General features: G+C 73.0%; 55 protein-coding genes (1 of these 55 only partly in view). 35 read left to right on the top strand and 20 right to left on the bottom strand.

Going from position 1 to position 56262, the window contains the following annotated elements:
* Positions 1-1009: the 5' portion of an FAD-binding oxidoreductase gene (locus tag AB0H83_RS39055; RefSeq protein WP_360104409.1), read on the bottom strand. 434 nt of this gene lie to the left of the window's left edge; the window shows 1009 of its 1443 coding nt (coding positions 1-1009); its start codon is at positions 1007-1009; the stop codon falls past the left edge of the window.
* A 295-nt stretch (positions 1010-1304) separates the two neighbouring features.
* Here AB0H83_RS39055 and AB0H83_RS39050 point away from each other — a divergent pair, with 295 nt between their 5' ends.
* From AB0H83_RS39050 to AB0H83_RS39020, 7 genes are all read left to right on the top strand, one after another.
* On the top strand, positions 1305-1943 hold the full coding sequence (locus AB0H83_RS39050) for a TetR/AcrR family transcriptional regulator (RefSeq protein ID WP_360104406.1): 639 nt from the start codon (positions 1305-1307) through the stop codon (positions 1941-1943).
* A gap of 76 nt (positions 1944-2019) precedes the next feature.
* Entirely contained in the window at positions 2020-2985 is a 966-nt protein-coding gene (locus AB0H83_RS39045) for a hypothetical protein (RefSeq protein ID WP_360104403.1), read from the top strand.
* Positions 2982-3734, top strand: a complete 753-nt coding sequence (locus AB0H83_RS39040; protein ID WP_360104400.1) for a nitroreductase family protein — start codon at positions 2982-2984, stop codon at positions 3732-3734. The genes AB0H83_RS39045 and AB0H83_RS39040 overlap by 4 nt, the downstream gene beginning before the upstream one ends.
* On the top strand, positions 3731-4438 hold the full coding sequence (locus tag AB0H83_RS39035; protein WP_360104397.1) for a nitroreductase family protein: 708 nt from the start codon (positions 3731-3733) through the stop codon (positions 4436-4438). Before AB0H83_RS39040 ends, AB0H83_RS39035 begins: the two co-directional genes overlap by 4 nt.
* Positions 4435-5388 (top strand): zinc-binding dehydrogenase, encoded by a 954-nt coding sequence (locus AB0H83_RS39030; RefSeq protein WP_360104394.1) that lies wholly within the window; start codon positions 4435-4437, stop codon positions 5386-5388. The genes AB0H83_RS39035 and AB0H83_RS39030 overlap by 4 nt, the downstream gene beginning before the upstream one ends.
* 5 nt (positions 5389-5393) lie before the next feature.
* Positions 5394-6107 carry an enoyl-CoA hydratase/isomerase family protein gene (locus tag AB0H83_RS39025; protein WP_360104391.1) on the top strand — a complete coding sequence of 238 codons (714 nt, stop codon included), beginning with the start codon at positions 5394-5396 and terminating at the stop codon, positions 6105-6107.
* Between the two features lie 2 nt (positions 6108-6109).
* Positions 6110-6595: a MaoC family dehydratase gene (locus AB0H83_RS39020; RefSeq protein ID WP_360104388.1), complete on the top strand. Its 486-nt coding sequence runs from the start codon at positions 6110-6112 to the stop codon at positions 6593-6595.
* 427 nt (positions 6596-7022) lie between these two features.
* On the opposite strand, the gene AB0H83_RS39015 is transcribed toward AB0H83_RS39020, so the two are convergent.
* From AB0H83_RS39015 to AB0H83_RS39005, 3 genes are read right to left on the bottom strand one after another with little or no spacing between them, the layout of a single operon-like run.
* On the bottom strand, positions 7023-7535 hold the full coding sequence (locus tag AB0H83_RS39015) for a flavin reductase family protein (protein WP_360104385.1): 513 nt from the start codon (positions 7533-7535) through the stop codon (positions 7023-7025).
* Positions 7532-8353, bottom strand: coding sequence for a VOC family protein (locus tag AB0H83_RS39010; RefSeq protein WP_360104382.1), 822 nt, complete (start codon positions 8351-8353; stop codon positions 7532-7534). The genes AB0H83_RS39015 and AB0H83_RS39010 overlap by 4 nt, the downstream gene beginning before the upstream one ends.
* Entirely contained in the window at positions 8350-9072 is a 723-nt protein-coding gene (locus tag AB0H83_RS39005) for an enoyl-CoA hydratase/isomerase family protein (protein WP_360104379.1), read from the bottom strand. Before AB0H83_RS39005 ends, AB0H83_RS39010 begins: the two co-directional genes overlap by 4 nt.
* Before the next feature lie 198 nt (positions 9073-9270).
* On the opposite strand from AB0H83_RS39005, the gene AB0H83_RS39000 reads away from it, so the two are divergent.
* From AB0H83_RS39000 to AB0H83_RS38950, 11 genes are all read left to right on the top strand, one after another.
* Positions 9271-10791: an ABC transporter substrate-binding protein gene (locus AB0H83_RS39000; protein WP_360104376.1), complete on the top strand. Its 1521-nt coding sequence runs from the start codon at positions 9271-9273 to the stop codon at positions 10789-10791.
* A 3-nt stretch (positions 10792-10794) separates the two neighbouring features.
* Entirely contained in the window at positions 10795-11700 is a 906-nt protein-coding gene (locus AB0H83_RS38995; protein ID WP_360104373.1) for an ABC transporter ATP-binding protein, read from the top strand.
* Positions 11682-12731 carry an ABC transporter permease gene (locus tag AB0H83_RS38990; protein WP_360104370.1) on the top strand — a complete coding sequence of 350 codons (1050 nt, stop codon included), beginning with the start codon at positions 11682-11684 and terminating at the stop codon, positions 12729-12731. The genes AB0H83_RS38995 and AB0H83_RS38990 overlap by 19 nt, the downstream gene beginning before the upstream one ends.
* 4 nt (positions 12732-12735) lie before the next feature.
* The gene (locus AB0H83_RS38985; RefSeq protein ID WP_360104367.1) at positions 12736-13623 is read left to right on the top strand and encodes an ABC transporter permease; all 888 of its coding nucleotides are present in this window, start codon (positions 12736-12738) and stop codon (positions 13621-13623) included.
* Positions 13620-14435 carry an ABC transporter ATP-binding protein gene (locus tag AB0H83_RS38980; RefSeq protein WP_360104364.1) on the top strand — a complete coding sequence of 272 codons (816 nt, stop codon included), beginning with the start codon at positions 13620-13622 and terminating at the stop codon, positions 14433-14435. Before AB0H83_RS38985 ends, AB0H83_RS38980 begins: the two co-directional genes overlap by 4 nt.
* Positions 14436-14452: 17 nt before the next feature.
* Positions 14453-15856, top strand: coding sequence for a zinc ribbon domain-containing protein (locus AB0H83_RS38975; protein WP_360104361.1), 1404 nt, complete (start codon positions 14453-14455; stop codon positions 15854-15856).
* Complete coding sequence (locus tag AB0H83_RS38970; protein ID WP_360104358.1) at positions 15856-17040, top strand: acetyl-CoA acetyltransferase; 1185 nt, start codon at positions 15856-15858, stop codon at positions 17038-17040. The genes AB0H83_RS38975 and AB0H83_RS38970 overlap by 1 nt, the downstream gene beginning before the upstream one ends.
* A gap of 80 nt (positions 17041-17120) precedes the next feature.
* Positions 17121-18026 carry an SDR family NAD(P)-dependent oxidoreductase gene (locus AB0H83_RS38965; RefSeq protein WP_360104355.1) on the top strand — a complete coding sequence of 302 codons (906 nt, stop codon included), beginning with the start codon at positions 17121-17123 and terminating at the stop codon, positions 18024-18026.
* 7 nt (positions 18027-18033) lie between these two features.
* Entirely contained in the window at positions 18034-18528 is a 495-nt protein-coding gene (locus AB0H83_RS38960) for a VOC family protein (RefSeq protein WP_360104352.1), read from the top strand.
* Positions 18528-20039 carry an AMP-binding protein gene (locus tag AB0H83_RS38955; RefSeq protein WP_360104349.1) on the top strand — a complete coding sequence of 504 codons (1512 nt, stop codon included), beginning with the start codon at positions 18528-18530 and terminating at the stop codon, positions 20037-20039. Before AB0H83_RS38960 ends, AB0H83_RS38955 begins: the two co-directional genes overlap by 1 nt.
* 82 nt (positions 20040-20121) lie before the next feature.
* Positions 20122-21657, top strand: coding sequence for an AMP-binding protein (locus tag AB0H83_RS38950; RefSeq protein ID WP_360104346.1), 1536 nt, complete (start codon positions 20122-20124; stop codon positions 21655-21657).
* Here the strand turns inward: AB0H83_RS38950 and AB0H83_RS38945 are convergent.
* Positions 21645-22622, bottom strand: a complete 978-nt coding sequence (locus tag AB0H83_RS38945) for an MBL fold metallo-hydrolase (protein WP_360104343.1) — start codon at positions 22620-22622, stop codon at positions 21645-21647. The genes AB0H83_RS38950 and AB0H83_RS38945 overlap by 13 nt on opposite strands.
* Positions 22623-22702: 80 nt before the next feature.
* Between AB0H83_RS38945 and AB0H83_RS38940 the strand changes: the two genes are divergently transcribed.
* The 12 genes from AB0H83_RS38940 to AB0H83_RS38885 all read left to right on the top strand — a co-directional run bounded on the left by AB0H83_RS38940 (position 22703) and on the right by AB0H83_RS38885 (position 34758).
* On the top strand, positions 22703-24235 hold the full coding sequence (locus AB0H83_RS38940) for an AMP-binding protein (RefSeq protein ID WP_360104340.1): 1533 nt from the start codon (positions 22703-22705) through the stop codon (positions 24233-24235).
* On the top strand, positions 24222-25388 hold the full coding sequence (locus tag AB0H83_RS38935; protein ID WP_360104337.1) for an acyl-CoA dehydrogenase family protein: 1167 nt from the start codon (positions 24222-24224) through the stop codon (positions 25386-25388). The genes AB0H83_RS38940 and AB0H83_RS38935 overlap by 14 nt, the downstream gene beginning before the upstream one ends.
* A 13-nt stretch (positions 25389-25401) precedes the next feature.
* A complete protein-coding gene (locus tag AB0H83_RS38930; RefSeq protein WP_360104334.1) occupies positions 25402-26358 on the top strand; it encodes an acyl-CoA dehydrogenase family protein in 957 nt (318 codons plus the stop codon).
* A 101-nt stretch (positions 26359-26459) separates the two neighbouring features.
* Positions 26460-27560 carry an LLM class flavin-dependent oxidoreductase gene (locus AB0H83_RS38925; RefSeq protein ID WP_360104331.1) on the top strand — a complete coding sequence of 367 codons (1101 nt, stop codon included), beginning with the start codon at positions 26460-26462 and terminating at the stop codon, positions 27558-27560.
* Entirely contained in the window at positions 27557-28549 is a 993-nt protein-coding gene (locus AB0H83_RS38920) for an LLM class flavin-dependent oxidoreductase (protein ID WP_360104328.1), read from the top strand. Before AB0H83_RS38925 ends, AB0H83_RS38920 begins: the two co-directional genes overlap by 4 nt.
* Positions 28546-30078: a class I adenylate-forming enzyme family protein gene (locus AB0H83_RS38915; RefSeq protein ID WP_360104326.1), complete on the top strand. Its 1533-nt coding sequence runs from the start codon at positions 28546-28548 to the stop codon at positions 30076-30078. The genes AB0H83_RS38920 and AB0H83_RS38915 overlap by 4 nt, the downstream gene beginning before the upstream one ends.
* Positions 30075-31064, top strand: coding sequence for an LLM class flavin-dependent oxidoreductase (locus tag AB0H83_RS38910; protein ID WP_360104323.1), 990 nt, complete (start codon positions 30075-30077; stop codon positions 31062-31064). Before AB0H83_RS38915 ends, AB0H83_RS38910 begins: the two co-directional genes overlap by 4 nt.
* Before the next feature lie 10 nt (positions 31065-31074).
* Positions 31075-32052: an enoyl-CoA hydratase/isomerase family protein gene (locus AB0H83_RS38905; RefSeq protein WP_360104320.1), complete on the top strand. Its 978-nt coding sequence runs from the start codon at positions 31075-31077 to the stop codon at positions 32050-32052.
* A complete protein-coding gene (locus AB0H83_RS38900; RefSeq protein WP_360104318.1) occupies positions 32049-33032 on the top strand; it encodes an LLM class flavin-dependent oxidoreductase in 984 nt (327 codons plus the stop codon). Before AB0H83_RS38905 ends, AB0H83_RS38900 begins: the two co-directional genes overlap by 4 nt.
* The gene (locus tag AB0H83_RS38895; protein WP_360104315.1) at positions 33029-33355 is read left to right on the top strand and encodes a VOC family protein; all 327 of its coding nucleotides are present in this window, start codon (positions 33029-33031) and stop codon (positions 33353-33355) included. The genes AB0H83_RS38900 and AB0H83_RS38895 overlap by 4 nt, the downstream gene beginning before the upstream one ends.
* Positions 33352-34005 (top strand): NADPH-dependent F420 reductase, encoded by a 654-nt coding sequence (gene npdG, locus AB0H83_RS38890; RefSeq protein WP_360104312.1) that lies wholly within the window; start codon positions 33352-33354, stop codon positions 34003-34005. The genes AB0H83_RS38895 and npdG overlap by 4 nt, the downstream gene beginning before the upstream one ends.
* A gap of 21 nt (positions 34006-34026) precedes the next feature.
* The gene (locus AB0H83_RS38885) at positions 34027-34758 is read left to right on the top strand and encodes an SDR family NAD(P)-dependent oxidoreductase (RefSeq protein ID WP_360104309.1); all 732 of its coding nucleotides are present in this window, start codon (positions 34027-34029) and stop codon (positions 34756-34758) included.
* Between the two features lie 87 nt (positions 34759-34845).
* Here the strand turns inward: AB0H83_RS38885 and AB0H83_RS38880 are convergent, their stop codons facing one another.
* The 8 genes from AB0H83_RS38880 to AB0H83_RS38845 all read right to left on the bottom strand — a co-directional run bounded on the left by AB0H83_RS38880 (position 34846) and on the right by AB0H83_RS38845 (position 42536).
* The gene (locus AB0H83_RS38880) at positions 34846-35403 is read right to left on the bottom strand and encodes a hypothetical protein (RefSeq protein WP_360104306.1); all 558 of its coding nucleotides are present in this window, start codon (positions 35401-35403) and stop codon (positions 34846-34848) included.
* Between the two features lie 236 nt (positions 35404-35639).
* Positions 35640-36113 (bottom strand): response regulator, encoded by a 474-nt coding sequence (locus AB0H83_RS38875; protein ID WP_360104303.1) that lies wholly within the window; start codon positions 36111-36113, stop codon positions 35640-35642.
* Between the two features lie 191 nt (positions 36114-36304).
* On the bottom strand, positions 36305-36742 hold the full coding sequence (locus AB0H83_RS38870) for an SRPBCC domain-containing protein (RefSeq protein WP_360104300.1): 438 nt from the start codon (positions 36740-36742) through the stop codon (positions 36305-36307).
* Between the two features lie 2 nt (positions 36743-36744).
* Positions 36745-37104 carry a helix-turn-helix domain-containing protein gene (locus AB0H83_RS38865; RefSeq protein WP_360104298.1) on the bottom strand — a complete coding sequence of 120 codons (360 nt, stop codon included), beginning with the start codon at positions 37102-37104 and terminating at the stop codon, positions 36745-36747.
* Positions 37101-37562: an SRPBCC family protein gene (locus AB0H83_RS38860; RefSeq protein ID WP_360104295.1), complete on the bottom strand. Its 462-nt coding sequence runs from the start codon at positions 37560-37562 to the stop codon at positions 37101-37103. Before AB0H83_RS38860 ends, AB0H83_RS38865 begins: the two co-directional genes overlap by 4 nt.
* 78 nt (positions 37563-37640) lie before the next feature.
* The gene (locus AB0H83_RS38855) at positions 37641-38300 is read right to left on the bottom strand and encodes a hypothetical protein (RefSeq protein WP_360104292.1); all 660 of its coding nucleotides are present in this window, start codon (positions 38298-38300) and stop codon (positions 37641-37643) included.
* 22 nt (positions 38301-38322) lie between these two features.
* Positions 38323-40698, bottom strand: a complete 2376-nt coding sequence (locus AB0H83_RS38850) for an FHA domain-containing protein (RefSeq protein WP_360104289.1) — start codon at positions 40696-40698, stop codon at positions 38323-38325.
* Entirely contained in the window at positions 40695-42536 is a 1842-nt protein-coding gene (locus tag AB0H83_RS38845; RefSeq protein WP_360104286.1) for a protein kinase, read from the bottom strand. Before AB0H83_RS38845 ends, AB0H83_RS38850 begins: the two co-directional genes overlap by 4 nt.
* Positions 42537-42654: 118 nt before the next feature.
* Between AB0H83_RS38845 and AB0H83_RS38840 the strand changes: the two genes are divergently transcribed.
* Complete coding sequence (locus AB0H83_RS38840) at positions 42655-45639, top strand: BTAD domain-containing putative transcriptional regulator (RefSeq protein WP_360104284.1); 2985 nt, start codon at positions 42655-42657, stop codon at positions 45637-45639.
* 199 nt (positions 45640-45838) lie between these two features.
* Here AB0H83_RS38840 and AB0H83_RS38835 read toward each other — a convergent pair whose 3' ends face one another.
* The 4 genes from AB0H83_RS38835 to AB0H83_RS38820 all read right to left on the bottom strand — a co-directional run bounded on the left by AB0H83_RS38835 (position 45839) and on the right by AB0H83_RS38820 (position 50336).
* Complete coding sequence (locus tag AB0H83_RS38835; RefSeq protein ID WP_360104281.1) at positions 45839-48319, bottom strand: FtsX-like permease family protein; 2481 nt, start codon at positions 48317-48319, stop codon at positions 45839-45841.
* Positions 48316-49041, bottom strand: coding sequence for an ABC transporter ATP-binding protein (locus AB0H83_RS38830; RefSeq protein ID WP_360104278.1), 726 nt, complete (start codon positions 49039-49041; stop codon positions 48316-48318). The genes AB0H83_RS38835 and AB0H83_RS38830 overlap by 4 nt, the downstream gene beginning before the upstream one ends.
* Complete coding sequence (locus tag AB0H83_RS38825; protein WP_360104275.1) at positions 49038-49619, bottom strand: PadR family transcriptional regulator; 582 nt, start codon at positions 49617-49619, stop codon at positions 49038-49040. Before AB0H83_RS38825 ends, AB0H83_RS38830 begins: the two co-directional genes overlap by 4 nt.
* An 81-nt stretch (positions 49620-49700) precedes the next feature.
* Positions 49701-50336, bottom strand: coding sequence for a peptidoglycan recognition family protein (locus AB0H83_RS38820; RefSeq protein ID WP_360104272.1), 636 nt, complete (start codon positions 50334-50336; stop codon positions 49701-49703).
* Positions 50337-50560: 224 nt separating this feature from the next.
* Here AB0H83_RS38820 and AB0H83_RS38815 point away from each other — a divergent pair, with 224 nt between their 5' ends.
* Positions 50561-51289, top strand: coding sequence for a lysozyme (locus tag AB0H83_RS38815; RefSeq protein WP_360104269.1), 729 nt, complete (start codon positions 50561-50563; stop codon positions 51287-51289).
* 63 nt (positions 51290-51352) lie between these two features.
* On the opposite strand, the gene AB0H83_RS38810 is transcribed toward AB0H83_RS38815, so the two are convergent.
* The gene (locus AB0H83_RS38810) at positions 51353-53110 is read right to left on the bottom strand and encodes a molybdopterin-dependent oxidoreductase (RefSeq protein WP_360104266.1); all 1758 of its coding nucleotides are present in this window, start codon (positions 53108-53110) and stop codon (positions 51353-51355) included.
* A gap of 32 nt (positions 53111-53142) precedes the next feature.
* Entirely contained in the window at positions 53143-53445 is a 303-nt protein-coding gene (locus AB0H83_RS38805) for a hypothetical protein (RefSeq protein ID WP_360104263.1), read from the bottom strand.
* Between the two features lie 167 nt (positions 53446-53612).
* Between AB0H83_RS38805 and AB0H83_RS38800 the strand changes: the two genes are divergently transcribed.
* On the top strand, positions 53613-54017 hold the full coding sequence (locus AB0H83_RS38800) for a ChaB family protein (protein WP_360104260.1): 405 nt from the start codon (positions 53613-53615) through the stop codon (positions 54015-54017).
* Positions 54018-54039: 22 nt separating this feature from the next.
* Here AB0H83_RS38800 and AB0H83_RS38795 read toward each other — a convergent pair whose 3' ends face one another.
* The gene (locus tag AB0H83_RS38795) at positions 54040-54885 is read right to left on the bottom strand and encodes a hypothetical protein (RefSeq protein WP_360104257.1); all 846 of its coding nucleotides are present in this window, start codon (positions 54883-54885) and stop codon (positions 54040-54042) included.
* Between the two features lie 46 nt (positions 54886-54931).
* Between AB0H83_RS38795 and AB0H83_RS38790 the strand changes: the two genes are divergently transcribed.
* Both AB0H83_RS38790 and AB0H83_RS38785 read left to right on the top strand, forming a co-directional pair.
* Positions 54932-55954 carry a helix-turn-helix domain-containing protein gene (locus tag AB0H83_RS38790; RefSeq protein WP_360104254.1) on the top strand — a complete coding sequence of 341 codons (1023 nt, stop codon included), beginning with the start codon at positions 54932-54934 and terminating at the stop codon, positions 55952-55954.
* A gap of 79 nt (positions 55955-56033) precedes the next feature.
* A partial coding sequence (locus tag AB0H83_RS38785; protein ID WP_360104252.1) for a TCP-1/cpn60 chaperonin family protein occupies positions 56034-56262 on the top strand: 229 nt, incomplete at its 3' end.

The raw sequence follows: 56262 nt of genomic DNA, 5'->3' as shown, positions 1-56262 counted from the left end.
ACTTCCAGTAGCTGCGCAGCTGCCCCTTCGGGAACATCCAGTCCAGGAGCCGCTGCACGTCCCGGAACGGCCGCGGCCCGCTCAGATCTGCGAGCGGGGTACCGAACCGGCCGACCGGTCCGAGGATCGTCGTGGCGTCCTCGGGCGGACCCGCGTACACGGCGGCGGTGATGAACACGTCGCGGTTCTGCACCTCCTGCGGCAGCAGCGGCGTGGCGGGCATCGACCAGAACATGGCGCGGCTGGTGACCTCGTCCGGCAGGCCGGCCGTCCAGTCCCGCCAGGCCGGCAGGATCTCCTCCGCGTCGGCCGCGGCGTACATCGCGGCCCCGTACATGACGACGGGTCCGACCGGGTGGGCGTGGAACTCGAAGGCGGTGACGACGCCGAAGTTGCCACCGCCGCCGCGCAGCGCCCAGAAGAGCTCCTCGTGCTCGGTCTCGCTGGCGCGCAGGAGCGCCCCGTCGGCCGTGACGATCTCGACGGCGGCCAGGTTGTCGCAGGTGAGGCCGTACTTGCGGTGCAGCCACCCGAGCCCGCCGCCGAGCGTCAGGCCGGCGACGCCGGTGGTGGACACGACGCCGCCCGGCACGGCCAGGCCGAACATCTGCGTCTCCCGGTCGACGTCGCCCCAGGTCGCGCCGGCCTGGACGCGGACGAGCCGCTCGGCGGGGTTCACCCACACGCCCCGCATCGCCGAGAGGTCGATCATCATGGCCTCGTCGCAGGCGCAGTGGCCCGCGATGCCGTGGCCGCCGCCGCGCACGGCGACCAGCAGATCGCGCTCACGGGCGAGCCCCACCGCGTCGATCACGTCCGCCGCTCCGGAGCACCGGGCGATGAGTCCGGGGTGCCGGTCGAACATGCCGTTGTGCACGGCACGGCTCTCGTCGTAGCCGGGGTCGTCCGGTGTGATGAGCGGGCCCTGGAAGGCCGTCCGGAGTTCGTCGATCCGCTCGTCGGCGACCGCCGTCCGGCCGCCGTCGCGGGTGCGGAGCGTCATCGTCATCGCCTGGTCCTCCAGCCGGTCGGGTCCCGAATCCCTGCGTCTATCACCGGTGATCCGGGCCTTAAACACCCTGAGCCGGGGGTCTGGGGGCGGATCGGGCCTGCTCCCCGGACGAACAGCGCCGTATTGATGTAATCTGCCATCGCTGTGTCGATCCGAGCGTTCGCCCTGTCGGCCGCAACCGCCCACGCGGTTCGGGGCCATACCGTCGCGAGCGAGATTCCGAGGATTTCCGCAGCGAACCTTCCGACCGGACGGTAGGCTTTGCTCCGCAGTGATCATCAGGAGGCCGTAGATGGCTCGTGCGACGTCCGCCCGGCCGGAGTCGACCCGACGCCGGCAGCGGTGGCCCGACGGGTATGACCCGGAGAACACCCGCAAGTCGCTCATCGCGAGCGCGCTGGAGCTGTTCGAGCGCCGCGGCTTCGACCGCACGTCGGTGCAGGAGATCGCGGACCAGGCGCAGCTGACGAAAGGTGCGTTTTACCACCATTTCGAGAGCAAGGACGACCTGCTGCGGCACATCCAGGAGGAGTACCTGGAGGCCCAGCTCGCCGCGATCCAGCAGATCGAGGCCGGCAGCGACGACCCGAAGGTACGGGTGCAGGAGCTGATCCGGTTCAGCCTGACCAGCGTGGCCGAGTACCGGGCACACGTGACGATCTTCTACCAGGAGCGGCGGCTGCTGACCGGGGACCTGTTCGCCGAGGTGACCCGCAAGCGGGACCTGGTCGAGGCGGCCTTCGCCGGCATGGTGCAGGACGGCGTCACCCGGGGCGCGTTCCGCCCCGACGTCGACGCCCGGATCGCCACGTTCGGCCTGATCGGCATGTGCGCGTGGGCGTACCAGTGGCTCAACCTGAGCGGCCCGCTGAGCGTGGACGAGGTGGCGCGCCAGTTCAGTGCCATGGTCCTGGAGGGCTTGTACGCCTGACGGCCTGGGGCGGAGCCCTTGAGTGCGCCGCACTCCGTGTGATAGATACCTTCCAGTCGGAATGATTGGGGTGTCCATGACGCGAGCGGTCCGGGCAGGCATGGACTTCATCACGGCGCTGGACCGGGGCAGCCTCGGCGGGCTCGCCCGGCTGTGCGCACCCGGCGCGACCTGGTGGGTCGACACCGGACCTGACCGGCGCGGCGGCGACCCCGCCCTGTCGCCCGGCGGCAGCGGACGGTTCCCGCTGCACGGGTCGATGCCGATGGACGACAAGCTCGCCCTGATGCGGTCGCTGGGGCCGCAGGCGTTCCCGACCGGCTGCCGGCAGATCCCGCGCCGGGTGATCGCCGGGGCCGACATGTGCGTCATCGAGGTCGAGGGCTTCGGTGTGCACGCCTCGGGCCTGCAGTACGCCAACCGGTACGCGTTCGTGTTCGACGTCGACGCCGCCGGGGCGATCGTGTCGGTGCGCGAGTACCTCGACACCATCCACGCCCAGCACGTCATCGGCGGCGCCGACCCGGTGCCCCGCACCACTCTGGACCGCGTGCCCGGACCCGGCGGGCAGCAGCCGCAGAGCCGGGCTGAGTCGCTGGCGCTCGCGTTGTGGCCGGCCCTGGAGACCGGCGACATCGCCGCGTTCGCCGCGCTGTTCGGCGCCGGCGCCACCTGGTGGACGGACTCCGGCCGGGACCGGGAGCGCGGGCGGCTGCACCGTACCGGCGACATCAACGCCAACGGCCCCTTCCACGGCACCATCGCCATCGCCGACAAGCTCGCCGCGATGCGGGCCAGGATCGCCTCCGGTGCCTACGCCTCCGCCGCCGTCGCCGTCACCGCGCACCGGTGGGTCGTCGACGACACCCTCGTGGCCATCGAGGCGAGCGGCGACGCGACCCTGGGCGGCGGGCTGCGGTACCAGAACCGGTACCTGTGGGTCGTGGACACCGCCCCGGACGGCATCGCGCAGGTCCGCGAGTACTGCGACACCCTGCACATCGCCGACCTCATGGGCTACGACGCGGAGGTTGCGGGATGACCGGGCTGCCGTTCACGGACCTCAACCACGTCCTCACCACCACCAGGTCGGTGCGGCTGCGGCTGGACTACGACCGCCCGGTGCCGCTCGAGGTGATCGGCGAGTGCCTCCAGCTGGCGTTGCAGGCCCCGACCGGCGGCGCCGCCGAGGACTGGCGGTGGGTCGTGGTCGGCGACCCGGAGCGCAAGGCCGAGCTGGCCCGCCTGTACCTGGACGCCTACCTCGAACACGTGCACAAGCCGCTGCACAGCGCCGAGGGCGCCGAGAGCCGGACCGTGCGGGGCCGCCTCGGCGGGGTCGACGAGCACGGCGAGGTCAGCGCCCGGACCAAGCGGATCCTCGGCGGCGCCGAACACCTCGCGCACCACCTCGGCCGGGCGCCGTTCCTGGTCATCCCGTGCGCCACCCGGCCCAACCCGGCCAAGGGCGGCCCCGGCACCCACTCGGCCGTCTACGGGTCGCTGTATCCGGCCATCTGGCAGTTCAACCTCGCGCTGCGCGCCCGCGGGCTCGGCACCGTCATCACCACCCTGCACCTGCACCACGCCGCCGCCGCGGCCGCGCTGCTCGGCATCCCCGAGGACGCCCTGCAGATCACCATGCTCCCGATCGCCTACACCCAGGGCACCGACTTCAAGGTCGCCGCCCGCAAACCCGTCAGCAGTGTCGCCTACCTCGACCGCTGGGGCGACCCGCTGCCCTACGCGGACAAACCGGTCGACCGCCTGACGGGAGAGGACACCCTATGACCGTGCCAGCCGTGATCACCGACATCGACGAGGTATTGACCACCACCCGTGCGGTGCGCCGCCGCATGGACTTCACCCGGCCCGTCGAGCGCGCCGTCGTCGAGCACTGCCTGCGCCTGGCCCAGCAGGCCCCGATGGGCTCCAACCTCGAGGACTGGCGCGTCGTCGCGGTCGACGACCCCGCGCTGAAACGCCGCATCGGGGCGCTGTACACCGAGGTCTGGCACCAGACCGTGGAAGGACCACTGGCCGGCGGCGAGGCGGCGACGACCACCCGGCTGTCGCCGTCGGTGCGGCCCGACCCGGCGTCGCAGGCCCGGCAGACGCGGGTCCTGACCGCGGTCAAGTACCTCGTCGACCACCTCGAGGAGGTGCCGGTCCTGGTCGTGCTGTGCAGCACCAAACCGGTCCCGCAGCGTCCGGTCGGCGGCACCGCGTCGGGCTACTACGGCTCGATCTTCCCGTTCGCCTGGTCGTTCCAGCTGGCGCTGCGCTCCCGCGGGCTGGGCTCGGTGATGGCGACCGCGCTGGCGCACAAGGCGAAGCAGGTGCAGGAGGTGCTCGGCCTGCCCGAGGACTGGCGGCCGATCACGCTGCTGCCCGTCGCCTACACCAAGGGCCTCGACTTCCGGCCCGCCGCCCGCGCCGACCTCGCCGACGTGACGTTCTGGAACGGCCCCACCGAGCGGGCCGGGTCCGGGTGAGGGCCGCGTTCGTCACCGAGCCGTCCGCGGCCGACCCGGTCGCCGCCATCCGGGTCGGGGAGCTCGAACCGCCCGCGGCACCCGACGGCTGGATCCGCGTCGACGTGCGCGCCGGTGCGCTCAACATGCACGACCTGTGGACGCTGCGTGGCGTCACCCGGCGCCCGCACACCGGCCCGCACGTGCTCGGCAGCGATGCCGCCGGGGTGGCCGGCGGCCGGGACGTCGTCGTCTACCCGGTGCTGGCCGCGGCAGGAACGGGGGCCGTCGCGCACGCGACCCTGCTGCCCGACGCCGGTCACGGCGTGCTCGCCGAGCACATCGCCGTCCCGGCCGGGCACGTCGTGGCCCGCCCGGCGCACCTGGACTGGGCGGAGGCGGCGAGCCTGCCGACGGCGTGGCTGACCGCGTACCGGATGCTGTTCACCAAGGCGGCTCTCGCTCCCGGGCAGGTGGTGCTGGTGCAGGGCGCCGGCGGGGGAGTGGCGACCGCCGCGGTCAGCCTCGCCGCCGCGGCGGGCGCCACCGTCGTCGTCACCTCCCGGTCGCCGCGGAAGCGGCAACAGGCCCTCGCACTCGGCGCCGCCGCCGCCTTCGACACCGGCGCGCGCCTGCCGGAGCCCGCCGATGTCGTCATCGAGACCGTCGGCACCGCCACGTTCGAGCACTCGACCCGCTCCACCCGCGCCGGCGGGACGATCGTGGTCTGCGGCGGCACCAGCGGCTTCACCGCGAGCCTCGACCTGACCCGGCTGTTCGCCCGGGAGATCACCGTCCACGGCTCGACGATGGGGACCCTGGAGGAGTTCCGGGCGATGCTCGACTTCGTCGCCGAGCACCGGCTCCGGCCGGCCGTGGACAGCACCGTCGATCTGGCCGAGGTGTCCACCCAGGCCGAGCGGATGCTGTCCGGCACCGCCTTCGGCAAACTCTGCGTGCGTGTCGCATGACGCCGGTGACGCTGACTCGGCGAGGGCCGGCGCTGTGGGCGCGGATCGACCGGCCCGGCGCCGGCAACGCCTGCAGCTCCGCGGTGATGGCCGGCCTTGAGGAGTGGCTTGCCGCGGCCGCGGAGCCCGGCGTCCGCGTCCTCGTGCTCACCGGCACCGGCCGCAGCTTCTGCGCGGGCGCCGACCTCACCGAGGCCAGGGCGCTCCTCGGTGACCTGCACGCGCTCCTGGCATGGCTGGACCGGGGCCGGCGGCTGGTCCGTGCGGTCATGGCGGCAGGTGTACCGACCATCGCCGCCGTCAACGGTGCGGCCTTCGGCGGCGGCCTCGAACTCCTGCTCGCCTGCGACGTCGCCGTCGCCGCGGACACCGCCCGGATCGGTGACCGGCACCTCGCCGCCGGCCAGGTCCCCGGGTGGGGCTCCAGCGTGCTGCTGCCGCTGGCCGTCGGGCCGGCGCTCGCCCGGCGGCTGCTCGTCGCGGGTGAGACCTGGACCGGTGCGGACGCCGCGCGCCGGGGCCTGGTCAGCGAGGCGGTCCCCGCCGCGGACCTCGACCGGCACGTCGCCGCCCTCGCCGAGCGGATCGCCGACCTGGACGAGGCGGCGGTGCGGCGCATGCTGCGGGTCGCCCGGCCGGTCATCGACGCCGACGCGTGGGACCGCGAATGGCGCACCCTCAGCGAACACGTCGCCACCCTTGCCAACGAACCGGAGTGACCATGCGACCCGTCAGATGCACCACCGTGCCCGCCCCCGACGACCTGCTCGCCCTGGTCGGCCAGGAGCTCGGCGCCAGTGAACCGCAGGTGGTGACCCAGGAGCAGGTCGACCGGTTCGCCGACGTCACCAAGGACCACCAGTGGATCCACGTCGACGTCGAGCGCGCCCGGTCCGGCCCGTTCGGCACGACCATCGTGCACGGCTTCCTGACCCTCGCCCTGGTGCCGCGCCTGCTCGCGGACATCCTGGAGGTGCAGACCTACTCGATGGGCGTCAACTACGGCCTGGACCGGGTCCGCTTCGTCAAACCGCTCCCGCCGGGCGTCGAGATCCAGGGCACCGCGACGCTGCTGTCCGCGAAACCGATCGCGGCCGAGGCCGGCCGCGCCGCCGGCGTGCAGGCCAAGGCGTCGGTGGTCGTGGAGTTCGCCGCCGACGGCGAGACCTGCTGCGCCGCGGAGATCCTGTTCCGCTACTACGCCTGACCGACCGTCACCGCGCGCCGCCGGCCTCGGCCGGCGGCGCGCGGCGCTGTGGCCGCAGCGCGGTGGTGCGTGGCCCTGCGGCGGCGCGCGGTGCGTGGCGCTCCGGCCGCGGGCCAAGGGCGGTGGTGCGTGGCCCTGCGGTGCCGGAGCGGCGCCGTGCGCGGTGCGGGGCGCTCCGGCTGCGGCCAGCGGCGGTGGTGCGTGGTCCTGCGGCCGGGGGAGGCGGCAGGAGTGGGTGAGCGATCGGCAACATCGCGCCGGTGATGTTCGCGGCGAACCATGTGGCGCCGCGCGACCGGCACCCGCCGCGTGTGGCGCGTGGCGCTGCGGCTGCGGGCCGGGGGGTGCGCGGCGCCGCTGTCTGCGCGGGAGCCGGTCGCTGGCCTCTGCGCGGGAGCCGGTCTCCCGCCGGCGATCGGCGCGGTCGCTACTCCGTGGCGCCGGTGGGGGCGACGAAGCGGCCGCGGTAGAACGACAGGGCCGGGACCTTCGTCGGCTTCAGGTGCACGTGGTCGACGTCCAGCAGCACGATGACATGGTCACCGCTGGTGATCACCTCGTCGCGGACACCGGCCAGGATGGCTGGCGTGCCGGGCAGGAGCGGGACGCCGTCCGGGCCGGGCGTCCAGGCCACGCCGCTGAGCTTCTCCGCGCCGGACAGCCCGGAGGTGGCGAACCGCCGGGCGATGTCCTCCTGGTCCTGCCCGAGGATGTGGATCGCGATCCGGTCCGCCGCGATGAGCACCTTGAAGCTCGACGACGCCGTCGCCACGCAGAACAGCACCTTGGCCGGGGAGAGCGAGACCGACGTGAACGAGTTGACGGTCAGCGCGGCCATGGCGCCGCCGGGCGCCGTCGCCGTCACGGCGGTGACTCCGGTGGGGAAGTGCCCGCAGACCTGCCGGAACTCGGCGGAGTCGAAGAGGGGCTCGGTCGTCATCGGTCCACCACCGGGTAAGAAGAGTGAGGGGCGTCGGGGCGCAGGCCGCCTTCGAGCTGCACCAGGCACAGGGTGTGCCCACCGGGGTCCTTCACCAGGTGGAGCCGCCCGTACGGGCTGTCGACGGGGCCGACGGTCGGCGTGCCGCCCAGGTCGGACACCCGGGCCAGCGCTTCGTCGAGGGAGCCGGCGTTGAAGTACGTGATCCATTTCGACGGCATGATGTTCGGCCAGTCGTTGTCCAGCTCCAGCACGCCGGCGACCGGCACGTCGCCGAGCATGAGCACCGTGTACGGGTGCGCGGTCGGCGAGTCGTCGCGCTGCTGGGTGGTGTAGCCGAACAGGTGCCGGTAGTAGGCGACCGAGCGTTGCGGCTCGCCGGTGTCCAGCTCGTTCCAGCACAGGGCGCCGACGGTGTTGAGCGTCTGCACCCCCGCGCGGGACTCACCCTGGTACAGGCCGAACGCCGCGCCGAACGGGTCGACGACCACGGCGCCGGTGCCGGCCGCCGGCAGGTAGCGTGGCGGGGTGACGAGCTCCCCGCCGAGCGTGACCGCCTGGTCCGCGGACCGGGCGACGTCGTCGACGGCGAAGTAGGCGAGCCAGCCGCGGGGGCGGCCGCCGTGCAGGCCCGTGGCGTCGGAGATGCCGGCCACGTCGTGCCCGTCGACGCTGCACATCCGGTACGTGGTGGCGCCGAGCTGCTCGTGCCGGACGGTCCAGCCGAGCAGCTCGCGGTAGAAGTCCTCGGCCTGCTGAGGGGCGGTGGTGCACAGCTCCACCCAGACGGCCTCACCGGCCTGGAACGCCCGCGTCATGAGGTCACGCGCGCGACGATCGTGCGGGCGGAGATGTCGTAGGCCTGCTCGGGGGAGCCGGTGGCGAGGCTCGACTCGACGACCTCGACGACCGCGCGCAGGGTGTGCGGCGGCACGGCGGCGAGCGCCTCGACGAGGGCGTCGACCTCGCTGTCGACGTCGTCGTCGGCGACCACCTCGGCGACCAGGCCCCAGCTGAGCAGCTGGGCGGCGGTCGCGATGCTCGCGCCGGTCACCAGCGCGTACGCGTGCGGGCGGGGCACCGTCTGGGCGATGGTGTGGCCGACGCCGGCGGGTGCGAAGCCGAAGCGGGCCTCGGGCAGCGACAGCCGGGCGTTGGCGGCGGCCACCGGCAGGTGGATGGCGCTGAGCAGGCCGGCACCGAAGCCGATGACCTGTCCGCGGACCGCGCTGACCACGGGCACCGGCAGCCGCCTGATGCGCTGCAGCGCGGCGTCGCTGGCGCGCAGCCCGGCGGCGACGTCCTCCTGGGTGGTGCCGGCGAGCGCGGCGAACGACGTGGTGTCCCAGCCGCTGCAGAAGTGCCGGCCGGCCATGTCCAGCCGGATCACGGCGCAGGCATCGTCCGCGGCGGCGGTCTCCATCGTGGTGACGAGCTCGGCGAGGGCCCGGTCGTCGAAGCAGTTGCCCCGGGCCGCGTTGTCGTAGCGGACGCGGGCGACGCGACCGTTGTGTTCGCTGGTCAGGTTGATGGCCACGGGCCGCAGCATACAGACCAGTCGGTATGAATACAATGTCGCTGGCAGGCGGCGGTCTGTCACGCCGCCGTTACGAACGCGACACCGGTTCGACCTGTTGACTTGATACCGGCTGGTCGGTACTTTGTGGCCAGCGTCACGGCCGCGGCTCGCGGCGACATGACGGGTCCATCGTTGTGAAGGACGTCCATAATGCTCGTGAACTCCTTGCGATCCCGGCGGCCATTGGCGCTGATCGCTTCCCTTGCCCTCGCGGGCGCCGGTCTCACCGCCTGTGGTGACTCCGAGCCCAGCACGGCCCAGTCGGCCGGGCCGTTCACCGTCCGGGCGCTGCTCGCGGCCCAGCCCGCGACGCTCGACCCGATCGTCGGTGCGCGGTCGGCCCAGATCGTCTGGGCCACCATGCTCGAGCCGCTGATCAACACCGACTCGAACCTGAAGGCCGTCGACACCGGGCTCATCACCAGCTGGACCCGCACCGACCCGACCACCTGGACGTTCAAGGTGCGGCCGGGCATCAGCTTCAGCAACGGCGAGAAGGCCGACGCCGCGGCGGTCGCCAACACCCTCACGCTCACCCGTGACGTCGCGGCGTCGCAGCTCAAGTCCTACTTCACCAACGTTGCCGACATCCAGGCGCCGGACGACACCACGGTCGTGGTGAAGACCAAGACCTCCCAGTACAACTTCGCCGACCTGCTCACCACGGTCTACCTGGTGCCGCCGAAGTACTACCAGGAGAAGGGCTCCGCGGGCTTTGCCGCCGCCCCCGTCGGCACCGGCCCCTACGTGTGGTCCGGCTCGAACGCGGGCCGCGACATGTCGGTCAAGAAGAACCCCGACTACTGGGGCCCCAAGAAGGCGATCAACGACGGCATCACCTTCACCTGGGCGAACGAGGCCGCGCAGCGGCTGGCCCTGATCCAGAGTAAGAGCGTGGACGTCTCCTTCGACCTGCCGCCGGCCCAGGCCACCGCGGCCAAGAAGGCGGGTGTCACGGTGACGAGCACCGAGACCGCTATCAAGATCATCGCGTTCCTCGACTCGACGAAGGCCCCCTTCGACGACCCGAAGCTGCGCGAGGCGGCCGCCCTGGCCATCGACCGGGACGCCATCGTCAAGGGCATCTTCGACGGTCAGGCCGTCGCCGATGCCGGCCTGCTGAACGTCATGCCCGGCCAGCAGCCGGCGAAGAGCGTGACCGCCGACCCGGCCAAGGCCAAGGAGCTCGTCGGCGCCGCCGCACCGGCCGTGCAGATCCATTACCCGGCGGCGCAGTACACCAACATCGAAGAGGTCTCCCAGGCCGTCGGCGGCGCCCTCGAAAAGGCCGGCTTCAAGGTCACCTATGTGCCGATCGACTACGGCACGCTGGTGAAGCGGGTCGTCGCCCGTCAGGTCCCCGGCATCTCCATCTTCGCCGGCGTGCCCAACGTCGCGGTCCCGGACTTCTTCACCAGCGGCTTCATGAAGACCAAGTCGATCACCGGCAACTGCCCGGACCCGCAGATCGACGAGCTGTCCGACAAGGCCCTGCAGCAGACCGACGCCGCCGCGGCCGCCCCGATCTACGAACAGCTCAACACGATCGGCGTGGTCGAGAAGCACTGCTACGTGCCGCTGTACCGGCAGGTCTTCAACTACGCGACCGCAGGCAGCGTCAAGGGTCTGGTGTTCGGCCCGCTGAACACCGTCGACTTCACCCAGACGACCCGCTGACATATGTCCGACGTCGTGCAGAAGGAGGTGCCGGGCGGCGACGCCCGGCACCCCCGCGCCCTGAACAACACCGCAGACAACAGCGCGAACCGGCACCAGGACGACAGCCAGGACCGCGGTCAGGGCTGGCGCACGCCGGTGCTCGAGGTCGACCACCTGGTCGTCGAGCACCGCAACCGCCGCACCGGTGAGCTGTTCCGGGCCGTCGACCAGGTGTCGCTGCGCATCGGCGCCGGCGAGAGCGTCGCGGTCGTCGGCGAGTCGGGCTCGGGCAAGACCACCCTCGCGATGGCCGCGACCGGGCTCGGCGCCCGCGGCGAGGGCGACATCCGGCTGCTCGGGCACTCGCTGTCCGCCGTCGGGCGCAAGCAGCTGCGCCGGCTGCGGCCCGAGGTGCAGGTGGTCTTCCAGGACCCGCACGGCTCGCTCGACCCCCGCCAGTCCGTGCGGTCCGGGCTGCGGGAGCTCCGCTCGCTGCAGCCGGAGCGCACCTCGTGGATCGAGGACACCGACCTGCTCCAGCGGGTCCGGCTCGAGCCGTCGATCCTCGACCGCTACCCGCACCAGCTCTCCGGAGGGCAGGCGCAACGGGTGTGCATCGCCCGCGCGCTGCTGATGCGGCCCCGGCTCATCGTCGCCGACGAGCCGACCTCCGGCCTCGACGTCTCCGTGCAGGCCGACGTGCTGGCCCTGCTCAAGGAGATCCGCGCGAACACCGGCGCGGCGCTGCTCATGATCAGCCACGACCTGGCCGTGGTCCGCTCGGTCTGCGACGTCGTGCACGTCATGTACCACGGCCGGGTCGTGGAGTCCGGGCCCTGCGAGACGGTCTTCGCCCGGCCCGAGCATGACTACACCCGCGAGCTGCTCGCCGCGATGCCAGGAGCACGATGGAGGTCTCGCCGATGAAGACCGGCCCGGCGGCGAACAACGTCGCGGTCCCGCCGACCAAGTCCGGCACGCCGGCAGCGACGACCGGCGGGGCGACCCCGGCGGCGGCGAAGAACGGCCGGTCCAGGCGGGCCGGTGCGCTGCGCCGCGCCGCCGCACGGATCGCCGCGCTGCTGGCGTCGCTGCTGATCGCGCTGAGCATGGCGTTCATGCTCGGCCGGCTGTCCGGTGACCCGACGACCACCATCCTCGGCCCGATGGCGACTGCCGAGCAGCGCGAGGCCCTGCGCCACGACCTCGGCCTCGACCGGCCGCTGCTGGTGCAGTACTTCGACTACCTCAAGGGCGTCCTCACCGGCGACCTCGGCCAGTCGCTGCAGTTCTACCAGTCGAACACCTCGATGATCATGGACCGGTTGCCGTTCACGCTGCAGCTGGTCGCGGCCGGCATCTCCCTCGCGGTCCTCGTCGGCGTCCCGCTCGGCGTGCTCGCCGCCACCCGCGAGGGCACCTGGTGGGACCGGGCCGCGTCCACCGTCGCGCTGCTCGGCCAGTCCGTGCCGGTCTTCTGGTTCGGGATGATGCTCGTGGTGCTGTTCGCCGTGAACCTCGGCTGGCTGCCGGCCGGGCAGTCCGGCACCCTCAAACACCTGGTGCTGCCCGCGCTGACGATGTCGGTGTACCCGATGGCGCAGATCGCCCGCCTCACCCGCGCCTCGATGAGCGAGGCCCTCGCGGAGCCGTACATCGACGCCGCGAAGGCGCGCGGCATCACCGGCCGCCGGGTGGTGTGGCGGCACGCGTTCAAGAACGCCATGATGCCGATCCTCACCATCGTCGTGCTGCAGACCGGCATCCTGATGTCCGGCGCGGTCGCCGTCGAGTACGTGTACTCCTGGCCCGGCCTCGGGCAGCTCGCCCTGCAGGCCATCCAGTTCCGCGACTTCCCACTCGTCCAGGCGATCGTCGTGTTCGGCGCGCTCGTCTTCGTCCTGCTCAATCTGCTCGTCGACGTCATCCACTCGATCGTCGATCCGAGGGTGAGGTGACCACATGAGCGAAGTGGATCTTCAGCTCAACGCGACTGATGGTGATACCCAGCCACCAGCGAAGCGCCGGCGGACATCGGTGTTCTGGCTGGCGCTGCCGATCGCCGTGGTCGCCGTCGCCGTGTTCGTCCTGCCGCTGACGGGCCTGCTCCCGGCCGCCGGCCAGGATCTCGACGCGACCCGCCGGCCGCCCGGCTTCCTGTCCGGCGGATCCTGGTCGCACCCGCTCGGCACCGACAAGCTCGGCCAGGACCTGCTCACCCAGTTCATCGAGGCGGGCCGGGTGACGATCCTGATCGGCCTGGTCGGCGCGATCGTCGCGATCGGCCCCGGCACGCTGCTGGGCCTGCTCGCCGGGTACTTCCGCGGCTGGGTCGACCGGGTCATCTCCGTGCTCATCGACGCCCAGCTGGCCCTGCCGTTCATCCTCGTCGCCCTGGCGATCATCGCCAACCGCGGCAGCTCCCTGCCGGTGCTGTTCCTGGTCCTGGCGCTCACCGGCTGGGCGGTCTGCGCCCGGGTCACCCGCTCGGCGACGATGGTCGTGCGGGAGCGGCAGTTCGTGCTCGGCCTGCGCGCCGCCGGGGCGTCGGAGCTGCGCATCGTCTTCCGGCACATCCTGCCCAACCTCGGCGGCACGATCGTCGCGCTCGGCACCCTGCAGGTCGGCACCGCGATCCTGATCGAGAGCGCGCTCAGCTTCCTCGGTCTGGGTGTGGTGCCCCCGATGAACAGCTGGGGCTCGCTGCTGGCGGCCGGCCAGGACGAGCTGAGCCAGGCCTGGTGGATCGCGTTCTTCCCCGGCCTCGCCGTGACCCTGCTGGTGCTGCTGGTCAACCTCCTCGGCGACGCGCTGCTCACCCACCACGACCCCCGGAAGAGGCGCCGATGACCAGCCCTGCGACCGGCTCTGCGACCAGCCTGCTGCACATCGAGGGCCTGTCCATCACCGCCCGGCTCACCAGCGGCCGGCTGCGCCTGCTCGACGACGTGGACCTGGAGGTCCGGCGCGGCCAGATCGTCGGCGTCGTCGGCGAGTCCGGCAGCGGCAAGACCACCCTCGCCCGCGCCGTCGTCGGCCTGCTCGAACGCAACGTCACCGTCTCGTCCGGCGCCGTCGAACTGGCGGGCGACGTGGTGGTCGCGCCCGGTGTCGACCGCACGGACCGGATCCGCGGCACCGCGGTCGGCATGGTCTTCCAGGACGCGTCCCGGTCGTTGAACCCGCTGATGAAGGTCCGCACCCAGCTCGGCGAGGTGCTGCGGCGGCACGTCCGCGGCATCACCAAGGCCGAGGTCGAGCGACGCTCGGTGGAGGTCCTCGGGCAGATGCGGATCAACGACCCGGCCCGGGTCCTGGACAGCTACCCCCACCAGCTGTCCGGCGGGCTGCGCCAGCGGGTCGCGATCGGCCTGGCCGTCGTCACCCGCCCGGCGCTCGTCATCGCCGACGAGTGCACCACCGCGCTCGACGTCACCACCCAGACCAAGGTCGTCGAGCTGTTCCGCAGCCTGGTCGACGAGCTCGGCATCGGCCTGCTGTTCGTCACCCACGACCTGATGCTCGCCAGCGACCTCTGCGACCGGATCGCGGTGATGAGCCGCGGCCGGGTGGTCGAGCAGGGCGGCGTCGAGGACGTGCTGGACCGGCCGCGGCAGGACTACACCCGGCGGCTGCTCGCCGCGATCCCCTCGTGGACCTGACCTCTCTGGAGCCCCTCTTGCCTGATCAGGGTATCGACGCGTACGCGGCCTACCTGCCCGCCTACGTGCTCACCGACAACCGCCTCGACCCGACCGGCCCGGCGCCGGCCAAGGGACCGGCCCGCAGCGTCGCCGGCTACGACGAGGACGTCGTCACGATGGCCGTCGAGGCGCTGCGGCACCTCGACGCTGCCGGCGGCCCGTTGCTGCTGGCCACGACGAGCGCGCCCTACGAGGCGAAGACGGCCGCCGGGATCGTGCACGAGGCCCTCGGCCTCGACCCCGGCGTCAGCGCCGCCGACCTGCGCGGGCACCGCTCCGGGGCGACCGCTCTGGACCTGGTGCTGCGCGCCGGTGCCCTCGCCGCCGCGGCCGACGTGCGCACCACCCGCCCCGGCGCCCCTGACGAGCTCGGCCAGGGCGACGCCGCCGCCGCGTTCGCCGGTGGTGGCGCACGGGCCGCGGCGCTGCTGGGCCGGGCCGGGCACACCACCGAGATCCTGGAGCGGTGGCGGCTGCCCGGCGAACGCCACGACCGGGTCTGGGACGAGCGGTTCACCGCCGAGATCCTCGCCGCCGCCGGCCTGGACGCCGCCCGCCGCGCCCTCACCGAGGCGTCCCTGGCCACCGTCGACCACGTCGTGGTGTCGTCGTCCAACCCGCGTGCCGCGGCCGCGCTCCGCAAGGCGCTGCGCGGCACGGTGCCGTCCCAGCAGGACGCCGCCCTGGAACGGGCCACCGGCTTCACCGGCGCCGCCCACCCGGGGCTGCTGCTCGCCGCCGCGCTCGACGACGCCGAGCCGGGCCAGACGGTCCTGCTGGTGTCCGCGACCGAGGGCGCCGACGCGTTCGTGTTCCGCGCCGGCGACGGGATCCGGGCCGCCCGCCGCGGTCCATCCGTACGCGACCAGCTGGCCGCGCGGCAGAGCCTCGGCTACGGCCGGTACCTGCGCTGGCGCGGGCTGCTGGACGTGCAGGGTCCGGCCCGCCCCGCGGCACCGGCGCCGGCGGCACCGCCGATGCACCGCCGGGCCGGCTGGAAGTACCGCCTCGAGGGCAGCCAGTGCGGCGCCTGCGGCCGGGTCACCACCCCGCCGAGCCGGGTCTGCGCCGCCTGCGGCATCGCGGGGGCGGGTGAGGCGAAGGTGTCGCTGCGGGACCGGACCGCCCGGGTCGTGTCCGTGACCCGCGACCACCTGACCACGATGCCGGAGCCGGAGGTCGCCGTCGTCATCGCCGACGTCGACGGCGGCGGGCGGCTCAGCGCCTACGCCACCGACGTCCCGCCCGGCGACGTCACCGTCGGCATGCCGATGACACCGACGTTCCGCCGGCTGTGGACCACCGACGCGATCCACAACTACTTCTGGAAACTCCGACCGGCCCCGACCCGGACCCGGCCCACGGAAGGAACGCACTGATGGGCAGCAGGCGCACCACCCACGACGTCGCGATCGTCGCGATGGGCTGCACCCCGTTCCGCGACCACTGGCACTCCTCCGCCGACGACCTGCTGGTCGACGCCGTGCAGGAGTGCGTCGGGTCGCTGCCGTCGGTCACCCTCGACGACGTCGACGCGTTCTGGGTCGGCACCCAGGGCTCCGGCATGTCCGGGCAGACCCTGGCCCGGCCGCTGCGGCTGACCGGCAAACCCGTCACCCGGGTCGAGAACTACTGCGCCACCGGCTCGGAGGCGTTCCGCAACGCCGTGTTCGCGGTCGCCTCCGGCGCCTACGACATGGTCATGGCGACCGGCGTGGAGAAGCTCAAGGACTCCTCCTTCTCCGGGCTGTCGGCGGTGTACCCGCCCGCGGACGGCACCGACGTCGACTGGACCGCACCGGCCGGGTTCTCCCTGCTGGCCCCGGCCTACCAGGAGGCGTACGGGGTCGATGCCCGCGACATGCGCAGCGCCCTGACGAAGGTCGCGATGAAGAACCACGCGAACGGGGCGCTCAACGAACGCGCCCAGTTCCGCAAGGCCGTCACGGCCGAGACCGTGGAGAACTCCCCGCGCATCGCCGGGCCGCTCGGGGTCATGGACTGCTCCGGGGTGTCCGACGGGGCCGCCGCCGCCATCGTCGTGCGGGCCGAGGACGCACACCGGTACACCAGCAGACCCATCTACCTGAAGGGGATGAGCTTCGTCGCCGGGTCGGGCGCCGGCCTGGCGTCGGACGGCTACGACTTCACCAGCTTCCCCGAGGTCGTCGCGGCGGCCCGCCAGGCGTACGAGCAGGCGGGCGTCACCGACCCGGCCACCCAGATCTCCCTGGCCGAGGTGCACGACTGTTTCACCCCGACGGAGGTGGTGCTCATGGAGGACCTCGGGTTCTCCGAGCGCGGCAAGGCGTGGCGGGACCTGCTCGACGGCCGCTACGACCTCGGCGGGGCGCTGCCGGTCAACACCGACGGTGGCCTGAAGTCCTTCGGCCACCCGATCGGCGCGACCGGGCTGCGGATGATGTTCGAGTGCTTCACCCAGCTGCGCGGCGAGGCCGGGGCCCGTCAGGTGCCGGACGCGAAGCTCGCCGTCGCGCAGAACCTCGGCGGCCAGCCGGGCTCCTGCGTCGCGTTCGTCGCGGTCCTCGGGAGCGAGCGATGAGCGGCCCGGAGCGTAGCGGAGAGGCTGCTCATCATGGGCACAGTTCGGAGCTCAGGCGCACGGAGCGAAGCGGAGGGCGAATGAGCGCCCGGGTGCGGCTGGACGGCCGGGTCGTCATCGTCACGGGCGCCGGCAACGGGATCGGCCGGGCGCACGCCCTGTCCCTCGCCGAGCACGGCGCGTCGGTCGTGGTCAACGACCTGGGCGGCGGTGTCGACGGTACGGGCACCGGCGGCGCGGCGGACAAGGTCGTCGAGGAGATCCGGGCGGCGGGCGGCACCGCGACCGCGTCCACGGACTCCGTCGCGACGCCGGCGGGTGGGGCGGCCCTGGTGCAGACGGCGGTCGACGCGTACGGCAAGGTCGACGCCGTCATCCACAACGCCGGCATCCTGCGCGACCGGACCCTGGCGAAGCTCACCGACGACGACGTGCAGGCTGTCCTCGACGTGCACCTCACCGGCGCGTTCAACGTGCTGCGCCCGGCCTGGCCGATCATGGTGGCGCAGGGGTACGGCCGGGTCGTGCTGACCAGCTCGTCCTCCGGCCTGCTCGGCAACTTCGGCCAGTCCAACTACGGCGCCGCGAAGGCCGGCCTCGCCGGGCTGATGCAGGTGCTGTCCTTGGAGGGTGCCCGCCGTGGCATCCTGGTCAACACGATCGCCCCGACGGCCGCGACCCGGATGACCGACGGGCTGCTCGGCGAGCTCGCCGACCGGTTCGACCCGCGGCACGTCGCCGCGGTCGGCACGTTCCTCGCCTCGGAGCAGTGCACCCTGAACCGGCACATCCTCACCGTCGGCGGTGGCCGGGTCGGCCGGATCTTCCTGGGTGTCACCCCGGGCTGGTACGGCGGCGCCGAGCCCGCCTCGCCCGACGACATCCTCGGCGCGCTCGACGAGATCTGCTCCCTGGACGGCTTCATCGTCCCGGACAGCGGCGCCGACGAGGTCGAACTGATCCAGCAGGTACTTTCCGGAAAGTGAGTGTGTCATGCCGGTCAGCGAAGTGCATCACGTGGCGATGACCGTGTCCGACGTGGACCGGGCCGCCGACTTCTACGAACAGGCCCTCGGCTACCGCCGGACCCTGCGCAGCGACGTCGGCGGGCCCGGGATCGAGGCCTCCCTCGGCCTGCCCGCCGGCACGACCGGCAAGGTGCAGTACATGCAGGGGCCGAGCAAGATCGGGCAGCTCGAGCTCATCGAGTGGAACGGCACCAAGACCCGCACCGCGACCGCCGGGCACCTCGAGCTCGGCACGTTCCTGCTCAGCTTCGAGGTGCCCGTCGAGGAGATCGGCGACCTGCACCGGCGGATGACCGAGCTCGGCGCGGAGTGCCTCAGCGAACCCAACCGGGTGCTGCTGGAGAACTACGGGTACATCACCGCGTTCGCGGCCCGCGATCTCGACGGCAACCTGCTGGAGTTCGTGTCGCTGCCGAGCCGGGAGGAGATCCTGGCGTACCGGAACGGAAACGGCGGCTGATGGGCGCCAGCAACTTCGCGGAGACGATCAGGCTGCAGGCGCTGCGCCGCGCGGACCGGGAAGCCCTCGTCGACGGCGCCGAGCGCTGGACCTACGCCCAGCTCGACGCCGACGTCGACCGGCACGCCGCGGCCCTGCTCGACGCCGGCATCACCCCCGCCGACCTGGTCGGGGTGCTCGGCCGCAACACCGCCACCTACGTCATCGAGCTGCTCGCCATCGCCCGCATCGGCGCGATCTCGGTGCCGCTGAACTGGCGGTTGCACACCAGCGAGCAGACCTACGTCATCGAGCAGGCCGGGATCACCGGTCTGCTCTACGACGACGACTTCGCCGGCACCGCCGCCGACCTGGTCGCCACCACCGGGATCCGGGTCGCGGTCGCCAACGGCGAGCAGGCGGTCCCCGGCGCGCGGCGGCTCGCCGGGCTGCTCGACCGGCAGCCGGCCGGGGTCCGGGTCCCCGACGCGGAGAAGGCCCCCGGTGACATCCACCGGCTGCTGTACACCTCCGGCACCACCGCACACCCGAAGGGGGTCATCCACACCTGCGGGAACCTCACCGCGAACCACCTCGCCCAGGTCCTCGAACTGGAGCTGACCCAGCACGACCGGATCCTGATCTCGGCGCCGCTGTTCCACGTCAGCGGCCTGGAGGCGCCCGGCCTGGCGGTCTTCACCGCGGGCGCGACGATGGTGCTCACCCCGACGTTCAAGGCCGACGACATCGCGCGGATCGCGGCGCAGGAACGCATCACCGGCATGGTCCTCGCCGCGCAGATCCTGTTCGGCCTGCTCGACCTGCCGGAGCCGCCGGACCTGTCGGCGCTGCGGTACCTGCTGTTCGCCGGGGTCGCCCCCAGCGTGCGGCGCTCCGTGAAGCGGCGGCTGCCGCACGTGCGGCTCATCGACACGTTCGGCATGACCGAACTGTGCAACGGCGTGTGCTACATGGACGCCGCGCACGAGGAGAGCAAGATCGGCGCGCTCGGCGCCCCGTTCCCGGGCGTGCACATCAGGATCGTCGACGAGCACTTCCGGCAGGTCCCGCCCGGCACCGAGGGTGAGATCATCATCCGCGGGGAGAAGATCTCGCCCGGGTACTGGAACGACGAGGAGGCCAACCGGCGCACCCGCCGCGACGGCTGGTTCCTCACCGGCGACGTCGGCCGCATCGACGAGGACGGCTACCTGTGGTTTGTCGACCGCCGCACCGACCTCATCAAGTCCGGCGGCGAGAACGTCGCCGGCGCCGAGATCGAGCGGGTCATCGCCCAGCACCCGGACGTCGCCGAGGTCGCCGTCATCGGCGTACCGGATCCGCAGTGGGACGAGGTGCCGAAGGCGTTCGTGATCCTCCGCGACGGCGCGACGGCCACCGGCGAGGACATCCGGTCGCACTGCCGCACGCAGCTGGCCGGTTTCAAGGTGCCGAAGTACGTCGACGTGGTGGAGTCGTTGCCGCGCAACGACTCCGGCAAGGTCCTCAAGCGCGAGCTGCGGCAGTCATGAGTGGCCAGCGGAGCGTCTCGGGCTGCTCATCATGTGGCAGGTGTGGCTCACGCCGGCGCCGGAGCGCAGCGGAGGTGGCGGCGTGAGCACCGCGAACATCGCCGCGATGCTGGGCGGCAACGCGCTGCGCTTCGGCGACGCCGACGCGCTCGTCTTCGAGGGCCGGCGGTGGACGCACCGGCAGCTCGACGCCGACGTCAACGCCCTCGCCGCCGGCCTGACCGCCGAGGGCATCCAGCTCGGCAGCCGGGTCGCGATCATCGCGAACAATGTGCCCGAGTTCCTCATCCTGTCCCTCGCCCTGTCGAAGCTCGGCGCGGTGTTCGTCCCGCTCAACTACCGGCTCACCGCGGGCGAGCTCGCCCAGCTGCTCGGCCACGCCCGGGTGCAGGCGGTGGCGACCGTGCCGGAGTTCGCCGAGCTGACCGCCGCCGCGATCTCCGGGCTGCCCGAGGTGCGCAGGTTCGCGCTGGAGCCGATCGACGGGTGGAGCGACCTGCGGGCGCTGGTCGAGACGCACCGCGGCGCGCGGGTCGCCGACGCCGAGCTGAGCGACGACGCCCTGCAGCGCATCATCTACACGTCCGGCACGACCAGCCTGCCCAAGGGCGTCATGCTCACCCACGGCAACGTGAACATGAACATGCACGCCCAGATCGTCGAGCTGGGGCTGCGCCCGACCGACCGGATCCTCAACTTCGCGCCGCTGTACCACGTCGGCGGCACCGACCTGCCCGGCTACGGCATCTGGCACGTCGGCGGCTGCATGGTGCTGCAGCGCCGCTTCGAGTCGGCCGCGGTCAAACGCGCGATCGAGGCCGAACGCGTCACCGGCATGGTCATGGCGGCCACGATGCTCGACATGGTTCGCCGCGAGACCGGCACCGACGCGGACCTCGGCTCGGTGCGGTGGGTCATCTACTCGCAGGTGACCTCGGCGCTGTTCGCGGTGGCCCGGGAGCTGTTCCCGAACGCCCGGCTGATCGAGGGCTACGGCCTCACCGAGACCTGCAGCGGTCTGACGTACCTCGACCACGCCCACATGGAGTCGAAGCAGGGCTCCGTCGGGATCCCGGTGCCGTGGGTCCAGGTCCGGGTCGTGGACGCCGACGGCAACGACGTGCCCGCCGGCGAGGACGGCGAGGTCGTCGCCCGCGGCCCGAAGGTCAGCCCGGGTTACCTCGACGACCCGTCCGCCACCGCGCACGCGTTCCGCGGCGGCTGGTTCCACACCGGCGACGTCGGCCGCTTCGACGAGGACGGCTACCTGTACATCAAGGACCGGCTCAAGGACATGATCCGCAGCGGCGGGGAGAACATGTCCAGCGCCGAGATCGAGAACGTGCTGGCCGACCATCCGCTGGTGCTCGCCGCGTCGGTGGTGGGCGCGCCGCACCCGAAGTGGCAGGAGGTGCCGGTCGCGTTCGTCATCGGCCGGCCCGGCCTCACCGCGGAGGACCTGATCGCGCACGCCCGCCAGCGGCTCGGCGGGTTCAAGGTCCCGAAGGAGATCTACCTCGTGGACGAGTTCCCGACGAACCCGTCGGGCAAGGTCCTCAAGCGCACCCTGCGCGACCAGCGCCCGTCGATGCGCCCGGACTGGACCTACGGCGCCTGACGGCCCGCCGCGTGGCGCAGCAGCGCGAGGGTGTGCACGAGGTTGAAGCGGCGGGTGCCGGGGCCGAGCTCGTCCCACGGCTTCTTCCAGCTCATCCGGCGGGCCACGTCCCAGGCCGTCGCGGGACCGTCGACCAGGTCGCGGACCGCGTCGACCTCGGCCTGGTGGAAGGCCTTGAGCTGCTCGGCGCGGCCGGCGACGTCGCGGTACGGGAACTGGTGGGCCGGGCAGGCGATGCCGGCGCCGAGGTCCCGGATGCGGTCCAGGGAGCGCAGCAGGTCCCCGGCGGGGTCGTCGCCGGGGCGGCTGACGATGGCGAGCTGGGTCGGGCCCTCGGCCATCATCGTGTCGCCGGTGAAGACCAGCCCGCGGGTGTCGTAGTAGACGGTGTGCCCGTACGTGTGGCCTGGGGTGTGCACGGCGCGGATCGTCACGTCGCCGAACTCGAGCTCGATGTCGCCGGCCGGCAGCGCGCCGTCCAGGCGCAGCCGCTCGTGGTGCTCGGCGACCTTCACCGCCTCGGCGTACATGCCGTCCACGATGTCGCGCGGCGCGCCGGTGAGGTCCAGGGCGGTGCCGAGCTGGTCGAGGAAGGCGCCGCGGACGCCGTGCATGGTGGCGAAGTCGTCGGCGGCGCCCATCAGCACCCGGGCGCCGGACACGCCGCGGACCTGGTCGGCGAAGCCGACGTGGTCGGGGTGGTTGTGGGTGATGAGGACGGTGGAGATCGCCTCGACGCGGTGCCCGATCGTGGTCAGGGAACGCTGGAACGCCGTCCAGCAGGACGGGTGGTTGTAGCCGGCGTCGATGAGGACGAGCCCCGCCCGGGTCTCGATCAGGAACACGGTGACGGCGGTCAGCGCGCTGCCGTGCAAGGGGATCGGCACTGCCCACACGCCGTCGATGACCTGGGCGGCGGCCGGGACCTCACGGGCGCGGTAGCTGGCGGCGTGTGCCTCGCTCACGGGTATGGACATCGTGGGGGAGCTCCCTTACTGTTGGGCAACAACATACCGGATGGTCGGAATTTAGTTCAAGGAGTCCGATGACCGAGGACCGGACCGGTTTCCGGCTGTGGGCAGCCGCCGAACCGGACTTGTGCGCGATCGTGACCGCCGACGACCGGCGGATCTCCTACGGTGCGTTGTTCGCCGAGGTCAACCGGATCTCGCACGCGCTGCGCACCCGCCTGGGGCTGCAGGTCGGCGACACCGTCGCGGCGGTGATGACCAACAGCCCCGGCATGGTCGCGCTGTACCTGGCGGCGATGCAGTCCGGGCTGTACCTGGTGACCATCAACTACCACCTGACCGAGCCCGAGGTCGCCTACATCCTCAGCGACAGCGGGGCCAAGGTCGTCGTCTGCTCGGAGCGGGTCGAGGACGTGGTCGAGGCCGCCGCCCCGGCCGGGGTTCACGTGTACGTCGACGGCAAGGACCTCACCGAGCTCACCGACGGGATGCCGGACACCAGCCCGCAGGGCACCCCGGCCGGCTCGCTGATGATGTACACCTCCGGCACCACCGGCCGCTCCAAGGGGGTGAAGCGCCCGCTCAGCGGCATCGACGCGGACACCGGCGCGCGCGCTTACGTGTGGCTGTTCAACGAGTTCGGGATGCAGCGCTCCGCGTTCGGGTCGTGGCTGGTGTCGGCGCCGCTGTACCACTCCGCCAACATCACCCCGGCGATGGGCGCGCTGCACGCCGGCGGCACCCTGGTCCTGATGGACGGCTGGACCCCGGAAGGGTTCCTGCGCCGGGTCCAGGACCAGCGGATCACCGGCACCAGCATGGTGCCGACGCACTTCTACCGGCTGCTCCAACTGCCCCGTGAGGTGCGCGAAAGCTACGACATCTCCTCGCTGGCCTATGTGCTGCACGGCGCGGCACCGTGCCCGCGGGAGGTGAAGCAGCGGATCCTCGACTGGTTCGGCCCGGTGGTGTACGAGTACTACGGCTCGACGGAGGTCGGCACCACCGTCGCCCGGCCGCACGAGTGGCTCGCCCACCCCGGCACCGTCGGCCGGCCCGCCTCGATCTCCACCCTGAAGATCCTCGACGAGCAGGGGGTCGAGGTCCCCGTCGGGCAGACCGGCATCGTGTACATGCGCCAGGGCGAGGACAAGGTCGAGTACCACAACGACCCGGGCAAGACCGACGGCGCCCGCCGCGACGGCCTCATGACGGTCTGGGACGTCGGACACGTCGACGAGGACGGCTTCCTGTACATCACCGGCCGGGCCGCCGAGCTGATCCTGGTCGGCGGGGTCAACGTCTACCCGGCCGAGATCGAGGCGGCGCTGCTCACCCACGAGTGGGTCGCCGACGCCGCCGTCATCGGCGCGCCCGACCCCGAGTTCGGCGAGGTCCCGCAGGCGCACCTGGTCCTGCGCGAGGGCGCACCCGACGGGGACACGGTCGTGGCGGCGCTGCGGGCACACCTGGAGACCCAGCTGGCGAAGCCGAAACGCCCGCTGTCCTACGTGCTGCACGAGGCGCTGCCGCGGGACCCGAACGGCAAGTTGTACAAGACGCGGCTCAAGCGGGAAGAGGAGGCCTCCGCCCATGGACTTCGATGACAGCGACACCGACCTGGCGTTCCGGCGGGAGGTCGGCGGCTGGCTCGACGAGGCGCTGCGCGACGTGCCCGACCAGGAGGAGCTGACGCAGGAGCAGCGCGAGCACTGGTCGCGGATCTGGCAGGACCGGCTGTGCGCCGGCAACTGGGCGGGCCTGTCGTGGCCGGCCGAGCACGGCGGCCGCGGCCTGGACTCCCTTGCCCAGGCGATCTTCAACGAGGAGGCGGCCGTCCGCGGCGCCCCGTACCCGCTCAACGGCGTCGGCATGATGCTGGCCGGGCCGACCATCATCGCCCACGGCACCAGGGAGCAGCAGGCCCGGCACCTTCCCGGGATCCTGCGCGGCGACGAGTACTGGTGCCAGGGCTTCAGCGAGCCCGGCTCCGGGTCGGACCTGGCGAGCCTGCGCACCGCCGCGACGAAGGTGGACGGCGGCTGGCTCGTCAACGGGTCGAAGATCTGGACGTCCAACGCGCACAACGCCTCCAAGTGCCTGCTGCTCGCCCGTACCGACGCCGCCGCTCCGAAACATCAGGGCATCAGCTACCTGCTCGCCCCGATGGACCGGTTCACCGTGCGCTCCCTGGTGATGATCAACGGGGACACGGAGTTCAACGAGATGTTCCTCGACGACGTGTTCGTGCCCGACGAGGACGTGCTCGGCGGGGTCGGCAACGGCTGGAAGGTCGCCCTCACCACGCTCGCGTTCGAACGCGGCAGCATGGCGCTGAACCTGTGGGTGTGGGCCCGGCAGGCCGTCGACCGGGTCATCGACGTCGCTCTCGAGCGCGGCGTCGTCGACGCCGGCGGTGGCGGTGACACCGCGTTCCTCGACATGGTCGGCCAGCTGCAGTGCGACGCCGAGGCGGTCCGGATCGGCTCGATGCGGATGCTCGGCGAGACCCAGGCCGGCGGGGTGCCCGGGCCGGAGACCTCGGCGCTCAAGAGCCTGTGGGCCGGGGTCGTGCAGAACGCCAACCGGCTCGCCGTGCAGCTCGACGAGAGCGGCGGGGTGCTGCTGGACGCCCCGGGCGCCGCCGCCCGGATGCGCCGCTACCTGCGCGCCCGCGCGCACACCATCGAGGGCGGCACCGAGGAAGTCCAGAAGTCGATTCTCGCGGAGCGGGTGCTGCACCTGCCGCGGTCACGCTGAGCGGAGCCCTGCCATGCGCGCGACATTCACCCAGGAACAGCTGGAGATCGCCAAGACCGTCCGGTCCCTCGTCGAGGGGGAGGGGGTCACGGCCCGCACCGCCCTCGACGACGGCTGGCGGGCCCCGGCGTGCGACGGCCCGCTGCTGCGCGACTTCGGCCTGCTCGGGGTGCCGGAGCCGGCCGGTGGGATCGGCTCCGACCTCATCGACCTGCTGGTCGCCGTGGAGGTGCTCGGGGAGCACCTGGTGCCGAGCCGGTTCCCGGCGCACGCCGCCGCGGTGCAGTTGCTCAGCGGATCCCCGCTGCCCGAGGACGTCCTCGCGGGGGAGCGGGTGCTCACCCCGGCGATGGACGCGCTGGTACGGTTCGCGGCGCAGGCGGACGGCTTCGCGGTGCTGCTGCCCGGCGGGGCGGGGATCGCTGCCGCCGAGAGGATCGTCGCGCGGCAGTCCCTCGACCCGTCGGTGCCGCTGTCCGATGTCACCCTCGCCGCACCGGAGGCGATCGCCCCGGCCGGCGCCGGGCCGTGGCGGGCCACCCTGGTCACGGCCGCCGAGCTGTGCGGGGTGGCCCAGGGCGCCATCGAGCTGGCCGCCGAGCAGGCCCGCACCCGCGAGCAGTTCGGCCGGGTGATCGGCTCCTACCAGGGGGTCGCGTTCCAGCTCGCCGAGGCCGCCACGGTCCGCAAGGCCGCCTGGGACCTCACGTTGTACGCCGGGTGGGCGGTTGACAACGGCCGGCCCGACGCGGAGATCCAGGTGCACGCCGCGAAGGCGGCGGCGGGCCGGGCCGCGATCTTCGCCGCCGAACGCTGCATCCAGGTGCACGGCGGCATGGGCATCACCATGGAGGCGGACCCGCACCTGTTCCTGCGCCGCGCGCTGGTGCTCGACGCGGTGCTCGGCTCCGGTGCCTGGCACCGCCGCCGCGCCGGCGCCCTGCGGGTGGTGGCCCGTTCGTCCGTGTAGGCCCCGTGGAGGCCCTGGGTGGGCCCTGGCCTGCAGTGTCTTGCGAAGTCCAGCGCGGTGGCACTAACATACCGGCTGGTCGGAATAAACGAGGAGAGATCGTGAAGTTCGGCATCATGAACCTGTTTCCGGTGAACGAAGGCACATCGGACCACCAGGTGCTGCGGGAGACGCTCGACGAGATCCAGCTGGCCGACGAGCTCGGCTTCGACTCGATCTGGCTGGCCGAGCATCACTTCTCCAAGTACGGCATTCTCGGCAGCCCGATCAACTTCGGCATGGCCGTCGCGGAGCGGACCAAGCGCATCACCATCGGCACCGCCGTGCTCGTGCTGCCGCTGCACCACCCGCTGCGCCTGGCCGAGGACATCGCCGCCCTCGACGTGCTCAGCGGCGGCCGGGTCTCGATCGGCGTCGGCCGCGGCTACCAGCCCTCGGAGTTCGCCGGCTTCGGCGTGCCGCTGGAGGAGTCGAAGCAGCGGTACAAGGAGAGCCTGGAGATCCTGCGGCTCGCCCTGTCGCAGGAGAACTTCTCCTACCACGGCGAGATCTTCCACTACGACAACGTCACCACCTACCCGCGGCCGTTCACCCCGGGCGGGCCGCCGATCCTGCAGGGCACCGTCTCACCCGAGAGCTTCCGCGAGCGTGGCGCCCTCGGCGAGTCCATCATCACCTCGCCCAACTTCACGCCGCTGGGCATCATGCAGAAGAACTTCAGCCTGTACCAGCAGGCCATGCGCGACAATGGGTTCGACATCTCCACCTACGACCTGCCGTTCATGCAGCAGGTCTGGTGCGGCGACGGCGAGGACGGGCTGCGGCAGGCCGCGCGGGCCGCGATGCAGTACTACAAGTCGGTCGGCAAGGTCATCCCCGGCTCGGAGGAGGCCATCGAGAAGGAGCGCGCCTACTACGCGGCCGTCGCCAAGAACATCGAGCTGCTGACCCTGGAGCAGACGCTGACCCACGGCGGCAACTTCGGCTCGGCGCAGCAGGTCATCGACACCATCGAGATGCTGCGCGAGCAGCTCGGGATCAACCACTACATCGGCTGGCTGCGGATCCCGACGCTGGACCGCGCGGCCGCGCTGCGCTCCATGGAGGAGTTCGCCGCCAAGGTGATCCCGCACTTCCGCGCGCAGGCCCAGACTCAGGCCCAGGCTCAGGCCCAGCCCAAGACCGCGGCGGTCGTCGGGTGAGGATCAGCTGCTTCCTCAGCGCCCAGTTCGACCCGTCGGTCTCCGCCATCGACGGCATCGACGAGGTGCTCGCCCAGGCCGCCGCCGCCGAGGCGGCCGGGTTCCACGCCGTCTACCTCGGCCACCACTACCTGGCCAAGTCGGCGTTCATCCAGCCGATCCCGCTGGCCGGCTACCTCGCCGCCGCCACCAGCCGGGTCCGGATCGGCTTCGGTGTCCTGCTCGCCCCGCTGCTCAACCCGATCGCCCTCGCCGAGGAGCTCGCGACGCTGGACGTGCTGTCCCGCGGCCGGCTCACCGTCGGCCTCGGCGCCGGCTACCGCAAACGCGAGACCGCCGCCTTCGGTGTCGCGTGGGAGGACCGGCTGCGCCGGCTCAGCGACTACGTCCCGCTGCTGCGGGCACTGTGGAGCGGCGCCACCGTCGACGCGCACGGCAGCTGGGGCGAGGTCCCCGGCGCCTCCCTCGCCCTGCGCCCAGTGCAGACCGGCGGGCCGCCGCTGTGGATCGGCGCGTTCGCCGAGGCCGCCGTGCGCCGCGCCGCCCGCCTCGACACCCCGTGGCTCATCGGGCCGAAGGGTGACGACGCCGAGCTCGCCCGGCTGCTGGGCGTCTACCGCGACAGCCTCGCCGAACACGGCCACAGCCTCGACCGGGAGTACCCGATGAGCCGCGAGGCGTGCGTCGGCGACACCTACGCGACCGCCGCCGCCGCCGTCCGGCCGCACCTGCAGCGCCAGTACGCCGGCTACAAGTCCTGGGACGACGCCCAGGCCATCGACGTGGACCGGTACCTCGCGGAGGACTGCCTGGTCGGGTCCGCGGACGACATCGTGGCGAAGCTGCGCCACTGGGAGACCGAGCTCGGCATCACCGAGGTGTCGCTGCGGCACCAGTTCGTCGGTGCCGGCCAGGACGAGGCCATGGAGCAGCTCGCCCGCTTCGGCGCCGAGATCATCCCGCGAGTGAGCGAAGGGGCGCTGCAATGACCAACCTCGCCCGCATCCTCGAACGGCGTGCCGCCGACCGGCCGCAGGTGACCGCCCTGCACGGCGACGACGGCCGGGCCTGGACGTTCGAAGAGGTCGACCGGCTCGCCGGGGGCGTCGCCACGGCCCTGCGCGCCGAAGGCGTCGGCGCGGGGGACCGGGTCGCCTGCTACCTCACCAACGGCCCCGAGATCGTGTTCTTCCTGTTCGGCGCCTGGAAGATCGGCGCCGTCCCGGTCACGATCAGCAGCCTGTACAACGCCGCCGAACTCGCCGAATCCCTGGCCAAGACCGCCCCGCGGCTGCTGCTCGTCGACGACCGGCGCCCCGAGGTCGTCGCGGAACTGCTCGCCGGCGGCCTGGACACCGACGTCCGGGCCGCCGGCGCAGCACTCGCCGGGGTGCCGGAACTGCCCTGGCGGCAGCAGGTCAGCGTGCCCGCCGTGGACGTCGCCGACGACGCCGAGGCCTGCATCCTGTCCACCGGCGGCACCACCGGCCGGCCGAAGTCGGTCAGCGTCACCCACGGCGGCACCCGGGCCTCCCTGCAACGCCTCGCCCGGGTCTCCACCGGCAGCGACGCCGAAGGCACCGCCGCCACCGACGCCAAGGCCAACCTCATCGCCCTGCCGCTGTTCCACAGCGGCGGGCAGCACTCGCTGCTCTTCGCGTTCTTCGTCGGCCGGCCCGCGGTGGTCTGGGAGCGCTTCGGCGTCGACCGGCTCGCCGAGCTGATGGACCGGTTCGCCTTCGACAACTTCTTCTTCCTGCCCACCATGGTCTTTGACATCGTGCACGCCGAGCGCGAGCTGCCCTTCGAAGGGGTCAAGTCCGTCCTGGTCGCCGGGCAGGCGATCTCGTGGCCGGTCCGGCGCGCCTTCGAGGAGCGCTACCGGGTGCCGATCCTGGTCAACTACGGCTCGACCGAGGCCGGGCACATCGCCGGCTGGACCGGCCGGGACATGAAGGCCGGACGGTGGAAGCCCGGCTCCGCCGGCCGCGTCTACCCCGGCGTGGAGCTGGAGATCCGCGACGGCGACGGCAAGGCCCTGCCGACCGGCGCCGAGGGCGAGGTGGTCGTGCGGTCCGAGCTGACCAAGGGCTACGTCGACGACGCCGAGGCGTCCCGCGAGCTGGTCCGCGACGGCTGGGTCCACACCGGGGACATGGGGTACGTCGACGAGGACGGCGTGCTGTTCCTCGTCGGGCGCAAGCGCGACATGATCAAATGTGGTGGCTTCCAGGTGTGGCCCGAGGAGATCGAGGACGAGCTGCGGGAGCACCCGTTCGTGCATGACGTGCGGGTGCTCGGCCGGCCCGACGACCGGCTCGGTGAGATTCCCGTGGCGCTCGTCGTGCGCGCCGCCGACGACACCGTCACCGACGACGACCTCGCCGACCGGATCGTCGCCTTCGCCCGGGACCGGCTCGCGCACTTCAAGACCCCGCGGCGGATCGAGTTCGTGCCCGCCCTGGAACGCAGCAGCACCGGCAAGATCAGCCGGGTCGCCGGAGAGGGGCACGGATGAAGTTCGGGATCATGGCGTCGCACCAGTACCCACACGGCGACGACCTCGGCAGGCACCTCAGCGACCTGTTCGGCACCGTCGAACTCGCCGCCGAGCTCGGCTACGACTCGGTCTGGACGATCAACCACTTCCAGTCCAACCTCAACACCCCGCAGCCGATCTCCATGACGGCGAGCCTCATCCCGCGCTCCGGCGACATGCTCATCGGCACCGGCATCCTGCTGCTGCCCATGTTCCACCCGGTGCACATCGCGGAGGAGTTCGCCACCCTCGACCATCTGTCCGGCGGCCGGGTCATCCTCGGCGTCGGCGCCGGCTACCGCGAGAACGAGTTCGCCGCGTTCGGCATCGACCCCGAGACCCGCTTCCGCCGCCTGGACGAGAGCCTGCGACTCATCCGGGCGCTGTGGGGCGGCGGACCCGTCACCACCGACGGCGAGTTCTACCCGCAGACCGACGCCACCATCGGCATCCGGCCGCTGACCCCGGGCGGGCCACCGATCTGGATCGGCGCCGGCGGCAAGAAGGCGGTGCGGCGCGCCGCCCGGCTCGGCGACGCCTGGTACGCGCCCGGCAACTCGCCGAGCCGCCGGTTCCTGCCCGAGCACCTCGCCGTCTACAACGACGCCCTCGTCGAGTACGGCCGCGACACCTCCCGCATCTCCCGGCCCGTCGGCGTCGAGCTGTACTGCGCACCGACCACCGAACGTGCCGTCGAGGAGGCGCTGCCGCACGCCCGGGTCGAGTACTCCACCTACGCGGAGTACCCGGCGCTGCGCTGGCAGCGCGACCGCTTCGACGAACTGGTCCGCAACACCCTGCTGCTCGGCTCGCCCGAGTTCCTCATCGAACGCATCAGCGCGCTGCGCGACCTGGGCTTCGACCACCTCATCTTCCGGCCCGGCTGGCTCGGCATGCCCACCGACCAGGTCCGTGCCTCCCTGCGACTGTTCGCCTCCGAAGTGTTCCCCGCCTTCCGTCATTAAGGAACCCGCCGTGAAGAAGACCGAAGCCGAACTCCTGGAGAACCAGTGGGACGTCGAGAACATGGAGGTCGACCCGGAGGTCCTCGCCAAGTACGTCCGCTACGACGTCGACGAGGCACGCAGCGTCGCCACCATCACCTTCGACCGCCCGGACCGGCTCAACGCGATCCCGGTCGCCGCCTTCGAGCGGGTCGGCGACCTGGTCCGGGAGGCCGAGGCCGACGACCGGGTCAAGGTGATCGTGTTCAAGGGCGAGGGCGAGCACTTCGGCACCGGCGCCGACGCCGCCGAACTCGGCCACTACATCGGCTACAAGGCCGGCACCGACAAGGCGTCCCGGCGCCGCCCGGCGCAGCGGCAGCGCATCCTGCCCGACCGCAACGTGCTCAGCTCCGGCTTCACCCGGCCCATCATCGAGTCGCTGAAGGCCACCATCTGCCAGGTCCAGGGGTACTGCTACGGCGGGCACTTCCAGATCGCGCTGTCGGCCGACATCGTCATCGCCTCCCCTGACGCCCGCTTCACCCACCCGGCGTTCCGCTACCTCGGCCCGGCCCCGCAGGACATGTACCACTGGATCGAGAAGGTCGGCCTGACCACGATGAAGGACGTCATGCTCACCATGCGCGCCATCGGCGCCGAGGAGGGCGAGCGCAAGGGCCTGGTCACCAAGGTCGTCCCGCGCGAGGACCTGCAGCGCTGGGTCGACGACTACGCCGACGCGATCGCGGTGATGCCCCTGGACTCGCTGATGATGGGCAAGTCGATGATGCAGATCGTCATGGAGGCCCGCGGCAAGGGCCTCGGCGCGATGACCGGCTGGGTCGGGCACGGCTGGGCCACCAACGTCAGCTTCGACGAAGGCGACTGGAACTTCCTCAAGGAGCGCCGCGAGAAGGGCATCCGGCAGGCCCTCGAGGACCGGGACCGGATGGTCGCGCCGTACTTCCGGCTCAGCGAGTCGCGTTCCAACGAGGAACCCGCGTGAAGTTCGGCATCCTGCTGGACCACCAGTACGAGCCCGGCGACGACCTGCGCCGGCGCACCGGCGAGATCGTCGAGTACGTCCAGCACGTCCGCGACCTCGGCTACGACTCGGTCTTCGGCATCCACCACTACCTGTCGTCGCTGTCGACGCCCCAGCCGCTGCCGCTGCTGTCCCGCCTGATCGACCACTCCGGCACGATGCAGCTCGGCACCGGCATCCTCATCCTGCCGCTCGGGCACCCCGTGCACTGGGCCGAGGAGATCGCCACCATCGACCAGATGTCCGGCGGCCGGTTCGTCCTCGGCATCGGCTCCGGCTACCGCGACGACGAGTTCGCCTCGTTCGGCATCGAACGGCGTACCCGGGTGTCCCGGATGAACGAGGCGCTCGACGTGATGCGGCAGCTGTGGACCGGCGAACCCGTCACCCACAAGGGCCAGCACTTCCAGCTCGACGGGGTGCGGTGCAGCGTCCTGCCGGTGCAGCGGCCGCACCCGCCGGTGTGGGTCGGCGCGAACGGCCCGATCGGCATCGCCCGGATCGCTCGACAGGGCCTGCCGTGGCTCGCGCCGTCCAACGTGCGCCGCAACTGGGCCGTCGGCAACCTCGCCGACTACCGCGCCGAACGTCGTGCCGCGGGATTCTCCGAGGACGGCGCGGTCTTCCCGATCCACCGGGACCTGTGCGTCGCCGACTCCTTCGACGCAGCCTACGACATCGCCGGTACCGCCGTGCGCCGCTCCTACGGCGAATACGTCCAGTACGGCATGGACTACTTCGAGACCCAGTGGGAGGGCATCAAGTCCAAGGCGCTGTTCTTCGGCTCGCCGGACGACATCGCCGCGAAGGTCCAGGACTTCGCCGACGCCGGCTACAACCACTTCGTCTTCCGGGCGCAGTGGCTCGGGCTGCCGATCGCCCGCTCCATCGAGATCGTCGAACGTTTCGCCCGCGAGGTCATGCCGAGGTTCCGCCCATGAAGATCGGTCACGTCATCGTCCCGGCCGGCGCGCTCGACGCGCAGCTGGCCTTCTACACCGCGCTCGGGCTGACGACCCGGTTCCGCGACGGCGACCGGTACGCCGCCGTCACCGACGGCACCGTCACCATCGGACTCGCCGACGCCTCACAACAACCCGTCGCGGGACGGACCGTGCTGAGCATCCAGGTCGACGACCTCGACGCGTGCGTCGCCTCGCTGGGTGCCGCCGCCGGCCTGGTGGTGACCGGACCGCACGAGCGGCGCACGACGGTCACCGACCCCGGGGGCAACCCCGTCGTGCTGTACGAGCGGTTGTCATGACCGGGCTGCTGGGGATGACCATCTCCGTGCTGGGTGGGACCGGGCCGCAGGGGCGGGGACTGGCCCGCCGGTTCGCCGCGGCCGGCCTGGACGTGGTGCTCGGCTCCCGGGACGCGGCACGGGCCGCGGCCACCGCCGCGGACCTGCCCGGCCGGGTCCGCGGCATGTCCAACGCGGACGCCGCGGCGGCCGGCGCGATCGTCGTGGTGGCCGTACCGTGGGACGGGCACGCCGACCTGCTCAAGGACCTCGCCCCGGTGCTGGCCGGGAAGATCGTCGTGGACTGCGTCAACCCACTCGGCTTCGACCAGCAGGGCGCGTACGCGCTCACCGTCGAGGAAGGCTCGGCCACCCAACAGGCCGCGGCGATCCTGGCCTGGTCGACCGTGGTCGGCGCGTTCCACAACGTGTCCGCCGTCCACCTTGACGACCCGGAATGCTCTACTGTGGACACCGACGTGCTGGTGCTCGGCGACGACCGGGCCGCCACCGACCTGGTGCAGGAGCTGGCCGCGACCATCCCCGGGGTCCGCGGCCTCTACGGCGGCCGGCTGCGCAACGCCCACCAGGTCGAGGCGCTCACCGCCAACCTCATCTCGGTCAACCGCCGGTACAAGGCCCACGCGGGCCTGCGCGTCACCGACATCTGAAACTCACGACAGGGAGCCCGCGTGGACCTCACCAACACCGCCGCCATCGTCACCGGTGCCGCATCCGGCCTCGGCGCGGCCACCGCCGCCGCACTCACCGCGGCGGGAGCGACCGTGTACGGTTTCGACCTGGCCGACTTCGACGGCATCCGGGTCGACGTGACGGACCCGGACGCCGTCCGGGAGGCCGTCGCGGTCGCGGCGGCCGGCCCCGAACCGCTCCGGGTCGTGGTCAACTGCGCCGGGATCGCCCCGTCGGCCCGCATCCTCGGCCGCGCCGGGGTGCACGACCTCGCCATGTACGCCAAGGTCGTGCAGGTCAACCTGATCGGCACGTTCAACGTCATGGCGCTGGCCGCGGAGCGGATCGCGGCGACCGCCGCCGCCGACGAGCACGGCCAGCGGGGCGTCATCGTGAACACGGCGTCGGTCGCGGCGTACGAGGGCCAGATCGGCCAGGCCGCGTACGCCTCCTCGAAGGGCGGCGTCGCCGGCCTCACCCTGCCCGCCGCCCGCGACCTCGCCCAGCACGGCATCCGGGTCATGACGATCGCCCCGGGGATCATGCTCACCCCGATGCTGGAGACCGTCTCGGAGGAGTTCCGCGCCGGCCTCGCCGCCGGCGTCCCGTTCCCGGCCCGCCTCGGCACCCCGGCCGAGTACGCCCGCCTGGCCCTGTCCATCATCGCCAACGACTACCTCAACGGCGAGGTCATCCGCCTCGACGGCGCCCTGCGGATGGCCCCCCGCTGACGGTTCCGCCCGGCCGCCGGGCCGCCCCGCATCGGGGGCGGCCCGGCGGTGGCCCGTGCCTCGAGGTCCCCGGGTGCCTCCGGCTCGTCAGTCCGCTGCGAAGTCGTCGACCGCCGCGTCGCCGGCGACGTCCCGGACCCGCTGGAGCAGCCCTTCGACGCCGGACCAGGCGGCGAAGATGTCCGGCGCGTCGACCCGCGGACCGTCGGTGACGGTGGTGGCCAGGCCGACCCCCGCGGCACGCACCGCGGCGACCTGGAACCAGTGCGGCAGCCCGTGCCGGACCATGACGACCCGCACGCCCCCGGGCCATTCGTGGTACGTGTCCCCGGCGAAGCCCAACGTGTAGTCCGACACGTACGCCGGCCGGGGCAGCCGCTGCACGGCCAGGCTGACCTGGCACTCGCCGGCGCTGAACGTCGCCGTCGCCGCGCGCAGGTCGGGATACTGCACGGCCGACAGCCACCGGCCACCTGGCGGTGCGAGCCGCGCCGCGAGCCCGGTGACGCGGTCCACCAGCGCCCCCGCCGGCTCGCTGCGCGGCGGCGGGAACGCCACCGGACCACCGGCGCCCAGCTCGGCCGTGCCCACCGGCCGCGCGGCGTTGATCAGCCACGCGTTCACGGGATCGGCGGGCGGTTCCACGCGCCCACGATAGTGGTAGCGCTGTGACCACGAACGTTCACCGGGTGGGTGGCGCTGTGGTTCCTCGCCGCCCGCCCGCGCCGGCGCGTGGCAGCCTCGCGCGTGCGGCATCCGGTGGGCGCCGTCGCGCCGGCCGGGCCGCCGTGGTGATCCAAGTCGCGTCCTGGCCGTCCGGACGACCACGGCGCGACTTCGATCAACCGGCCAAGATCACCAGCGGGCCGGGGCGCGGGGCGTCAGTCGGCGTCGTCGAGGCGGGCGGGGTCGGAGACGCGGCTGGGCAGGGTGACGGTGTGGCCGTAGAAGTTGCGGATCTCCGAGACGACGTGCTCGAACTGGTCGAGGTCGATCGGTTTGGTGATGAACGCGTTGGCGTTGCGGCTGTAGCTGGCCATGATGTCGCTGTCCGTCGAGGACGTGGTGAAGACGATCACCGGGATCGACTTGAGCTTGTCGTCCTGCTTGATGAGGGTGAGCGCCTGGCGGCCGTCGACGCGCGGCATGTTGAGGTCCAGCAGGATCAGGTCGGGCCGGGGCGCGTCGGTGTACGGCTCCTCCCGGTACAGGAACGCCATCGCCTCCTCGCCGTCGGCCACGTGGTGCAGCTCGCTGCGGATGCGATGGTCCTCGAAGACGCTCTCCATGAGGGCCACGTCGGCGAGATCGTCCTCGACGAGCAGGACCTGCAGGACGGATGGCTCAGTCGGCATCGCGGTTCTCTCTCATGGTCGGTCCGCCACGGGGATGGCACGGTGGAAGCGCGTCGGGCACACCATCGACAGCGGCACAGTACGGTACCGCCGCGACGAGGGCTGTGCTCGGACGTGCGGCACCACGCCGGCGTGTCCCGGAGCAGGGCGGCCCGGGGCGGCGGGCGCGTGCCGTCACCCCGGGCCGCGGGTCAGTGCCAGTTGCTGATCTGCACGTCCCGTGGGGCCGGTGCGCCCTGGCCGGTCTCGACCAGCGACTTGAGGCTCAGCAGGTAGGACGCCCACTTGGTGCTGCAGTGGTACATGAACTCGACCGGCTCCTTCCAGCCGAGGTGCTCGAACAGCACGATCGTGTAGTCGCCGTCGCGGTGCAGCTTCCAGTCGATGGTGGTGCCGATCCACTCCTCGGGGCCGTCCACCACCCGCCAGGTTACCCGCTCAGCCGGCTTGGCCTGCACGACCTGCATGTCGAACCCGCCGACGGGCGGGAACCGGAACTGCAGGACGCCGTCGTGCTCCTTCGTGTCGCCCGTCCACCAGGCGGCGAGCCCGTCGACGGTCGTCAGCGCGTCGTACACCTGCTGCGGTGCCGCGTCCTTGACGCCGATGCGGTGCAGGATGTCCGTCATCGTCACTCCTCCTCGGTCTGCTGCTGGGTGCGGTGGATCGCCTCGGCGATCTGCTTGATACGGCGCAGCCGGGCGTCCCACGTCGCGCCGACGGAGGACAGCTGCGCCACGGCGCGGGCCAGTTGCACGTCGTCGACGTGGTACCGCTTCTCCCGCCCGGCCGGTGTCGCACGGACCAGGCCGACCCGGTCCAGGACGGTGAGGTGCTTGGCGACGGCCTGCCGGGTGACCGGCAGCTGCAGGCTCAGCGTCGTGGCCGTGCCGACGCCCTCGGTGAGCAGCAGGTCCAGCATCCGGCGCCGGACCGGGTCGCCGATCGCCGACCACAGCTCGTCGTCGACGACGGTCGCCGGGCTCGTCACGGCCGGACCCGCAGCGTGGCGACGTAGGCGGTCAGGCGCGGCAGGAAGTGGTCCCAGCCGGCGACGTGGTCGCGGTACTGCTCCTCCAGGACGGCCGCTTCCCAGCCCAGCTCCCGGAACCCGGTCTCGCTGAACCGCAGCAGCGTCCCGCCGCCGGACGGGGTGAGCCGGAAGGTGACCAGCAGCGAGTTGCCCTCCGCCGCGGCCTGGTCGGCCGGCTGCGTCCAGCGGAACGAGAACCGGTGCGGCGGCTCGACGTCGACGACCGTGAACGCCACCACCGTGCCGCCGTCGTCGCGGTCGCCGAAGACGATCTCGCCGGTGGAGCCGGGCGTCGCCTCGTAACGGGCGTCGTCCGGCCACCACTGCTTGATGTGCTCGGGGTTGCTCACCACGTCGAAGACCACCTCGGGTGGTGCCTCGACGTACATCTCACGTTCGATCGTGCCGAGCTCCATGCTGTACCTCCCGCAACCTTTGGTTGCTTAACAACCTAGCCCGCGGGCGGCGGATGCGCAACCAGTGGTTGCGCGTTGCTATGCGGGAGGCAGCGCCTGCGGCCCGGGCGCGCCGCCGAGCATCCGCTGGTCACGGGTGGTCGCCTCGATGTACGCGCGGGCCAGCGGGGCGAGCGCTGGCAGCTGCAGCCCGCCCGGGCCGTACACCAGCCGGGCGGCACTCACCGCGAACCACGGCGCCGCCGGGCCGTGCAGCATCACCGGGTCGCCGACCTCGTACCGCAGCACGAACAGCCACTGCGCGACGTCGCCCTGCAGCTCCACGACCCCGGTGTGCCAGAAGCTCAGCCACTGGCCGCGGTAGTCGCACAGCAGGCGCTGGCTGGTGAGGATCGTGCGGACCGTCGCGTGGTCGCGCCACTGGTGGGCGGCCTGCGCCTGCGCGCGGTTGCGTGCCGCCGCGTTGCCGATCGCGTTCGCGGCCAGCCCGGCGGCCACGAACGTCGCGGAGCCCAGCAGCATCGTGCTGCTCTGCTGGTACGTCGCCGTGGTGCCGTAGAAGCGGGCGTAGCCGAGCAGGGCGTCGCCGTAGGCCACCTCGTCCGGGTTGAGCCGGACCGCGCCCGGCGGCAGCGCGACGAGGTCGCCGCCGCCGTGCAGGTACCCGTACAGCTGGCAGGCACTGCTCCAGCCCTCGCGCAGCGCGACCTGCTGCGGGTCCTCCGTCTTGCGCCGCACCGCTACCTCCCTTCTCCGGCCGTCAACGGCCCGGCTCGTGGCGCCGCAGCGCCCACCTGCCGGCGCCGGTGACCGCCACCCCCTGCAGGGCGAGGACCCCCATCGCCCACCACCACGCCGCGGCGGTGTGCCGCCACAGCGCGTCCGCGCTCGGGTCCAGCGCCAGCGCGCGCAGGTCGACGGTGGCCGCCGCCGCGGCGTACCCCCACCGCGCCGGGGCCAGCCACGACAGCTGCTCGACGCCGGCGCGGCCGACCACCGCGAACAGGCCGCCGCACAGCACCAGCTGCGCCATCACCAGCCCCACGAGGACCGGCATCGTCTGCTCACCGGTCGACACGTAGGCGCTGACCAGCAGGCCGGTCACGGTGGAGACCAGCGCGGTCAGCCACACGACCGCGATCAGCTCCAGCAGCGGCCAGCGCAGCGCCAGCGCCTCCTGCGCCCCGGGCCGCCCGGCGAGCCCCACGAGCACGAACAGCGCCGCCTGCACCCCGTTCACCGCGGCGAACCCGAGCAGCTTCGAGCCGAGGTACGCGCCCGGGGCGAGCCCGACCGCGCGTTCCCGGCGGTAGACGGGGCGCTCCCGGACCAGCTCCCGCACGCCGCCGGCGAGCCCGAAGAACACCGCCCCGATGATGAGCACGACGGTCAGCTGCGCCGCCTCCGCGCTGCGCCCGAGCGGGTTGCCCGGCCGGGCGAAGCCGTCGTCGCCGGGGATCACGTACAGCAGCGCGGCCAGGCCCAGCGGCAACCCGAGCAGCAGCGCCGCGTACATCCGGTCGGCGAGCGTCACGGCGGCCATCCGCCGGGTCAGGATCGTCAGCTGCCGCCACCAGCTCTGCCGGGGTGGCGGTGGCTCAGCCGGCACCGGCGCCGGCCCGCCGGACGCAGCGCCGGTGCTCGGGGCCGGCGGGGTCACCGTGACGGCGTACCGCGCGGCCCAGCGGTCCGGGTCGTCGTACACCTGCTTGAAGACGTCGGCGTACTCCTCGGCGCCGAAGAACGCCAGCAGCTCGCCGGGCGGGCCGAAGTACGCGACCTTGCCGCCCCGGCCGAGCACCAGCACCCGGTCGCAGACGTTGAGGTGCAACGGGCTGTGCGTGACCACGACGACGGTGCGGCCACGGTCGGCGAGGTCGCGCAGGCTCAGCATCACGTCCCGGTCCAGCGACGGGTCCAGCCCGGAGGTCGGCTCGTCGAGGAACAGCAGCGACGGCTCGGTGAGCAGCTCCAGCGCCACCGAGGTGCGCTTGCGCTGACCGCCGGACAGGGTGTCGATGCGCTGGTCGGCGTGGCCGGTCAGGCCGAGCTGGCCGAGCACCTCGTCGATGCGCTGCTCCCGCTCGGCCGGCGTGACGTCGGAGCCGAAGCGCAGCGCCGCGGCGTACCGCAGGGCCCGGCGCACGCTCAGCGCGGCGTGCAGGATGTCGTCCTGCGGCACCAGGCCGATCCGCTGGCGCAGGTCGTCGTACTCGGCGTACAGGTCGCGGCCCTGGTAGACGACCGCGCCCTCGTTCGCCGGGCGGTACCCGGTCAGCGCGCCCAGCAGCGTCGACTTGCCGGCCCCGCTCGGCCCGACGACGGCGAGCAGCTGGCACTCGCCGAGCTCGAAGCCGACGCGGTCGAGCAGCCGCTTGCCGCCGGCGACCGTGACGCCCAGCCCCTGCACGCGCAGCGAGACCCGGCCGGTGTCGACGTACTCGCGCAGCTGCGTGCCGTCCACGACGAGCTGGTGCCGCCCGAACGACAGCAGGTCGCCGGAGCGCAGGTCGGCGTCGCTGACCCGGCGGCCGTTGACGAACGTGCCGTTGCGGGTGCCGAGGTCGACCAGCCGCAGCCCGCCCTCGGTGCGCACCAGGTCCGCGTGGTACCGCGACACCTGCAGGTCGGCCAGGACGATGTCGTTGTCCGGGGCGCGCCCGATCCGCGTGCGGTCCGCCGCGCGGTAGGTCGCCGACGGCACCCGGCCCGCCTCGAACCGCGGCCCAGACGCAGCCGCAGCGCCGCCAGCCGCAGCGCCGCCAGCCGCAGCGCCGCCAGCCGCAGCGGCGCCCGGTGCGGCGGGACCCGGTGCGGCCGCCACGGTTTCCGGCGGCGCCGCGTGCTCCGGGCGCAGGGTCAGCGAAGGGCCGTCGACGGCGCCCAGCCGGATCTGGTACGGCCGCGCCAGGTCGAGCTCGTCCACCCGCGCGCCCGCGGCGTACGTGCCGTTGCGGCTGCCCAGGTCGCGCAGCCGCCAGCCACCGGCCCCGAACCGCACCTCGACGTGCTCGCGGGACACCCGGGGGTCCTCGATCACGATCCGGCACAGCGGGTCCCGGCCGATGCGCAGCACCTGCTCCTCCGGGCCGATGCGGCGTACTCCGTCGGGGGTGCCGATCAGCAGCGCCGTCACGAGCCGGCCTTCGGCAGCCGCTTCGCCATCGCCGTGGCGAGCTGGATCGCGTCGGACTGGTAGCTGCCGCGGGTGCCGGCCAGGAAGTACGCCCCGGTCACCGCGACTTCGACGACGACCTGACCACTGCGGACGAAGACGATCGCGACCTTGTCGCTGTCGCCGTTGTCGGAGAAGATGCCGAGGCTCTCCTCGCCGAGCTTCGCCGTCTGCATCTCCGACCAGCCGCAGCGGGCCGCCGTGGTGCGCAGCGTGGTGAAGAAGACCTTCGCCTCGTCGCTGTAGAAGCCCGCCACCGCCGAGCCCACGAACGGGTACCCCTGGGCGCCGGTCACCTTGAAGTTGTTGGTCTCGGCGCCGGCGATGGCGTCCCCGGCGACCGCGCCGTCGGCGCACAGCTCCAGCTTGGACAGTCCGCCCCGCAGGTAGGAGTTCTCGGTGCGGGACTCGACCGTGTTCGGCGAGGCGCTCATGACCGCCGCGATGTCGCCGACCGACACCAGCGCCGAGCGCAGCTCCGTGACCGGCGGCGGTGGCCGGCTCTTGTCGAACGAGCGGGTGGCGCCGGGCCGTCCCGAGCCGGGGCCACCACCGCCGGAACCGTCGAGCGACGAGCCGAACTTGTACAGGGAGAAGCAGCAGCCGGCGACGAGCGTCAGCACCACGCCCATGGTCACCAGCAGGGCCCTGCCGGTGCTGGTCTTCGGCTGCCCGGCACCCAGGGGCCCGCCGGGCGGTGCCGTCGGCGGCATCGGGTAGTCGACCGGCCGCGGCGACGCCGGCGCGCCGGCGAACGAACCGGGCGGCAGCGGGTAGCCCGCCGCCGCGCCGCTCGACGGCCCGACCGGCGAGAACCCGGCGCCGGACGTGGGCCGCGGCGGTGGCTGGTACCCCGGACCGGTGGTGGGCGGCGACGCGTAGCCGGGGCCGGTGGTCGGCGGCAGCGCCGAGAGGCCCAGGCCCGCCGTGGTCTGCAGCGGCGCCGCCCGCAGCGCGCGGATCCAGCCGGCGGCCGAGGCCGGCCGCGCGTCGGGCTGGATCGCGAGCATCGCCACGATGCCGCGGATCTCCCGGTCGTGGCCCGGCCCGAGCGCCGCGGCGAGCCGCCGGGTCATGCCGTCGACGTCACCGGCCACCGGCGCCTCGCCGGTCACCGCGTAGTAGACCGTCGCGCCGAGCGTGTACCGGTCGGTCGCCGGGGTGTACTCGCCACGCGCGAGGGACTCCGGGGCCATGAACGGCGCGGTGCCGAAGATCCGCGAGGTCCGGTCGGTGCTGCGCAGCCGGACCAGCCCGAAGTCCACCAGGTACACCCGGCCGTCGGCGGCGAGCAGGACGTTCGCCGGCTTGATGTCGCGGTGGATCACCGCGGCGCCGTTGGTGTCGCGGCCGCTGTGCAGGTGGTCGACGGCCTCCGCGACGTGCTCCAGCGACGCGAGCACGTCCAGGCCGCGGACCTCGCCGCGCTCCAGCGCCTCCTGCAGGTTGCGTCCTTCGATCCACTTCATGACGAAGTAGAGCCGGCGACCGCCGGTGGCCTCCTCGCCCGCGGTGTGCGGCGGCGGGCCGACGAAGACGTCCTTCACCTTCACCAGCGCCGGGTGCTCCACCTGTGTGGCGAGCGCCGCCTGCAGCCGCAGATCCTCCAGCTGCCGCTCGGCGACCGAGTCGTCATCGATGCGGATCATCTTCACCGCGTACCGGAACGACTCGCTGCCGTGATGCTCACGGGCGAGCCAGACCTCGCCCTCGCCCCCGGCGGCACGCCGCTCCACCAGCTCGTAGCGCTGCAGCGCGTCCGCCGGACCGACGTAGCACGGGCCCCCGTCCGTCGACACGAAATCTCTCACCATTTCCTCAGCTGCGGGCAGTGCGGGCGAGCGTAACCGAGCCGCAGCGCCCCGATCAGGTCGTTGTTAGCGGGTTGTTAGCGGTGCGGTGCGGTATCAATGGGCTGTGCAATTCGGACTTCTGGGGCCGGTCGAGGTCCGCGATCAGGGCCGGCTGCTGCCCGGCGGCAGCGGGCGTGCCCGGCTGGTGCTCGCCTCCCTGCTCATCGACGCCGACCGGCTCAGCCCCACCGACCTGCTGATCGCCACGCTGTGGCAGGACCCGCCGGGCTCCGCGAAGGCCCAGCTGCACAACCTGGTCAGCGGGCTGCGCCGCCGGTACCGGGCCATCGACCCCGCGCTCATCGAGACCCGCCCCACCGGGTACACGCTGCGCCTGGGACCGCACCGGCTGGACCTGGCGGAGTTCCGCGCGCTGACCGGACGCGGCAGGGCCGCGGCCGGGTCCGGCGACCACACCGCCGCGCTGGCCCTGCTGGACCGCGCGCTGTCGCTGTGGCGCGGGCCCGCCCTCGCCGACCTCGACGGCCCGTCCACCGCCGCGGTCCGCGAGGCACTGCACCGGGAGCGGCTCGCCGCGGCGGAGGTCAAGCTCGACGCCGCGCTGGCCCTCGGCGGCCACGACACCGTCCTGCGCGAGGTCGAGCCGCTGCTGGCCGCGCACCCGTACGCGGAACGGCTGTACCGCCACCAGATGCTGGCCCTGGCCGGCGTCGGCCGGCGGGCCGAGGCGCTCGCCGTCTACCGCCGCGCGTACCGGCGCCTCGTCGACGACGTCGGCATGGAACCGGGACCCATGCTGCGCGCCACGGAGCGGCTCATCCTGCGCGGCCGGCCGGTCGCGCAGCCGCCCGCACCACCCGCCCGGCCGGTGCCGCGGCAGCTGCCGCCGGCGGTCGAGCTGGCTGGGCGCGGCGCGCTGCTCGACGAGATCACCGGCCGCCTCGACGGTGCCGGCGCGCCGGTGGTGCTGCTGGTCGGCCCCGGCGGGGTCGGCAAGAGCGGGCTGGCCGTCGCCGCGGCACACCGGCTGAGTACCGCGTACCCGGACGGGCAGCTGTACGCCGACCTGCGCGGCAGCCACGACACCCCGGCCGACCCGCACCGGATCCTGGAACGGTTCCTGCGGGCGCTCGGCGTCCCGGCCGCCGACCTGCCCGCCGACCCGGAGGAGCGGGTCATGCTGTACCGCAGCCACCTCGCCGCCGCCCGGATGCTGGTGGTGCTCGACGACGCCGCCGACGAGGCGCAGCTGCGGCCGCTGCTGACCGGGACCGGCGGGGTCCTGGTGACCTCCCGCCGGCAGCTCGCGGCGCTGCTGCACGTGGCCCGGTTCGTGGTGCCGGCGCTGCCGGCCGCCGACGCGATCCGGCTGCTCGCCACCGGCGCCGGCGAGGCCCGTATCGCCGCCGACCCGGCGGCCGCGCGGGAGATCGTGCGGCTCTGCGGCGGGCTGCCGCTCGCCGTGTGCATCGTGGCGGCCCGGCTCGCCGTGCGGCCCGGCACGCCCCTCGACGAGCTGCGCCGCCGCCTGGCCGTGCAGCGCGGCCGGCTCGACGAGCTCACCGTCGGCGACCTCGACGTGCGGGCCAGCATCGCCCTGAGCCACGACGCGCTGCCCGCCGGCGCGCGGCGGCTGCTGCTGCGGCTGAGCCTGGTCACCGCCGCCGACTGGCCGCAGTGGGTCGCGCAGGCGCTGCTCGACGCACCCGCCCGGCACGCCCGCACGGTGCTCGACCAGCTCGCCGAGGTCCACCTGGTGGAGCCGCTCGGCCGGGACGCCGCCGGGCAGGACCGGTTCCGGCTGCACGAGCTCGTCGCCGAGTACGCCCGGGAACGCCACCGCGCCGACGAGGCACCGGCCGAACGGGACCGGGCCCTGCACCGGCTGCTGCACGGCTGGCTCGCGCTGGCCGGTGCGGCCGACGACCTGCTCGGCGACGCCACCGGCGCCACCGACCCGCGCGTCGCGCCACCCGAGGACGGCGCGCGGGCGGTGCGCGCCGGCGCCCTGGACTGGTTCGAGACCGAACGCGCGGGCCTGGTCGCCGCGGTCGACCAGGCCGCCGCCGCGCACCTGCCGGCCGTCGCCGTCGCCCTCGCCCTGCGGATGTCGACGTTCCTGGGCAACCGCGGCTACGTCGACGACTGGGAGCACACGCTGCACACGGCGATCTGCGGCGCGCGGACCGGCGGCGCGCACCGGCCGCTGGCCAAGCTGCTCGACGCGCTGTTCAAGGCGCACCTGCAGCGTGACGAGCACCCCCGGCTGCCGGCCGTCGCCGCCGAACAGCTCGCCGTCGCCACCGCGCTCGGCGACGTGGACCTGCAGGTGCTCGCCCTGCGCAACGCCGGCCTCGCCGAGCTGCGCCTCGGCCGCTTCGACGAGGCCTTCGACTGCCTGGAACGCGCGGTCGCCACCGCCCGCGGCCGGGCGGCTGCGGGCCCGCTGCTCGGCGAGACCCTGGACACCCTCGGCTTCGCCCGCTGGGACACCGGCGACGCCGCGGCGGCCGTGTCGCTGCTGGAGGAGGCGCTCGCCGTCGAAGGGTCCCCGGCCGGGTCGCTGCGCGCGGCGCTGCGCCGGTACCACTACGGACTGGCCCTCACCGCCGCCGGCCGGCTCGACGAGGCCCGGCACGCCCTCGCCGCCGCGCTGGAGACCAGCCACGCCGTCGGCGACGACCTCGGCACCGCGTACATCGAGCAGGCGCTCGCCGACGTGGCGATCGGGCAGGGCCGCCCGGCCGAGGCTGCGCAGCGGCTGGAGCGGGCCCTCGCCGTGCACCGCAGGGTCGACCGCCCCGACGGCCACGCCGAGACCCTGCGCGCCCTGGGCGACCTGGCCGCCGCCGAGGGCCGCTGGGCGGACGCGACCGCCGCCCTGCACCAGGCCGTGGACATCTGGCAGCGCATCGGCGCGACGGTGCAGACCGCCCGCGGCCTGGCCCGCCTCGACCGGGTCGCGGCCGCCTCCGGCGACGCCGCCGCCGCCGCGGCGTACCACGGCAGGTGGCGGGCGGTGCTCGCCGGGCTGCGGCTGGACGAGGCCGCCCTGCACCTACCGGCGGGCCTCACGCTGCGCCCGTGAACCTGCCCGGACCGCCGCTGTGCGTGGCAGGTCGAACGCCGGGAACAGCGCCCCGTCGTTGAACACCACGATGCGCGAGACCGTGCCGCCGAGCACCGACAGCAGCGTGATCCCGTGCGCCCGGTACTGCCCGCGCCCGCTGTTGTCTCATGCGGGTACAGACGGTTCCCGGCCGGAAAAGTCACCGGTGCCGGCGCGGTCAGTCCAGCGGCTGGCGGGCCACGGCCGGTGCCTCCTTCCCGGCCAGCAGCCAGCCGCCCGCGTACGCCACCGCCGGCAGGCCGATCAGGATGGCCAGCAGGCTCGCCGCCGGTGGGTGCCCGAGCCAGTGCAGGGCGCGGTGGTGCCAGGCGAGCAGCGCCAGGTACGCGCCGGCGGTGCCGATGACCGCGCCGAGCAGGGCGAGGCAGCCGGCGGTCGCGGCGGTCAGCGCCCGGCGGGTGCGGCGCGGCGCCCCGGCGGCGGTGAGGGTGCGCAGGTCGCGGGCGGTTTCGGCGCGGATCAGCCCGACGGTCATGGCGAGCACGCCGAGGGCGAGGGCGATGCCGGTCGCGGTGGCGTACGCGGCGACCCGGGCCGTGTCCGCGCCGGTCGGGCGGGTCTCGATGTTGAGCCCGGCGGCGGAGGCGGTCTGCTCCGCCCGGTCGATCTGCCGCTGGGTGAGCCTGTCCGGGGCGTGGATCAGCCAGCCGCCGGGCACCGCCGTGAGTTTCAGGGTGTCCATGGCGTGGGCGGTGATCAGGGCGCCGGGCAGTGACGTGTACGTCGGCAGGTCCGCCTGCTGCACCTTCGGCTTCCAGCCGGAGTTCCGGCTGGGGAAGATGTCGTACCCGTCGTAGCCTGCGCGCCAGCTGACGATGTCGGTGTCGGCGGCGATGCCGGTCGGGTCGATGCCGTAGTGGCGCAGCAGCTCCGGGGTGGCCACGAACAGCGGGTCTGCGTCGTCGCTGCTGTAGTGCCGCCGGGTGCGGCCGTCGACCGTCTCGAGGCTCGGCCGGCCCATCTGCTGCACCGGCCGGCCGCGGCCCTCGGCGCCGCCGGGTTCGGGGGTGTCCGGGTCCATCGCGGCCTGCAGCGGCAGCACCGACGTGCTGTGCAGGGCGGCGGCGATCGCGTCGACCTGCTGCCGCGCGGCGGTCTGCTGTTCGGGTGTCAGCGACGGCACGGGCCCGTCGAGACCGCCGGGGCCCAGCCAGACGATCAGCTGGTCGGCGGGCATGTTGCCGCCGGCGGGGACGGCGGCCTTGGCCACGGCGACGGCGGCGCTGAGCGCGATGGTGGCGGCGATGCCCACGGCGAGGGTGATCGCGGCGAGCGCCGCGCTGGAGCGGGCCCGGAACCGGGCCAGGTCGCGCAGCGCGAGCCGGGGTGCCAGCGGCGCGAACCGGGCGGTCCGGCCGGCGCCGGCGATGCCCATCGGGGCGAGCAGCAGCAGCCCCGCGGCGATGCCGAGGACACCGCCGACGATGTACGGCGCCCTGTCGCCGCGGGATGCGACGATCGCGCCGAGCCCGGCGGCCAGCAGCACCACGCCGAGGAGCGCGAAGCGGTGGGCGGGGCGGGGCGGGACGGGTCGCGCGGACAGCGCCGCGACGACGGGGACCCGGGCGGCGGCGCGGGCCGGCCACCAGGCGGCGCCGACGGCGGTGACGATCGCGAGCAGCGCCATGCCGAGCAGCGGCAGCCACGGCAGGTGGAACCGGTCGACGCGGTGGGCGAGCAGCGGCTCCATCAGCGGACCGAGCGACACCCAGGCGGCGTACCCGGCCGCCGCGCCGGTGAGCGCGCCGGCGACGCCGATGACCGCGCCGTTGGCGACGACGACGAGCCGGACGTGCCGGTGGCTGGCGCCGATGGCGCCGAGCATGCCGAGCGACCGCATCCGGCGCTGCGCCATGACCGTGAACCCGGCCGCGGCGAGCAGGCCGACGAACAGCAGCCCGACCGTGGCGAGCATGAGCACGCCGAGCGTGGCGGGGTCCTGCTGCTCGTTGCGCTGCTGGGTCACCATCCCGTCGGGGCGGCGCACGCTGCGGAACTGTGCGTCGGTGACGCGCAGCAGCACGCTGGTCCGTCCGGCGGGGGCGAGCCGGCCGGGGGCGACGAGCGCGAACCGGTCGCGCAGGTTCAACGGGTTCTCCACCAGGCCGACCACGGTGCGCCGCCGCCCGCCCTGGTCCCAGGTGCCGCCGACGGTCAGCCGGAACAGCGTGGCGACCTGCTCTGTGATTGCGACCTCGTCGGGGCCCTGCGGGTACCGGCCGCTGCCGAGCCGCAGCATCGACCGGCCGAACGGGCCGTGCGGGTCCTGCGCGCGCAGGTCGATCCCGCTCGCCGAACCGGGCACCGGGATCGTCTGGTGGTCGATGACCTCGACGGTGCCGAAGGCGGCCCGCAGCGCGGCGACGTCGGCGTCGGCCTGCGCGCCGGTGCTGCCCAGCGTGGCGATGCGGTTGGCGGTGCCGAACGTGGCGGCCTGCGGGTCCGCCGCGCTGCCGGCGAACCCGAGCCCGACCGTGGTGGCCGCGACGGCGAGCGCGACCATCGTCAGTACCAGTGACTGCTGCCGCCACTCGCGGCGGAACAGCCGCCACGCCCAGCGGATCACGGCCCGCCTCGCGGGCAGCCCGCCGTGGCCGCCGCCGAGGACCAGCGGCCGGTCCTGCACCGCGACGCTCACCGGGCCGGCTCGCCGGTGAGCAGGGACTCCGGGCCGGGGCGCGGCGCCGTGCGGTCCACGATGCGCCCGTCGCGGATGAACACGACCCGGTCGGCCCACGAGGCGAGCTGCGCGTCGTGGGTGACCACGACCGCGGCGAGGCCCCGTTTGCAGGCGGCGAGCAGCATCCGCATCACCGTCTCGCCGTTGGCCGAGTCGAGGGCGCCGGTGGGTTCGTCGGCGAGCAGCAGCCGCCGGTCGCCGACGACGGCCCGGGCGATCGCGACGCGCTGCCGCTCACCGCCGGACAGCTGGTCGGGGAAGCGCGCCGCCCGGTCGGCCAGGCCCAGGTCCTCCAGCGCGCGCAGCCCGGCGGCGCGGGCCTTGCCGGCGCCGACCCCGTCGAGCTCGAGGGGCAGTGCCACGTTCTCCGCCGCGGTCAGGCCGGGCAGCAGGTTGAAGTCCTGGAAGACGTACCCGATGGCGCGGCGCCGCAGCCGGCTGCGCTCGTCGCGGGACATGGCCGCGAGCGGCTGCCCGGCGACGAGCACCTCGCCGCTGGTCGCTGTCTCGAGGGCGCCGGCGATGGTGAGCAGGGTGCTCTTGCCGGACCCGCTGGGCCCCATGACCGCGACCATCTTGCCGGCCTCGACGGTGAGCTCGACGTCGCGCAGGGCGTGGACCTCGTCGGTGCCGTCGAGATACGTCTTGGACACCCCGTGCAGCTCCAGCACCGCGGTCATCGCCTGACCCCCGTCCGGCGGCGGATCTGCGGGGTGGCCGGCGACGGTGGCGGGGGAGGTTCGAGGGCGGCGCGTTTGAGCCGCCCGTCGGCGGTGTCGAGCCACTGCACGACGGAGTCCAGCCGGTACAGCTCGGCGTCGACCACCAGCGCCAGGCCGAGGTCGAGGTCGCCCTCCTCCTCCTTGAGCCGGGTCCACTGCTGCATCAGCTCGACCAGGTAGCGCCGGTGCGTCTGGATGACCTCGTGCACGTCGACGCCGTGCAGGCGCACCGCGACGAGGACCTTGATGACCAGCTCGTCGCGGGGCGGCGACTCCAGGTTGGGCGGGGTGCGCAGCCAGCCGTCCAGCTCCTGCGTGCCCTCGGCGGTGATCCGGAAGCCCCGCTGCGGTCCGGGCTCGGCGTCGTCGTCGGACTGCACGAGCCCGTCGCGCTCCAGCCGCTGCAGGGTGGTGTAGACCTGCCCGACGTTGAGCGGCCACACCTCGCCGGTGCGCGCCTCGAACTCCTCGCGCAGCTGCAGCCCGTACTTCGGGCCCTCGCTGAGCAGGGCCAACAACGCGTGCCGGATGCTCATCGCGCCACCATCCTCGATATCATGACAGGTATAATACTCGGTATACTCCGTCTGTCGAGGCTGGTTTCCGCGGTACGGGGGTCAGAGGGCGGCGGCCACGGCGGCCCGCAGCTCCGGGAGCCGGTCGTGCAGCAGCCCCGGGCACTCGGTGACGTTGAAGTCCTTGTGGCCGTAGATCTCCGTGGCGGGGATCGCGTACTGCTGGCAGGTGAACGCGCAGAACGCCACGAGACTGTTCCACAGGGCGGCCGGCGGCTGCACCGTCAGGTAGGTGCCCTCGTTCTCGATGCCGATCGCCTGGTCGTTCTGGCCCTTGCAGTGCGCGCCCTGGACCATCGTCTGGCCGTGCAGGAGGGCGTACAGGCTGCCGTGCCGGCCCTCGGTCAGCCAGCCGCCGCGGCTGTTGGTGAAGTGCTGGCCGCTGTCGAGCCAGCCGTTACCGTCCATGTGCAGGTCCTGGATGTCGCGGGAGTTCTGGAACGCGTGCGCCTGCGAGGAGTCCGTCGAGTTGGCCATCGCGGTGTGATGCACGATGATCTTGTTCGGCCGGTACTGGTCGACGGTGACCGGGCCGGCGGGTGGCCTGGCGCCCCAGCTGCCGCAGTTGGCGATCGTGGGCTGCTCGACCGCGGCGGCAGCGGGGTCGGCGGGAGCGAGCAGCGCCGCGGCGCCGCCGAGCAGGACGGCGCCACGCAGGACGCCGCGACGAGTGACCATGGGTGCCTCCGGCTGCCGGTGCCAACTTTCGGATCGCATAGAAGTTTGTAAACTTCTTGCAGCGGGGCACGCTACACCTGGTCAAGGTGCTGTGTCCATCGATCAACGCCACTTTAGAATTCCGCCATAGTTCGACGTCGACCTATTGAAAGTTTCCGACGATCGTGAGCTAATCGGCGAAGTTATCTGCCAACCCCGGAGCACACCCCCCAAGGAGGCGCACCGTGTCCAAACGACGGCTCGGCGCACTGGCAGTCCTCTCCCTCGCTGCCGCCCTGCTCACCACGGCCCTGGCCGGCAGCCCGGCCTCGGCGGCCACCGTGACCTACGGCCAGGACGTCTCGGGTCACCAGGGCAACGTCAACTGGTCGGCGCAGTGGAGCGCCGGCTCCCGGTTCGCGTACGTCAAGGCCACCGAGGGCACGTCCTACACCAACCCCTACTTCGCCCAGCAGTACAACGGCTCGTACAACGTCGGCATGATCCGCGGCGCCTACCACTTCGCCCTGCCGAACGGCGCCGGTGGCGCCGCCCAGGCCGACTACTTCGTCGCGCACGGCGGCGGCTGGTCCAAGGACGGCAAGACCCTGCCCGGAGCCCTGGACATCGAGTACAACCCCTACGGCGCCACCTGCTACGGGCTGTCGCAGGCGAGCATGGTCAGCTGGATCCGGGCGTTCCTGAACCGGTACTACACCCGTACCGGCCGCTGGGCGACCATCTACACCACGACCGACTGGTGGCGCACCTGCACCGGCAACTACAGCGGCTTCTGGGCCAACTCGCCGCTGTGGCTCGCCCGCTACAGCAGCTCCCCGGGCACCCTGCCCGCCGGCGCCCCCACCTGGTCGTTCTGGCAGTACTCCAGCACCGGCCCCTTCGCCGGCGACTCCAACCAGTGGAACGGCGCCCTGGACCGGCTGAAGGTCCTGGCCTGCAACGGCCCCTGCTGAACCGACCCGGCAACGACGGCATCGCCCCGGAGACCACCTCCGGGGCGATGCTCGCCGCGGAGATCAGTCGGCGACCACGAGGGCCTGCGGGGCGGCCTGCTTCATGCGGGTGCGCAGCCACTTGAGCTGGGTGGCGGTCTCGCCCTCGCAGGTCTGCACGACGCCCAGCAGGTCCTCGTCGCGCACGCCGCGGGCGGCCTGGCCGACCACGGTCCAGCAGATGTCGCACTCGGCGGCCATGAGGTACAGGTCCTGCAGGTCGCGCAGCAGACCGAGGCCGCCGGTGCGGGTGCCGCCGAACGGGCCGGAGTGCAGCCGGTCCGGCTCGTCCGGGGCGTGCTCGCGGTACCGGCGGGCGAACGGCTCGAGCTGCTCGGCGTGGCGGTCGCACTGCTGGGCGAGGCGGTGGCACAGGTGCTGGATGCCGCTGCCGCCGCGCAGCCTGTCGTAGGTGATGCCGGTGTAGTCGCACGGCCGCCCGGCGGAGCACGCCTTCCACGCCTCGAACGCCTCCTCGGGGCCCTTCCACGGGACCAGCGGGTTGCCGTCGCGGTCGCGGAAGTCCATGCGGCGGGCGTAGTCGAGGAAGATGTCGAGGTCGGCGCGGGCCTCGCCGGGCGGGTCGACGGCCCGCTCGCTCAGGTGGACGGTGCGGTCGACGCTGGTGAACGTGCCGGTCTTCTCCGCCCAGGTCGCGGCGGGCAGCACCACGTCGGCCAGTTCGGCGGTCTCGGTCAGGTACAGGTCCTGCACCACGACGAACAGCTCGGGCCGGGCCAGGACGCGCCGGATCCGGGCCAGGTCCGGCAGGGACACCGCCGGGTTGGTGGCGCTGATCCACAGCAGCTTGATCGAGCCCTGCTCGGCGTACCGGAAGATCTGCATCGCGTGGGTCGGCGGCGACCAGTGCGGGATCGTGGCGGGATCGACGTTCCACAGCTCGGCGAGCTCGCGGATGTGCTCCGGGTTGTCCCAGTTGCGCAGCCCCGGCAGGTCACCGTCGGCGCCGGTCTCGCGGGTGTTCTGCGCCGTCGGCTGCCCGTTCATCTGGTACAGGCCGGCGCCGGGCCGCCCGAGCATGCCGCGGATCAAGTGCAGGTTGTTCACCGCGCAGGACGCGGCGGTGGCCTGGTTGGACTGGTAGAACCCCTGCAGCACGGTGGACAGCAGCCGCTGCGCCGTGCCGAGCAGCTCCGCGGCGCGTTCCACCCCGGCGGCGGGCACGTCGCAGATCTCGGCGACCCGCCGCGGCGGGTAGGCGTCCACGACCGCGCACAGCTCGTCGAAGCCGATCGTGTGCGCCGCCACGTACGCCTCGTCGACCCAGCCCCGGCGGACGACCTCGCGCAGCAGCCCGTTCAGCAGCGCCAGGTTGGTGCCGCCGCGCACCGCCAGATGCACGTCGGCCTCGCGGGTGACGGCGGTCGAGCGCGGGTCGACGGCCAGCATCGCCGGCGGGTTCGGGCCGCGCCGGCGGTCCAGCATCCGCATCCACAGCACCGACTGCGTCTCCGCGACGTTGTGCCCCCACAACGCGATCGCGTCGCAGTGGTCCACGTCGGTGTACGAGCCGGGCTGCCCGTCGGTGCCGAAGCTCGCCTTCAGCGCCGCGGCGGCCGTCGCCGTGCACAGGCGGGTGTTGCCGTCCATGTGCGGGGTGCCGAGCCCGGCCTTGCCGATCACGCCGAGGGTGTAGTACTCCTCGAGGAACAGCTGCCCGCTGGTGTAGAAGCCGAAGTGCCCCCACCCGCCGGGCCCGTCCAGCAGCGCCTTCGAGCGCGCGACGATCCGGCCCATCGCGGTGTCCCAGCCGGTCTCCACCAGCCGGTCGCCGTCGCGGACCAGCGGCCGGGTCAGCCGGTCCCGGCTGTGGTTGGCCTGCCAGCCGTAGAGGTCCTTCGGGTCGAGCCGGCCACGGTTGACCCGGTCGACCGCCCGGCCCGCACGCCGACGATCCGGCCGTCCTTGACCGCGACGTCCATCGCGTCGCCGTTGGAGTGCAGCACCGACGCGCTCTGGAACCAGCCGTCGACGATGCTCTCGGTGAGCCCGCCGGCGAGGTACCCGTCGACCCGGACCGGCCACGCCTCGCCCGCCGCGTACGGGGTGCGTTCCCCCCACGGGTCGGCGATCCGATCAACCTTGCGATCCAGCACGGCGGGCCTCCTGACGCTGCGGCGGGCCGGGCGGTGGCCCGTCAGCTCCGCTACCCGTGCACCGGCGGACGCAAACGACGGGCGTCAGTCGATCGCCGCCCGGCGTGGAGCGTTTCGCGCCTGCCGTACCGGGCAGGGGATCCCCAGACCCTATGGAGGGAGTGACCATGCCTGCCCGTAAGGAGTTGCCGAGCACGGTGCAGCGCTCGCCGAAGAAGGCGCAGAACACGTGGATCCGCGCGCACGACTCGGCGGTCGAGACCTATGGCGAGGGCGAACGCGCCCACCGCACCGCGTTCGCCGCCCTGAAGCACTCGTTCGAGAAGGTCGGCGACCACTGGGAGCCGAAGTCCGGCGGCAAGAAGGGCCCCAGCGACACGAAGGCCGCCGGGGGCCGCGGATCGCCGGGCAAGACCGCCGGCGGCGTCGACACCAACGCCAGCAAGCAGCATCTGACCGACGTGGCGAAGCGGCTCGACATCCGCGGCCGGTCGCGGATGACCAAGGCCGAGCTCGTCGACGCGATCCAGAAAGCGAACAACAGCAGCACCCGCAAGGCCCGCGGCAAGTAGTCCCGCGCCGGCGGCGGTCGCCTCACGGGCTGTCGCGGTCCGGCAGCAGGGCCGTGCGCAGCTCGTGGGCGCCGTCGGGGCGGCGGGCCTCGAAGTAGGCGCGGTGGCGGCCGCCGGGCAGGGCCAGGATCTCCAGGTACCGCACGTCGGCCACCGGTGCCGCACCGGCGGCCACGAGCCGCGGCCCGCCGTCCACCGGCACGGCGCGGCCGCAGCGTTCCAGCCAGTTCTCCTCGCGGGTACGGCGGCCGTCGTAGTACCCGGAACCATCCGGCAGCACGCAGGTCAGGCGGGCGCCGCGGGCGTCCCAGCCGCCGGGGCGGGCGGCGAGGACCGTGCCGTGCGAGGTCCAGTCGAGGCCGTCGGCGGAGGTCAGGTACCTGGTGAACATGCGGTCGTCCGCGCCCGGCACGTCGAGCGGGTGCACGCACACCCAGGCGGCCCAGCCCCCGGCCGTGCGGTGCACGATCGGGTCCTTCACCGTCTCCAGCGGCCCGCCGAAGGCCAGCCGGCGCAGCGTCGCGTCCGGCAGGCCGGTCAGGTGCGGCGCCTCCAGCACGCCGATCTCCCACGGCGCGCCGTCGGCGGGGCAGTAGCTGGCGTACAGCCGCCAACCGGCGCCGGTGCCGACCAGCGCGGCGCGTTCGACCATGGCGACCCCCAGCGCCGCGGCGGTCAGCTCGAACAGCGGCGTGCACCGGACGCCGTCGGCCGAGCGGGCCAGCACGAGGGCGTCGCCGTCGCCGCGGGTCCGGTACAGCAGGAGCACCGTGCCGTCCCGGTCGAGGACGGCGGCCGGGGCGCCGGCCCAGCGCTGGCTGCCGGTGGCGGGCGGGGCGGCCACGAGTTCGCAGTGGCGGAGGTCCATGCCTTCGACTGTCGCCGCCGCCGGGGTCCATGCGACACTGGCAGGAATGCCAGTGTTCCGGAAGATTCAGCCACCGCTGCGGGTCGCCGCGCTCGTCGGCGGCACCGTGGCCACGTTCGAGCTCGGCATTCTCTGCCAGGTGTTCGGGCTGGACCGCACCGGTGACGGGCTGCCCGCCTTCGACTTCGCCGTCTGCGGCGAGCGCCCGGGGCCGGTGCCGACCAGCTCGGGCTTCGACGTCCACGTGCCGCACGGACCCGACCGGATCATCTCCGCCGACGTCGTCGCGGTGCCGGCCTGGCCCGACCTCGACGCGCCGCTGCCGGCGGTGCTGGGCGCGGCGCTGCGGGCCGCCCACGAGCGGGGTGCGCTGCTGCTGTCGATCTGCTCCGGTGCGTTCCCGCTCGCCGCCGCCGGACTGCTCGACGGGCGCCGCGCCACCACCCACTGGCAGACCGCGGCGCTGTTCCGGCAGCGGCACCCGCGGGTCGACCTCGTCGAGGACGTCCTGTACGTCGACGAGGGCCAGATCGTCACCGGGGCCGGCGCCGCCGCCGGGATCGACGCCTGCCTGCACGTGGTGCGCCGGCTGTACGGCTCGGCGACCGCGAACGCGCTCGCCCGGCGGATGGTCGTGCCGGCGCACCGCGAGGGCGGCCAGGCGCAGTACGTCGAACACCCGGTCCCCCCGACCGCCGGCTTTGCCGGCGTGCTGGACTGGGCCGTCGAGCACCTCGACGAGCCGCTGACCGTGGACCGGCTCGCGGCCCGGGCGAACATGTCGGGCCGCACCTTCGCCCGGCACTTCCGCGCCACGACCGGCACGACGCCGCTGCGGTGGCTGCTGGAGCAGCGGCTGCAGCGGGCGGAGCTGCTGCTGGAGACCACCGACCTGACGGTCGACGCGGTGGCCGGCCGGGCGGGGTTCGGCAGCGCGGACACGTTGCGGCATCACTTCAGCGCCCAGCGCGGCACCACTCCGCGGGCGCACCGGGTGGCGTTCGGTTCCCCGCCCGATCCGCATGGGGCGCCTTGTGTTTCACCCCAGCAGGTGCTAAACCGTTGTTAGCACTCGACACGTGCGAGTGCCAACCGAATGGGATGCAGCAGCCATCACAGGTCGGTCCGACCAGTAGAGGACGACGCAGATGGCCAAATTGATCGTTTTTGGCGAGGATGCTCGCCGTGGCCTCGAGCGGGGCATGAACACCCTCGCCGACGCCGTCAAGGTGACGCTCGGACCGCGCGGCCGCAATGTCGTGCTGGACACCGGCTACGGGGTGCCCACCATCACCAACGATGGTGTGAGCATCGCCAAGGAGATCGAGCTCGAGGACCCCTACGAGAAGATCGGCGCCGAGCTGGTCAAGGAGGTCG

It is taken from the genome of Dactylosporangium sp. NPDC050688 (genome assembly GCF_040654515.1).
Taxonomy (GTDB): domain Bacteria; phylum Actinomycetota; class Actinomycetes; order Mycobacteriales; family Micromonosporaceae; genus Dactylosporangium.
Note: the sequence above shows the minus strand (reverse complement) of the source record. Positions and strands in the feature narration are given on the sequence as shown.

What these genes read in the sequence shown, in the direction of transcription:
- AB0H83_RS39050 (WP_360104406.1), top strand. Translation starts at nt 1,305, where the DNA reads ATGGCTCGTGCGACGTCCGCCCGGCCGGAGTCGACCCGACGCCGGCAG.
- AB0H83_RS39045 (WP_360104403.1), top strand. Translation starts at nt 2,020, where the DNA reads ATGACGCGAGCGGTCCGGGCAGGCATGGACTTCATCACGGCGCTGGAC.
- AB0H83_RS39040 (WP_360104400.1), top strand. Translation starts at nt 2,982, where the DNA reads ATGACCGGGCTGCCGTTCACGGACCTCAACCACGTCCTCACCACCACC.
- AB0H83_RS39035 (WP_360104397.1), top strand. Translation starts at nt 3,731, where the DNA reads ATGACCGTGCCAGCCGTGATCACCGACATCGACGAGGTATTGACCACC.
- AB0H83_RS39020 (WP_360104388.1), top strand. Translation starts at nt 6,110, where the DNA reads ATGCGACCCGTCAGATGCACCACCGTGCCCGCCCCCGACGACCTGCTC.
- AB0H83_RS39015 (WP_360104385.1), bottom strand. Translation starts at nt 7,535, where the DNA reads ATGACGACCGAGCCCCTCTTCGACTCCGCCGAGTTCCGGCAGGTCTGC.
- AB0H83_RS39010 (WP_360104382.1), bottom strand. Translation starts at nt 8,353, where the DNA reads ATGACGCGGGCGTTCCAGGCCGGTGAGGCCGTCTGGGTGGAGCTGTGC.
- AB0H83_RS38995 (WP_360104373.1), top strand. Translation starts at nt 10,795, where the DNA reads ATGTCCGACGTCGTGCAGAAGGAGGTGCCGGGCGGCGACGCCCGGCAC.
- AB0H83_RS38990 (WP_360104370.1), top strand. Translation starts at nt 11,682, where the DNA reads ATGGAGGTCTCGCCGATGAAGACCGGCCCGGCGGCGAACAACGTCGCG.
- AB0H83_RS38985 (WP_360104367.1), top strand. Translation starts at nt 12,736, where the DNA reads ATGAGCGAAGTGGATCTTCAGCTCAACGCGACTGATGGTGATACCCAG.
- AB0H83_RS38980 (WP_360104364.1), top strand. Translation starts at nt 13,620, where the DNA reads ATGACCAGCCCTGCGACCGGCTCTGCGACCAGCCTGCTGCACATCGAG.
- AB0H83_RS38970 (WP_360104358.1), top strand. Translation starts at nt 15,856, where the DNA reads ATGGGCAGCAGGCGCACCACCCACGACGTCGCGATCGTCGCGATGGGC.
- AB0H83_RS38965 (WP_360104355.1), top strand. Translation starts at nt 17,121, where the DNA reads ATGAGCGCCCGGGTGCGGCTGGACGGCCGGGTCGTCATCGTCACGGGC.
- AB0H83_RS38960 (WP_360104352.1), top strand. Translation starts at nt 18,034, where the DNA reads ATGCCGGTCAGCGAAGTGCATCACGTGGCGATGACCGTGTCCGACGTG.
- AB0H83_RS38955 (WP_360104349.1), top strand. Translation starts at nt 18,528, where the DNA reads ATGGGCGCCAGCAACTTCGCGGAGACGATCAGGCTGCAGGCGCTGCGC.
- AB0H83_RS38940 (WP_360104340.1), top strand. Translation starts at nt 22,703, where the DNA reads ATGACCGAGGACCGGACCGGTTTCCGGCTGTGGGCAGCCGCCGAACCG.
- AB0H83_RS38935 (WP_360104337.1), top strand. Translation starts at nt 24,222, where the DNA reads ATGGACTTCGATGACAGCGACACCGACCTGGCGTTCCGGCGGGAGGTC.
- AB0H83_RS38930 (WP_360104334.1), top strand. Translation starts at nt 25,402, where the DNA reads ATGCGCGCGACATTCACCCAGGAACAGCTGGAGATCGCCAAGACCGTC.
- AB0H83_RS38915 (WP_360104326.1), top strand. Translation starts at nt 28,546, where the DNA reads ATGACCAACCTCGCCCGCATCCTCGAACGGCGTGCCGCCGACCGGCCG.
- AB0H83_RS38910 (WP_360104323.1), top strand. Translation starts at nt 30,075, where the DNA reads ATGAAGTTCGGGATCATGGCGTCGCACCAGTACCCACACGGCGACGAC.
- AB0H83_RS38895 (WP_360104315.1), top strand. Translation starts at nt 33,029, where the DNA reads ATGAAGATCGGTCACGTCATCGTCCCGGCCGGCGCGCTCGACGCGCAG.
- npdG (WP_360104312.1), top strand. Translation starts at nt 33,352, where the DNA reads ATGACCGGGCTGCTGGGGATGACCATCTCCGTGCTGGGTGGGACCGGG.
- AB0H83_RS38875 (WP_360104303.1), bottom strand. Translation starts at nt 36,113, where the DNA reads ATGCCGACTGAGCCATCCGTCCTGCAGGTCCTGCTCGTCGAGGACGAT.
- AB0H83_RS38870 (WP_360104300.1), bottom strand. Translation starts at nt 36,742, where the DNA reads ATGACGGACATCCTGCACCGCATCGGCGTCAAGGACGCGGCACCGCAG.
- AB0H83_RS38860 (WP_360104295.1), bottom strand. Translation starts at nt 37,562, where the DNA reads ATGGAGCTCGGCACGATCGAACGTGAGATGTACGTCGAGGCACCACCC.
- AB0H83_RS38830 (WP_360104278.1), bottom strand. Translation starts at nt 49,041, where the DNA reads ATGACCGCGGTGCTGGAGCTGCACGGGGTGTCCAAGACGTATCTCGAC.
- AB0H83_RS38825 (WP_360104275.1), bottom strand. Translation starts at nt 49,619, where the DNA reads ATGAGCATCCGGCACGCGTTGTTGGCCCTGCTCAGCGAGGGCCCGAAG.
- AB0H83_RS38820 (WP_360104272.1), bottom strand. Translation starts at nt 50,336, where the DNA reads ATGGTCACTCGTCGCGGCGTCCTGCGTGGCGCCGTCCTGCTCGGCGGC.
- AB0H83_RS38800 (WP_360104260.1), top strand. Translation starts at nt 53,613, where the DNA reads ATGCCTGCCCGTAAGGAGTTGCCGAGCACGGTGCAGCGCTCGCCGAAG.
- AB0H83_RS38795 (WP_360104257.1), bottom strand. Translation starts at nt 54,885, where the DNA reads ATGGACCTCCGCCACTGCGAACTCGTGGCCGCCCCGCCCGCCACCGGC.
- AB0H83_RS38790 (WP_360104254.1), top strand. Translation starts at nt 54,932, where the DNA reads ATGCCAGTGTTCCGGAAGATTCAGCCACCGCTGCGGGTCGCCGCGCTC.